Genomic DNA, 55,034 nt, shown 5'->3' with positions numbered 1-55,034 from the left:
AAAATTATATCTACATACAAGGTCATATGTTAGACCCCATTAGTACAGTGATTGGTTACAATTGGCCTACGGCTTATAAGGCACCTTTAAATCTAGATTTTTCACTTTTGGAGAAAGGTATAAAAAATCCTTTTTATATGACGATATTTGCAGCAAACAGTTTATTTACTATAGCAACTAATCCAATCAGAGAGATGGGGAGAGCGGTCTTGGGCCTTAACCCGAGCCCCCATAATTGTTATGCTGATGCGAGTGATGCGTGTAGATGGAATTATGGTTCATTTGGTTTTAACAAACTTCATTCAACGAGAACAGGGAACAAAAAATGAAAATGTTGTTTAATTTATTAAGCCTGCTCATTCTGTTAACGGTTACTGGATGTGATATTGAAAACATTGATAAACCTCCTCGAGGAGAGACGGCTGTGTGGGAGAAGCTAGGAGCAGATTCTACGGAGGTAGGAAAAGCATTGCTAGAGTGTGGTTTGCCACACCTTAATTATCTTGAGGATGAAGTTCAAAAGTTAAGCAACAATGAGAATGCAACGATTGATGCTTGCATGATCCAAGCAGGATTCCATTATAAAGGGAGAGCTAGCTGGTGTTCTCCTTTTAACGGTAGAGACCTTCCCATTTGTCAGCCTGGTGCTGTCATCCCGAAGAGAAGTGTCGAAAAGCGCTTAAACAGCCCTTTTTGTAAAAGAAGTCCAGTACAACCTGAATGCAAACCTTAAGTTTTGTTTGTGATGACCGACAATCCCCACACTCACGTTTTTACATGCCTGTGCGGGATTGTTTCCTCAAGCAACCATTTCAATATTGTTCACCGTTGTTTAAACAGCGGTGACAGAAAATATCAACAAGCTTATGAGCTGTTTATTGTAAATAAATCCATTGAAAGAGGGGAAGAATGAAGAAAATCTTAAAACTATTGAGTTGTATAGCTCTGTTAAGTATCACTGGATGTGTTAACTCAATTCCCTCACTTTCTCCAGCATTATGGAGAAATAAAATACTTTTAGAATGTGGAGTACCGGACCTTAATAAGGTTGTGGCGCTAGATTTGAATCAATTTGCCAGTATTGAAATGTGTATGGCGCAATCAGGTTTTCGTCCTAGCTTTACAATACAAGAATGGTGTGAGAACCATAAATCGGACAATCTTCCCATATGTCGTCCTAGTGCTGTCATGCCTCAGCGAAGTGTTGAGAGACGCTTAAATAGCCCTTATTGTAAAAAACATTCAGAACAACTTGAATGCCAGCCTTAAGTCTTGCTTCAGCAGAGAAAGCCTTGTCCGTCCTTACGAAAATTTCGCTTGTAACGTGCAAGCAAGTGATTTTAATTAATACAACATGGAACAGATTTTAAATGATAGAATCCTACAGAATTAGTTTTTTCATTCAACATGAAAACAATAAGTTATCTTTATAAATCAATGTGATGTAGCAGGATGAAGATGTTTATGCAAAGAATCTAAAAGTTTTTTTGCGAGTGTTTGAATAATTTCTTTGTTTTTCTGAATTTTAGATACAAAATACTATTGCTAAAGTACTAAAAGTAGATCATGCTGGTAAATAGATGAAACTTTGATGGCGCTTGGTTTTAAAAAAGGCCATATTTGATTTCACTGTTTGCGCTGGTATTGATTTTGCAATAACAGATAATAGTTTATTGTATGCAGAATACTGTTATTTAGATTTTGGTAAAAGAAATTTATAAAGAATATTATCATTAACAGTTATGCGAAACTTTAATGAAAATGAATCCAACTTTAATACACATAATTTTAGTGTGATTTAGTTTACAAATTCTTATTGAATGCAAAATTAAAAGTTTAAGAAGCCTTATTTGCAAAAATTCTTTATTTTTTTGTGAGTGTGTCATTTTTGCTACAGATATTTCAGAAAAGATGCTCTATATGAATTTCATTTTGGATATTTGGAGAGATTTTATGAATACAAAACGTTTAATAACAGCGTCTATTTTTTCTTTAATTTCAGCGTCTACAGCACTAGCTGCTGATGTTATGATTCCTCATCAGCCAGCATCATCGACTGCTTCTACCATTGTTGCACCTACTTTTTCATGGACAGGTCTTTATTTAGGTGTCCAAGCTGGTGGTTTTTCGAGCAAAGCTGATATGGCTCTTGTTGGTCAAGAAAAGAGTTTACCACTAGATAAAGAGTTCTCTCCTAAACTTTCAGGTTTTGTAGGTGGTTTTTATGCAGGTTCTAATATTGATCTCGGTGATAACTTTATTTTTGGCATCGATACGGATTTAATGGTATCTGGAAAAAAACACACAAAGACCATTACCATAGGAGCGGCTGATAACACTACAGTAGAAAATGCAGTCGTAAGATCCCGCAGATCCGCAAGCCTATCAACGCCTCAACCAACACAAGAAGCAATAGGAACACAGGCACAAACGCAAGCAGCAAAATCCGCTTCAGGAGGGTCTGCAGGTGCAGGAACACCTGCTGGTGCAGGAGCTGCAGTAGTAGGGACGCCAGCAACAGGATCTGCGTCAGGAAACCCTACACCAGCAGCTTCAGAAGCAGTGCAATCCAAACAAACAGGCGATGTTAATTCAACAAAAACGCCAGTAGTGTCATCTCTACCATCAAAAACGTTAACATCTGAATCGTTAGGAGTACAAGCAGTTTCCGCTAATCAAGTAACAAAACCACAAGCAGGAACGACTACAACGACAGTGTTAAGCGAGAGAATACAAGCAGCTGATACATCTAAACTAACACTCTCCAGTGCAGGGACAAAATCAGTGCAATTGCCATCGTCCTCATCAGGAAGATCAGATACAGGAGGGGCATCGGTAGGTGGATCACAATCAGCTGCACCTAAATCGACATCCCTTACAACAGGAGCAGGAACATCAGTGCAGTCAGCATCGCGATCAGCTACTGTATCAGTAGTGCCTGCACCAGTAAAACCTACTGTAACCACACCAGCAGTACAGCCAGCAGCAAAAGCACCTACATTGGTACAACCATCAGCAGAAAAAACAGTACCGAGCGGACCACTTGTACTTGCGAGATCAGGATCATCCTCTGGTTCAGAGACAAAAGCTTCTAATGGAACAAGCGGAGCCCAACAGGGAGGTCATCATAGTTCTTCCCATGGTAGCGGAAATGCTAATTCGCATGGTGCACCTCATGCAGGTGGGCATAGCTCTGGTGCTCATCCGAATGGTACTAATCCACATGTTTCTCGTTCTCATGGTGGACAGAATATGGCTGGACACGGTGCACAAAGTACACAAGCGGTGGATAAGAACGCTTCCAGTGTATATGGTATAGAACAAATAAAAAAGATGGCTTCTGAACTTGGTCTTGATCAAGAGGATGCAGTTGAAACTTTAAGTCATACTTTCAAGCAAAATTGGGGTGGTGCTACACGGGTACGTATTGGTTTTGCTGCTGATCGCTTTATGCCTTATCTTGCTGGTGGTATTGCTTATGGGCAATTCCAAGACACTGTATCAATATCTGTTAAGGATGAGGATGGAAGAGTCGTTTCTTCTAAGAACTTAGCTGATGAAACAAAAACCATGATTGGTTACACACTTGGTGGTGGCGTTGATTTCTCGCTTTTGGATAATGTGATTGTACGTGCAGAATATCGTTACTCTGATTTTGGTAAAAAGAAATTTGCAAAGGAAAAACTTGAAGTTAACTACAAAACCAATGATTTCCGTGTTGGTGTAGCTTATAAATTCTAATTTTTAAAAGAGTAAATTTCTAAAAGGCTCCACTATTAGTGGAGCCTTTATTTTTTAAAAGATCAATTTTTGATTTCTTTTCTTGTGAATTTCATGATAAAGCCCATAGATTGTGATGATATATTTTCCTGATCGCTGCTTAATACGAATGATAAGCTCGGCTTTCCCTATAGATAAAAACCAGAGTTGCAGGGTTCAGGGAAGTTATGCAAAAATGAAATCGTAAAAGTGGACAGGAATATTTCACAATGACTGTGAAAAATGAAACAATAGATTATTCAAAAACTCTTTATCTCCCACAGACAAATTTTCCTATGCGTGCAGGGCTTCCGCAAAAAGAGCTTGAATTGATGGCGCGTTGGGAAGATATGGGGCTTTATGCGCAATTGCGCCAACAAGCAAAAGATCGTCCATTTTATATTCTTCATGATGGTCCGCCTTATGCAAATGGTCATATTCATATTGGGCATGCCTTAAACAAAGTTCTAAAGGATGTGGTTGTCCGTTCATTCCAAATGCGCGGTTTTAATGCAAATTATGTACCTGGTTGGGATTGCCATGGGCTTCCAATTGAATGGAAAATTGAAGAAAAATATCGAGCACAAGGAAAAAATAAGGATGAGGTACCTCTTAACGAGTTTCGTCAAGAATGCCGTGAATTTGCACAGCATTGGGTAACTATTCAAAGTGAAGAATTTAAACGCCTTGGTGTCGTGGGAGATTTTAACACGCCTTATACTACAATGGCTTTTCATGCAGAAGCACGCATTGCCAGTGAATTGATAAAATTTGCTATGTCAGATCAGATTTATCGTGGTTCCAAGCCAGTGATGTGGTCTGTTGTGGAACGTACGGCTTTGGCAGAGGCTGAGATTGAATATCATGATCATGAATCAGAGGTGCTTTGGGTTAAGTTTCCTGTTTTTGAAGCAAATTCTGATGATTTATATGGTGCTCATGTCGTCATTTGGACAACAACACCGTGGACAATTCCAAGCAATCGTGCAGTGAGTTATTCTTCGCAAATTTCTTATAGTATTTACGAAGTTGAAAGTGCTGAAAATGATTTTGGTCCTCAAGTGGGAGAAAAGCTTCTCTTTGCAGATCCTTTAGCGATGAGTTGTGGAGAAAAAGCCAAACTTGTTTTGAAGCGTTTGCGTGTTATTTCTTCTGAAGAGTTGAAAGCTCTTGTTCTTTCTCATCCACTCAAAGGTTTGGCTGGGGGGTATAACTTTAAAATTCCATTGCTTGATGGTTCGCACGTAACAGAGAGTGCTGGTACAGGTTTTGTCCATACAGCACCAAGCCATGGGCGTGAGGACTTTGAAATTTGGAATGATTATAAGTCCTTACTGGAACAAGCGGGGATTGATTCATCTATACCGTTTCCTGTTGATGATGCAGGGTTCTATACGAAAGATGTTCCAGGTTTAGGACCAGATCGTGAAGGAGGACCTGCACGTGTTATTGATGATAATGGAAAAATGGGTGATGCCAATAAAGAGGTCATTAACGCTTTAATTAAAGCAGATCGATTGTTTGCACGGGGGCGTTTAAAGCATTCCTATCCCCATAGTTGGCGTTCAAAAAAACCCGTTATTTTTCGCAATACACCACAATGGTTTATTTCAATGGATAAAGATTTTGGGGATGGTTCAACTTTACGTAGTCGGGCTTTGGAAGCTGTTTCAAAAACGCGTTTTGTGCCGCCTTCTGGACAAAACCGCCTAGCTTCTATGATAGAAGATCGTCCTGATTGGGTTCTTTCTCGTCAGCGTTCTTGGGGTGTTCCTATTTGTATTTTTGCGAATGAGGATGGTGTTATTCTAAAAGATGAAGGTGTGAACGAGCGTATTTTACGGGCTTTTGAAGCAGAAGGGGCAGATGCATGGTTTGCTGAAGGAGCACGTGAACGTTTTTTAGGTGAGCGTGCACATGAGCCTTGGGTACAGGTTTATGATATTTTGGATGTTTGGTTTGATTCTGGAGCAAGCCATAGCTTTGTGTTAGAAGATCGGGCTGATTTGAAATGGCCTGCTGATGTTTATTTTGAAGGTTCAGATCAACATCGCGGATGGTTCCAATCTTCTCTTTTGGAAAGCTGTGGTACGCGTGCTTGTTCTCCCTATAAGTCCGTGATCACACACGGTTTTACTTTGGATGAGAATGGTAAGAAAATGTCTAAATCTTTAGGCAATACGGTTGTTCCGCAAGAAATCATTAAAACATCTGGAGCTGATATTTTTCGTCTCTGGGTTATGACAACCGATTATTGGGAAGATCAGCGTTTAGGCAAAAAAATACTTCAAACAAATGTGGATTCATATCGTAAACTACGCAATGCAATTCGTTGGATGCTAGGAACTTTAGCACATGATGATGGAGAAGAAGTATCTTATGGTGCACTGCCGGATCTTGAAAAATTTATATTGCATAGACTTTTTGAACTTGATCAGTTGATTAATCGCGCTTACGATGAATTTGATTTTAAAAAGATTATGCGTGCATTATTGGATTTTTCAATCATTGAGTTATCGGCATTTTATTTTGATATCCGCAAGGATTCTCTTTATTGTGATGCACCTTCATCAAAAAAACGCAAGGCTTCCTTGCAGGTTGTCCGTGAGATTTTTGAGCGTATGGTAACATGGCTTGCTCCAATGTTACCTTTTACGATGGAGGAAGCTTGGTTAGAGCGTTATCCAGAAAGCCAATCAGTGCATTTCGAACAATTTCGCTCTGTACCAGCAGAATGGCAAAACCAATCTTTGGCTGAGCGTTGGAAAAAGATTCGGCAGGTCCGTAAAGTTGTAACAGGTGCTTTAGAGCTTGAACGTGCTAATAAGCGTATTGGATCCTCTTTGGAAGCTGCGCCTATTGTTTTTATTTCCAATCTGGTTTTACGAGAGGCATTAGAAAATGTGGATATGGCGGAGATCTGTATTACCAGTGCACTCACAATTACGCAGGACACGATACCTTCCGATGCTTTTACTTTGAATGATGTTGAAGGTGTTGGTGTATATCCAAAGAGGGCATTAGGAAAAAAATGTGCTCGATCATGGCGTTATACACAAGATGTTGGGAGTGATTTAGCTTATCCGGATGTATCTGCTCGTGATGCAGCTGCTTTGCGGGAACTACAGATTCTTGGTAAGATTTAAAATTTTAAATCAAAGGAAAGAAATGCAAGTATATTTCTCATATTGATGAATATAGTTTTTTGTGGTACAAAGTAAATTCCGTTATTTTGTCTGCAGGGGGGAAATTTGTGTATGGACCGTTCTCTCATAAATAACGGGAATATTAATCAGCCATATACTTAGGAAATGGAATAGGCAGTGAGAAAACGTGAAATAAAAATATTTCCAATAGGAATTTTAGGGATGTGCTTTGTTTTAACGGGATGCGATTTATCCGCTCCTACCTATGGTACCAATAAACCGGTTTCGATACAGTTTTTTGAAGATGTTGCTAATATTACTTCATTAACACCAAAAAATAATAGCAGCCAAATTGTTATGAAACCTCATCCAAAACTTGTAATACCAAGCCCTAGTTCACGCAGATTTTTGCCGGTACCACAACAAGATAGATCTGTCAATGAAATGGCAGCATCGAAGAATCACCAAGGAAATACTCCTTTTCCTCACAAAGGATCGTCAGTTAATGGCGCTGGTTCAGAAAATCCTTCACAGTTGAATGCGAAGCAACGACAGGAATATTTACGTCGTCAGAGAGCACAAGTTGGAAGTTCAAAATACCGTCGCTATCTCACTGAACCACCTTTAAGTTATCGCCAACCGGCAAAAACCGCACCTATTGGTCGATAGGGGAAAGACAAAATATTTAAAGTAAAGAATTTTTCTAATTACTTATGATACCAAGCTCTCATTCGCGCGCAGTTATAATGCTGCTGTAGGAGGGGTGTTATTCTCATGAAATAGCAATATGACAACAGCATCGAGAGAGTCCTTATGCGTTTCCTAACACGAAACATTTCTCAAGCTCATTTTACAACATCGCTCATGTGGATAGTATAACGTAAAATCTATTGTGCTCCAATATCTTTATGCTTAGGAAGGAGGAAACTGATACTATCATTTTATTTTTCAAACTCCAATGTTGCGATAATTCTTGCATTTGAGAGCTTTCATAAGAGACATTTTTAGTCTTTTCTAAAATGTTCTTTATCCAGACGATAATTCCGCTTATGATGTGCAAGAAAGTGATTTTTACTGTTTCAATGTAATTTGAAATGAGAGTATGTCTACGATATTTTGGACTTTATATTTTATATACAAAATAATGAATTATTCTTTTGAATGAATGTATCATCTAATAGAAACAATATGCAGAATTAAAAGAGAGAAAAAATGCTTCGAAATAGCTTTTGCTATATATATGGCAAAAGAATTAACAGTCTTTTTTGAGAAGTAGGATAGTTTTAAAGAGTGAAAGTTATGGAAGAAGAATTGTTTTTAGTATCGCTTTTGTACAAAAAAATCTTTAAGTAATTGAGCAGCTTCTTTTTCTTTAAAACCAGAATAAATCTCAGGTTTGTGATGACAGGTTGGTTGCTGATAAAAACGTGGACCATTCTCTATAGCACCCCCTTTGGGATCATTTGTTGCGTAATAGAGACGTCGTATGCGTGCAAATGAAATGGCAGCGGCACACATAGCACAAGGCTCAAGTGTTACATAAAGATCGCAATCAGGAAGCCTTTCGCTTTGCAATGTTTTGCAAGCCATACGGATTGCGCGTATTTCTGCGTGTCCTGTAGGGTCATATGCAGATTTTATAAAGTTACCAGCGCGTGCAATGATAGCTTTTCCACGTGTAATGACAGCACCTACGGGAACTTCATCTGTTTTTGCAGCCTCTTGTGCTTCTAAAAGGGCTATTTCCATGGGCGTCAAAGTCATAATATTCTTTCTACTGAAGGTATAGAAAATCTAAAGGTTATCTCGATAAGGAATGCTATGGAATGAATAATTTATTATGCTTTTATAATGAAAAGAAGACCTCTATTTTTTTAAGAGTTTAAAACAAACTTGCAAGTCGGCAGATATATTATTGTCGTTAAAGTATAGAAAATGATAAATGATTATGCTACTTCATTTTTCAGGATAAGCGGTATGGTGCATGTGAATAATTTTCTGAACATACTTGCAAAGATTGGTTTGAAACGCAAATGAATGAAAATAATGAGAGTGAACGAATTGCTAAAAGGTTAGCGCGTGCTGGTATTGCTTCGCGTCGAGATGCAGAAATGATGATTGTTGCAGGTCGTATTTCTGTGAATGGTAAAGTCGTGACAACGCCTGCTTTTAATGTTAGCCGCTCTGATGTTATTAAAGTTGATGGCAAACCTTTACCTCCTATAGAACGAACGCGTTTATGGCTTTACCATAAGCCAGCAGGTCTTGTCACCACGAACCGTGATCCTGAAGGCAGACCTACAGTATTTAGTAATTTACCAAAAGGAATGCCGCGTGTTCTTTCTGTTGGAAGGCTTGACATTAACACGGAAGGGCTTTTGCTTTTAACCAATGATGGTGGCTTAGCGCGTGTATTAGAGCTTCCTGTAACGGGGTGGGTCCGCAAATATCGTGTACGTGCTCATGGAAGAGTAAGGCAGAGCGCGTTGGATAACCTTAAAAATGGTATTGCGATTAATGGTATTTTTTATGGTTCGATTGAAGCATCAATTGAACGCGAACAAGGGTCGAATTTATGGCTTTCTGTCGCTTTGCGAGAAGGAAAAAATCGTGAAATAAAGAATGTTTTAGGGGCATTGGGATTATCAGTTAATCGATTAATACGTGTATCTTATGGTCCATTTCATCTCTCTGATTTAGAAGAAGGAGCCGTGCAAGAATTAAAAGGGCGGATGTTACGAGATCAGTTGGGGGAGCGTTTGATTATGCAAGCCAATGCAGATTTTGATGCTCCTATTCTTAAGCCATTTTCAAATTCTGCAGTTGTTGCAGAAAAGCAAAGCCAGAAAGATCTTTCTATTGCAAATGATGGTTGGGTTTTCTCAAGTGAAAGGGCAATACGACGCCGACCAAGAGATGGTTCTGTTGAACATAGTCGCGCACGATTAAGTACAAAGTCTCATGAGAATGTAAAGAAGGAGAAAAGTGAAGAAGGAAAAGCAGAGCGTTTTCTACCGCGTTCTCGCCGTGCTAATGTTTGGATGGCTCCTGGTGCACGTCCGCAAAGTGCACGTAGAAAGCCTTCTTATAGTGAGGAGAAATCGCATGGTCATAAGAGCGATTTGGATGGTAGAAAATCATTTCATCGAAGCAAGGAAAAACTAAAAGAAAATCCGTCATACAAAGAGAAGAGGGAAAGTTTTGTTCAAAAACATGGCAAAATATCTTATGAAGAGACGCATCCCTTTGGTAAGAAAGATCGCTTTTTAAAGGATAAAGAGAAAATGATAAAAGGTGGTCATGATGAGCATTCTTTTGAGAGAAAGAAAAAGGTAAAATCGTTTGGTGGTGCTATGAAAAAATCTAAACCACATAGGGACGGTGCAAAAACTTCGAAGCGATTTGGAGGTCCACGTGCGGATCATAGGCGGTAAATTTGCTGGGCGTATTTTGTTTTCGCCTGTTAATCAGTCGATTCGCCCAACGAGTGATCGTACACGTGAAAGCCTTTTTAATATTCTTTCTAGCCGTGAAGAACAATTTTGGACCAATAAACGCATTCTTGATCTTTTTGCTGGGACTGGTGCTTTAGGCATCGAAGCACTTTCACGTGGAGCAAAGGCTGCTGTTTTTGTTGAAAACTCGGTTGAGGGGCGTGGGGTAATTCAAAAAAATATAGAAGCCTTTGAATTACAGTCGATAGGACGGATTTTGCGTCGTGATGCGACCAAACTTGGCAATATTGGCACAATGCTGCCATTTGATGTTATTTGCGCTGATCCTCCGTATAGCCGTTGTTTAGGTGAACGTGCTTTTGTAGAAGCTTTGCGAGGAGGGTGGGCAAAAGCTGATACACTCTTCATACTTGAAGAAAAGAAAGATACAATGATTTATTTACCTAACGTCTTTTATCTAGACGATGAGCGTTTTTATGGTGAGACAGCAATACGTCTCTATAAATTACGATCGCTTACATCTTGAGAAAGTTCTTGTTTTTATCCGATAGGATGAAAAAATGCTTTTACACAGTTTTCTTCATTTTATATGGTTTTTAAAAGGTCAAGTAGAAAATCAATAAAAGATTCTAATGTTAAAGGAATTGATGAATTTTTATTAGCTTTACTACAGAAGGATGTTTTTTCTCCAATAGGATATATATTCCTCGATAATAGTTATGATCTTTTTTGTTTAATTTTTTTCTGCTATACCTTAATCATCACATTTCATCAGCAGTTGAAAGCTTTAAGCTGTGCAGTTTGCATTTATATCTTATATGATGCGTAACTTCTATTTTTGTTATTGTATAAATTTAAAAAAGATATTTTGTTTAGTATTGAAAATATTGTTCATTTATCCTGAGTATTTGTCTGTTTAGTTTAGTAGTATCCCTTGTTGATTTAATCATTACATATTAAGTAAATCTGAGAGTATTAAGTATTTTATCGTTGTGCAGCTTTAAGGGTACTTTTTTATAATACTCTTTATCACTAAAGATAAGTAATTTGTAAAAAAGGGGAGATTATCGTGTTTAATTGGATATATAGTGAAGAGATTAGTACAGAAGCAAGTGCTGAGCAAATTTGGGCTATATGGGAAGATGTGGCATCATGGCCTTGCTGGGATAGTGAACTTGAGTGGGTAGAACTTTCTGGTCCTTTCAAAGAAGGCGCTATAGGACGCATGAAACCTAAAAAGGGACCTACAGTAACTTTTACGCTTGATAAAGTTATAAAAAATGTTTGTTTTTCTGATTATGCTAAACTTCCTTTTACACGTATGAGTTTTAATCATGAATATATTTGTTCAACAAAAACTGGTTCTTCAAATAACAAAATTCGTCATACTGTAATCATGTCTGGTTTACTTGCTCCTTTATTTGGAATGATTATTGGATCAAAAATTAAGTTACATCTTCGGGATGCAATGATTGAAATGAGTAGACGTGCTCTTACTGAAAACAAAAGCATTTTGTAAGGGGGTACATTTATAAAGAAGTTAATACCTTAAAAAGGTGCAGAACTCTTAGCCTTGTTAGAATGAAATCAGTTATGAGTATATAGCAAATTGATGAGCTATGATTTGGTTTTAGTTAGCTGTTGAAATCGTGTCAAAGCATCTTACGGGATTAATTTTGCGCTAAAAATCTTATGAAATTCATTGAATTTTTTATATATAAAAGCTTATAAGATGCTCTCTTCGTTGAAAATGAGAAAGTTTCAGAAGCTCATTGCTTCTCTTATGATGTAGGCCCATATCGTCATGATATTTGCTGGTTTCTAATGTTGCGATAGCTTTTGCATTTAAAACCTTCATAAGAGACATTTTGATTTCTTCTTAAATGGTTTTCATTCATACGCTCCTTACTTATGATTTGCTCGCAAATAGTTGTGATTGACTCAACATGAATAGGTTCGAAACAGAGAGAATTTTATGATATTAGGCTTTTTATACAAATTACAAAACAATAAATTATAAGTATAAATCAAACTGTTAATTTTATTGAAAGATTACAAGATAATTTCTTGATTACTTTTAAATATAAAAATGAGTTCTTTATGATATTACGTCCATTAGGGTAAAGAAGTTTATGACTGCTCATTTTGTTGAAACCATAATGGAAGGAAATATTTTTTACTCTGTTTAAGTTTTGTTTCATTTACAAGAGTGCCGTCTCATTATGAGAGAGTTTATAGAAGCGAAGAAGTGTATACAAATATAAGGCATTTTCTTGATTCTTGCTTGGAAATAAAAGAATGCTATAGGAAAGATATGAGGTAAGTTTTTTACTACCCAGAGGAAGGAAGACCTGTGATTTAGATCATTTTATGCTTTTCGAATTTTTGAGGATTTTGGCTTAAATTCAAGTGTTATAGCTAAGACTTTTGTTAATTGCCAATTGTTCTGTTGATTTGATTGTCAGTGGAGATTTGGCTCCTAAAATGATAAGGGCCCATGAGAAATCTTGAAACTAAAGAGATTTTACGGCATATACGGCATATTACGTCTTTTCATAAAGAAGCTAAAAGGGAAATGATTTAATGCATTAAAAAAAAAGAATGCATGAATGTGCATAATCTTATGAATCAATACACAAGAGTTATATTCTGATTTATATAAATTTGTCAGAATGCTTATCAATGTAAATAATAAAATATTTTAGGGAGTCTATAATGACTGACAAAAACCAGATTGAGAAAGCTGTTTCGCTGGTTGAAGCAGCAAAGCGTTCTGGGGCAGATGCTGCTGATGCTGTTATTGTTCATGCTCATTCTACCAGTGTATCAGTTCGTTTTGGGAAAGTCGAATCGACAGAAGCAGCAGAGAGCAATGATTTTACTCTAAGGGTTTTTGTTGGAAAAAAAGTAGCAAGTGTTTCTGCTAATTTAGGATCTTATCCGCAAGAACTTGCGGAACGTGCTGTTGCGATGGCTAAAGCTTCTCCCGATAGTTTATTTGAAGGTTTGGCAGATAAAGAGTGTTTGGTTAAGTATCCTAAAGATCTTGATCTTTTTGATGATTTTGTACCCAGCAGTCATTTTTTAACAGAAGATGCTTTAAAAACGGAGGCAGCAGCTCTTGATGTTAAAGGTGTAAGCAATTCTGGTGGCGCTGCAACAGCTTATGGCCGTAGTGGGTTTATTCTTGTGACCAGCGATGGTTTTTGTGGAGCCTATCGCTCAAGTTGTTTTTCACGTTCTTGTAGTGCTCTTGCAGGTGAAGGAACACAGATGGAGCGGGATTATGATTATACAACAGCCTTACATTTTTCTGATTTAGAGGCAGCAGAAACTGTGGGAAAGAATGCAGGGCTTGGTGCTGTTCGACGTTTGGGTGCAGTTCGTGCGGCGACTGGGAGCGTTGATGTTATTTTTAATCCGCGTACGGCTCGTGGAATTGCAGGGCATATCGCATCTATGGTCAATGGAGCCTCTGTGGCTCGAAAAACGAGTCTTTTACAGAATTTCCTAGGCAAGGAAGTGATGAAGCCTAATGTTAATGTAACCGATCAACCTTTGCGATTACGTGGAAATGCTTCTCATCCTTTTGATGGAGAAGGGGTAGAGGGGCAAACACTCAATATTATTGAAAATGGTATTTTAAAAAATTGGCTTCTTTCATCATCTACAGCACGTGAATTGGGACTTAAAACAAATGGACACGGTATGCGTTCGGCATCATTAGTGCAGCCGACCAGTACAAATTTTGCTATTGAACCGGGTTTAGTATCACCTTGCGATATGATAAAAGATTTGCGAAATGGATTTTATGTGACCGAATTATTCGGTCATGGCATTGATTTTATTACTGGTCAGTATAGTCGTGGGGCTTCCGGTTTTTGGATTGAAAATGGTGAAATTGCTTATCCGGTAAGTGAAGTAACGCTAGGTTCTGATTTGCTTCATATGTTAGCACATTTAACACCTGCCAATGATATTGATCGGCGTTATAGTACAGCTGCTCCAACATTATTAATTGAAGGGATGACACTTGCAGGAAAATAACACGCATCATTCTTCTGATTTAAATCTTTTGCGTGATGTTTGTCGAGAGGCAGGAGATTTAGCAATGCGGTATTTTGGATGCACGTTGGATGTCTGGATTAAAGAAGGTAATTCCCCGGTTAGTGAAGCAGATTTTGCTGTTGATCATTTCTTGAAAGAGAGGCTTCTTGGAGCTCGTCCAAATTATGGATGGATTTCAGAAGAAACAAAAGATAATCGAGAAAAACAAGATTATTATGAGCGCTCTTTTGTTGTTGATCCTATTGATGGAACGCGTGGTTTTCTTTCTGGCAATCCTTATTGGTGTATTTCGGTTGCCATTATTGAGAATGGGCGTCCTATTGTGGGCGTTCTACAATGTCCGGCTCAAGGAGATGTTTATACAGCTGTAACAGGTGGAGGGGCAACATTAAATGGGATAAAACTTCCTCGTTTAGCCTTTGAGGTTCATCGAAAATATAAAATTTCACTTGATAAATCGCTCGCACAAAAATTACCAGATGATTTTCTCAATCAAGTCAGTCTTTACCATTATCTTCCTTCTCTTGCTTATCGTATTGTTCTTGTTGCTCAAGATGAAATTGATATCGTATTAGTTCGTCCAAATTGTCATGAATGGGATATTGCCGCTGCTGATCTTATTTTGCAGGAGTGTGGAGGGTGTTTTTTATCGCTTGATGCCCCTTTACTATCTTATGGAATTGAACCTTACCAGTATGGACTTTTAATTGCTGGTAAAAATAATTGCTGTCAAGATATGATAGATGTTGTTCGTCAAACAAAGTTAGTTTAATCACGTAAAAGCGCGCTAAGATAATCTAAATGATATGGAGGCACATATGACTGAAACCAAAGAAAAAAAACAATATTTACATCTTGTATTTGGTGGGGAATTAAAAAATCTTAACAGTAATCAATTTAAGAATCCTGATGATTTAGATGTGGTTGGTATTTTCTCAGATTATCAATCCGCTCAAGAAGCATGGCAGGCAAAAGCACAAAGCAGTGTAGATAATGCATTACAACGTTATTACATTGTAGATTTGCATCAGTTTCTTGATGCTGAGTTAGGCGATGCAGAATAAAGCTTGAATATTTGGTCATTATAACCTGTAGATTGCTTCATGCTTTTGTTTAGTCGTCCTTTTCATAGGTACGTTCTTCGGGTAAAATAGAATGCCGTAAAAAAGAATATGCTTGTTGTTTAAAATTCATATGTTTTTTTAAGAAACATCTCCCAAAGCACCCAAGCCCATTTCATAATAGTGTCCGTGCAAGGTATAAAATCCATTATTGCACCACCATCTTTACGCTTAATAAAAATGCAAGACAGTTTCTATCAACCTATTTACAACAGCAATATTATCATGACAGCTATCACTCGAAGTTTATGATTATATTGTGAATAGTCACTCTGCTTTTGAATGGGGTATGAGACACTAATGCGTTAAGATTAATAAAAAGAGTAGCATTATTAATGATAGCAATTACTACTCTGTTGAGATTATTAGCACTCGTTACTTATCTATTGGAATTTTTTAAACGAGTTATTACTATAAGCTTAGAAACCATGAAAGTCGTTAGAAACTTTACCAAAATTAGAAACTTAGAGAAACTGAATAGATTTATGAAGTTAACTTACCTCATAAGGATTTCTTGAGTACTCATTTAAAACTACAATCTATAAGTTAATCATTTTGTGTTGATTATATACAATCTTAAAAGGAATAATATATCATTGCGACCTCCTGAAAAGAGAGGATTTAAAATTTTGAAAACTCTTATTTAAATTGCTCTAAGACTTTTAAGAAATTCTCTATTAAACGAGATTAGATTTTTCTAGATTACCTTTAAGAGATTATATCACAATTTAAAATGAGAACTCTATACTATTCAAAAGTTTTTAAGATTAGTTTGACATATTCATTTTATTGAAATGAAATAATAGAGATTGAGCTTTCTTTTAAACACATTTTATTTGTTGTATTTATATTAGGTTGTAATGTCTATATGGGTTATTTTTTGAAAAATTGACAATACCTAACATATGTAAAAATAAGCTTTTTCTCTAAAATACCAACGTGCAAAATTCAAAGTCTCATTAAAATCATAAGAAGTATTTATTCAGTGAGTTGAAAAAATTGATACAATCTATGTCATAGGTTTATCATTTATATTTTAAAAATTATAATCGACTGAAATGTAGTTTTGTTATTTTTGAGTAAGATTTTTTATAGGGTGCAGAATGAAGTGATAAAATCGATATAAGTTACAAAATTTAATTAAAAGAGATTTAAATAATGTGTATATGTATTGAATTTTCTCATGGATTAAGCTTTTTTTATTTAAGATATGGATGATATTAAAAAATATGGATGCAACCAATAGCGTTGATGATTTTTTTAACAAAATAAGTATATAGATATCTTAAAATAGCTGGATGAGGTGATTTTAAATGGTAGAATTAAAGGCACATACGGCTCTTTTAAGCTATCGGATAATTGGTTTTTGCTTATGTCCTGTTATTCCTTTTTATTTGTTCTTTCGTGCTATTCGTGGAAAAGAAGAGTGGTGTCGCAAAAAAGAGCGTTTAGGTAAAAGTTCTCATGTACGTCCCCAAGGTTCATTAGTTTGGTTGCATGCAGCAAGTGTTGGAGAAACACTTGCACTTTTTCCACTTGTAAATTATATTTTATCATTGAAAATCAATGTATTAATGACAACAGGGACTGTGACCTCTTCTACTCTTGTGAAAAAACATTTTGGTGATAGGTTGATTCATCAATATGCTCCTTTGGATTTAGATTTTGCAGTGCGGCGTTTTATTAGTCATTGGAAGCCTGATCTCGTCTTGATTTGTGAATCAGAAATTTGGCCCCTTCGTATTAAAGAACTTGCAAAAATGCGTATTCCGCAGATTTTGGTTAATGCCCATATGTCTGAACGTTCTTTTAAAGCTTGGCAAAAACGACGCGTTCTTGCCAAACATATTTTTAAGGATATTGATTTGGCGATTGGTCAAAACGAAAGAGATGTAGCTTATTACCATACACTTGGCGTAAAATCTGTTACGTTTTCTGGTAATCTCAAGGCTGATGTTTTTCTGGTTGAAAATCAAGAATTGCTTGCACGTTATCGTAATGCTATCGGCAATCGCCCAGTTTGGGCAGCTGTTTCAACGCATGAAGGGGAAGAGGAGATTGCTTTTGAGGTCCATAAAATTGTTAAAAATTATTTGCCAGATTTATTAACAATTATTGTACCTCGTCATCCTGAACGTTCAGAAGATCTTATCAGAAAATGCGATAATAAGGGGTTAAGTTTTATTCGTAGGAGTAGAGACGTTGTTCCAAACATGAATACCGATATTTTATGGGGAGATACCATTGGAGAAATGGGACTTTTTCTTCGCTTATCGAAAGTTTCTTTCGTTGGTAAATCGTTATGTGGAAATGGTGGACACAATCCATTGGAATTGGCTTTGCTTGGTTCCGCTATTTTGACAGGACCCCATGTTTCAAATTTTCAAGAGATGTTCAAACAATTTCTAACGCATGATGCAGCATATATGGTTCAAGATACAAAACAGCTTGCTATTCAGGTGTATAAGCTTTTAACAAATGAAACATTGCGGCAAGAAATGATTGATAAGGCTCATGAAGTGGCGACAGGTATGGCAGGTGCATTTGAGCGCACATTAAAGATTTTAGATCCATTTTTACAACCCCTTGTAATACAAACAGGTTTACGTCAGCGTCAGGGTAGATATGCATATTAGCGCCCCTCGTTTTTGGTGGAAAAATAAAAGCTTTTTGCGTTTTGTGTTAGCTCCAGTTTCATGGGGGTATGGTTATTTTTCAAGTCGTTTTATGACAAGACAGCCTCCCGTGATTGATCTGCCAGTTTTGTGTATTGGAAATTTTACATGTGGCGGTGCGGGTAAAACGCCGGTTGTTATTGCTTTTACAAAAGTGGCTAAAGAACTTGGTTTCGTACCTGGTATTGTATCTCGTGGTTATGGTGGATCAGTTAAAGGGGTACATCTTGTAAATGAAAAATATGATACTCCATATAGTGTTGGAGATGAGGCACTTTTACTTGCACGGCATGCTTTTGTAGCTGTATCACCTAATCGTTATGCAGCGGCACAACGGCTTAAACAAGAGGGATGTAATCTTATTTTAATGGATGACGGATTTCAAAGTCGCCGTCTTTATATGGATTATGCGTTACTCGTTGTTGATGCGATGCGCGGTTTTGGTAATGGAGCTGTCTTTCCAGCAGGACCTTTGCGCGTACCATTAAAAACGCAGTTTTCTTTTATGGATAGTGTTTTATTGATTGGTCATTCCGATGCGCCTGATAATGTCGCTTTTCTTGTTTCGCGTACTGGAAAGCCTTTATATCGTGCTCATCTTAAAGCCAGTGCCTCTGATGAGGTTTCAGGAAAATCATTTTTGGCATTTGCTGGTATTGGCAATCCAGATAAATTTTTTAAATCTATTAAAGAATTGTCCGGTCATGTGGTGCAAACTTACATATATCCAGACCACTATTTTTTCACAGATAAAAATTTAAAAAGCCTTATACAAAAGGCTAAAATGCACAATTTATGGCTAGCAACAACAGCTAAAGATTATATCCGTATACAGACAATTCACACGCAAAAAGGTTTGAAAAATCTTATTGTCTTTGATGTGAATGTCGATTTTGTTCAAAAAGACTTCTGTCGTATGGTCCTTGAAGAGGTCATGACCCGCTTTAGAAAACGTTCCCTTGAATTTTCTTGTCTAAAAGGCAAAGGCTAAATTTGTAGCTTTCGAGGGGTTATTTTTCTTTTGTTTTTAATAATTGCTTGAGATATGGGTTGCACTCAAGTTCACGCTGATAGGATATTTCACAACTAGCATATGCTTCTTGGCGGTGATGATTCCAATATTTTAAATCATCTATAGGGATTTTTTGCCCGCTAACGGCACAAATGGTATAGGTACCATATTCTATAATGTCATATCCGTTATTAGAATAATGAATTTTTGCTTCGCGTTCACCATTGGGAAACATTATAACTCCTTTTTACTTGATACAAGAGATTCAAGAAAAGTGCCATAAAATATATTATAAAGTCGAGAGTTAATTTTAAAATATTTTTCTTGTAAAAATGATGAAGAGCTTATTTTCTGCCAAAAAGCCGTTCTATATCTGCCAATTTGAGTTCAATATAAGTAGGGCGCCCATGATTACATGTACTTGTATTAGGTATTGCCTCCATTTGTCGTAATAGTGTGTTCATTTCTTCGGGGCGTAAAAGGCGCCCTGACCGTATTGAACCGTGACAGGCCATCGTTGCTGCAACATAATCAAGCATTGCTTTTAAATTGTTTGTTGTATCATACTCAGCGGCTTCATCTGCAAGATCTTTAATAAGAGCTTGGACGTTGATCTCTCCTAACATGGAAGGGGTTTCACGCACAACAATTGCTCCTGGTCCAAATGATTCTATTCCTAATCCAAATTTTTGCAAAGCATCTTTATGCGTTAAAAGGCATGTTGCATCCTCTTCAGAGAGTTCTACAATTTCAGGAATAAGTAATAACTGTGAAGGAAGCGGTTTGGAATAAAGTGCATTTTTGAGTGCTTCATAAACTAATCGTTCATGAGCTGCATGCTGATCGACAATGATCAAACTATCTTGTGTTTGGGCGATAATATAGTTTTTATGAATTTGTGCTCTGGCCGCTCCTAGTGGATAAGATAACTCTTCTGATGAAGGTATAGTGCTTGGAATGTATGCATCTCCACTTGGTATATTTAAGCCCTCCATAATAGGAGTAGCATCTTCTTTTAAATCAAAAGAGCTAGTAATATCTAGGGGTTTGTGAACCATTGAAGCGCTGGTAAAATGATGAGGCTGTGGGTTATAAGAAGAGAACTGGTGCGTGTTCTTAAAATTGCCTAATGGTTGTTGTGCCAATGGTTGTTGTGTTTGAAATGCAGTAAGCATTGCTTCAGAACGGGTTGAAGTCGGACGAATACCAGATTGCTGCAATGCTTCACGAATAGCTCCAACAATTAAACCACGAATTAATCCTGGATCACGGAATCGTACATCAGCTTTAGCTGGGTGAACATTAACATCTACTTCAGCAGGTGGGAGATCAATAAAAAGAATAGCGACAGGATAACGATCACGGGGCATAACATCAGCATAAGCACCTCGGAGTGCACTCCATAGAAATTTATCACGCACGGGACGCCCATTAACATAAGCAAATTGATGTAGGCTGTTATTTCGGTTAAAAGATGGCAAACAGGCAAAACCTGTTAAGCGCACCGCTTCGCGTTCAGCATTCAGCGCAATGCTATTAGGGGCGAATTCTTTTCCCATAATCTGCGTAATACGTTGTAATTGTCCTTGAATATTATTTTCTGTAGCAGACAATTCCATAGATGTTCTGTCTAGTCCTGAAAGAGAAAAGCGGATATGTGGAAATGCGATAGCAATTCGCTTAATCATATCGCTAATAGCATTTGTTTCAGCCCGATCAGTTTTCATAAATTTTAATCGTGCCGGCGTGACAAAGAAAAGATCACGAACTTCAACAATTGTTCCAAGATTCGCAGCAGCTGGTTTGGGTCCTACAATTTTTCCTGCAGTAACGGAAATTTCAGCAGCGCTCTCAGCATCTTTTGTTCGTGAAATGAGTTTAAGTTTAGCAACAGAACCAATAGAAGGGAGGGCTTCTCCTCTAAATCCAAGGAAGCAGATATTGTGTACGTCATCGGTAATCTTTGAGGTACAATGGCGAGAAACTGCTAAAGTTAATTGATCTGCAGGAATTCCATAACCATTATCACTCACCTTTATAAAATTTTTTCCACCATTTGCTGTAATAATTTCAATGCGTGTTGCACCAGCATCAATAGCGTTTTCAACAAGTTCTTTGACAACATTTGCTGGTCGTTCAATAACTTCACCGGCGGCGATTTGATTAATAATATTTTCGCTAAGATGGCGTATAATCATAATAAATTCTAACAGGAATCTTAAGGGTTCTATAGAAAATTATGATAACATCATTTGCGAGACATTCAAGAATAAGAGAACATGAGAGGTATTATTTTTACAATACCTCCTATTTTATTTTATGTTAACAAGTCGGTTGGAAAAAACATAAAAATAGTTTTTATCACTTTAAAATAGCTTGCACCAGTTTATCATCTAGGTCAAAAAAGAAACAATGTAAAAGGGAAGGCAATATATATGGCGCGTATAAGCGGTATTTTAGCAGATAGTGATATACAAGCTTTGATTGAGAATAACTTTCTCAAGGCTCAGTATCCATTTGATAGATCTCAAATACAACCAGCAAGCCTTGATCTTCGTTTAGGGGAGAAAGCTTATCGTATACGTGCTTCTTTTATGCCGGGACCTGATACAAAAGTTTTGGATAAGCTTGAACGGTTAAAGTTGCATGAGTTTGATTTACGAGGTGGAGCCGTTTTGGAAACGGGGTGTGTTTATATTGTTCCTCTTTTGGAAAGTTTAGCTTTACCAGAATTTTTATCTGCTGTTGCTAATCCCAAAAGTTCTACAGGCCGATTAGATATTTTTACACGTGTCATTACGGATAATGCTCAAGAGTTTGATAAAGTTTGTGCTGGTTATCATGGTCCACTTTATTTGGAAATTAGTCCACGCACATTTCCAATTTTGGTGCATACAGGCTCACATTTATCACAGCTTCGGTTTAGAAAAGGGCAAAGTTATTTAAATGAAATAGAGTTGCACACTTTGCAAAGGCAAGAAACACTGATATCGGATGATTTTCCTAATATTAGTGTTGGTGGTATTGGTCTTTCCATTAATTTAAAGGGAGACGAAAACGGGCTTATAGGTTATCGTGGTAAACATCATACAAGTGTTATTGATATTGATAAACGTGCCGTTGCCCACGTTTTAGATTTTTGGGAACCTCTTTTTGATCGTGGTCAAAGGGAGTTGGTTCTTGATCCTGATGAATTTTACATTTTAGTTTCACGAGAGTCTGTTCATGTGCCTCCGCTTTATGCCGCAGAAATGACACCTTTTGATCCTTTAGTGGGCGAGTTTAGGGTGCATTATGCAGGCTTTTTTGATCCAGGATTTGGGCATAAGGAGGCGGGTGGAAAAGGAGCAAGAGCGGTTTTAGAAGTGCGGAGCCATGAAGTTCCTTTTATCTTAGAGCATGGTCAAATTATTGGCCGTTTGGTCTATGAGCATATGCTTAATCGACCATCAACCCTTTATGGACATGATGTTGGATCACATTATCAAGCACAGGGTTTAAAGTTGTCCAAGCATTTTAAATGAGTTGGGAACCACGAATTTTGATAACATGTATGCAGAAAACGTATTTTAGATAAAAGAAAATTTTGTGCTTCGCAAAACCGGCGTCATGCATTCTATTTTTAATTTCCAAGGTTATCTCATCTCTTGCATTTGAGAGGGTATGAGAGGCATTTTTACTTCTTTTTTCAAGAGGTTCTATCTATACGAACTCCATTTATGATGTGCAAAAGAATAGTTTTGATTATTTCATCATGACAAAATTTACAATAAAAGAATTTTACTATATTCAATATGTTGTTCATATTTATGATAATAAATCAATAGGTTAATAAAATTCAATATAACAGTAGCTACTCACTTTTCAAAGTAAATATGCGAGATTGGATGCTGCAATTGGCTCAATTTTTCTAGAGTGTAATAACCAGTATATTTTATTCCGCATAAAAATTATCCTTAAGCGTTAATAGATAAGTTTTCACTCCAGTTTAGTAACAATTATTTTCAATAAACATTGTTCTAATTTTAGTAACTCATTTATAGCCTCAAGATATAATATTGCTAGAAAATTATTCAATTAAATATGAAGGTTTCTATTGGTATGAACATTAAAAGTTTTTATGCTTTATATGAATTAGGCACTATATATTTTTATAAACTTTCATGAATAAGTAACAGATCTCAGTTTTGAATATTGATATAAGAAGATTTCTGCATGTATGCGACAGCTTTATTTCCAGTATTAATAAAGGATTTTTTCATCTTTTGGGGGAGATTATGATTTATACTTAATGACACTCTATATTCTTAATAACTGATAATGTAAGGATCTTTGGAGGGAGAAGCGACTTTAAATTATAACTAATTAAGCTACGGAGCAATCGCTTTCGAAAAGGGATTGCTTTAAAGAGAGAATAACATTTTAATTGCACATGAAGAATATATGAGTAGATACGTTATTAATGATACTTCATACTGTGAGATTTTAAATTTGGATAAGAGCAATAAAGACGTTGTTTTTATCAATTAGTTTTTTTAGAAAGTTGCAGTCTCTGTTGCTTCTATCTATTCAATAGAGTGCTTTGGGAGAATAGCGAATAGGTAGGTACATGGATTCGCTTTTATGCGTTTTAGGATGTTTTCTCTTTTCATTTAGAAACAATGGTGCCATCAATGATTATTTCTTCAACACTTGATTATCGTAAGGCAGCAAAGCGTCGTCTTCCTCCCTTTCTTTTTCACTATATTGATGGTGGGGCTTATGCTGAAGAAACGATGCGACGTAATTGTACAGATCTTCAAGCACTTGCATTGCGTCAAAGGATTCTAAGGCAAGTTGGTGAAGTTGATCTTTCAATCAAGCTTTTTGATCAGACACTTGATTTACCGATTGTACTTGCGCCTGTTGGGCTAACGGGCATGTATGCACGTCGTGGAGAGGTAAAAGCAGCGCGTGCCGCAGCGGCAAAAGGGATTCCTTTTACTCTATCCTCTGTTTCAGTTTGTCCTATTGCGGAAGTGCAAGAAGCGGTTGGAGGTGCATTTTGGTTTCAACTTTATGTTCTCAAAGATCGCGGTTTCATGCGTGATGCACTAGAACGGGCTTGGTTGGCTGGTGTACGCACGTTGGTTTTTACAGTTGATATGCCAATTCCTGGTGCACGTTATCGTGATGCGCATTCGGGAATGTCTGGTCCTTATGCTGGTTTACGTCGTTTTTTACAAGCTTTGACTCATCCATATTGGGCTTGGAACGTTGGTGTTATGGGGCGCCCTCATGATCTTGGAAATGTCTCTGCTTATCTCAAAAAGAAAATTGCATTGGATGATTACGTTGGTTGGCTTGGTGCAAATTTTGATCCATCAATTGGTTGGCATGATCTACAATGGATTCGCGATTTTTGGAAAGGAAAAATGATTTTGAAAGGTATTCTTGATCCAGAAGATGCTCGAGAAGCAGTAAAATTTGGTGCGGATGGTATTGTTGTTTCTAATCACGGCGGACGTCAGCTTGATGGTGTATTATCAACAACACGAGCATTGCCTGCAATTGCGGATGCTGTAAAGGATTATTTGACTATTTTAGTGGACTCAGGTGTTCGTTCTGGTCTTGATGTTATACGCATGATAGCACAAGGCGCGGATGCTGTTATGATTGGCCGTGCTTTTGTTTATGCGCTTGCAGCAGCAGGTAAGAAAGGTGTTATGCATCTCCTTGATCTTTTTGCCAATGAAATGCGGGTAGCTATGACACTGACTGGTACTCAGATAATCAAAGATATTACACGCAAGAGTTTAGTAAATATAGATGTTTTTAAGCAATGAAAGCAATATGTTATACTTCTTTCAGAAAAAGAAAGTCTTTTTATAGAGGAGCATAATTATATATTTTAAAAATATGTTGACAGTTAAAGTTAAATAGAAAAGATCAATAAGCTCCTCTATAAAATCACAGAAAATACTCAGTAACTACAATAATATTAAATATTATTGATAATAATTAACACGAAAAAAAACAATAATAACATTGCATACATATTTTATTTACTTTATTAAAATCTCATTCTACGGATAAAAAGGAACAAGTGCTGATATTAAAGGTAAAACAACTGTTGATATAGAAAAAATAGCTATAAATAATGCTGTGAGCATTTTTCCCTCCTGTATATAAAAAACATTAAAATATAATATATTAATTACTTCTTTTCCACATTGGCATAAAACGTAAATTTATAAAATCCATTTAGTTTTATTTTAATATAGAATAATATTAATTATTATACATAAATAAAATTATTAAAAATGTCAATATGTATTTATTTTAATCTATAATTATAATAAAAAATGTATCTAATAAATAATATTTCTATAATCTATATATTATTTATATTAAGTTCATTGGATAATATATTATATGGATATGATATTGTTTTTATGGAGTACGTTTTTAAGCAATGAAAAAATATCCGTACTATCTTTAAAAAAGCTCGTTTACTGAGAGCAAAACTGCGTGAATTAATATGCTTTTCTTTCTTATTTTCTTGTATTCTCAATGATTTATGATGTTTTTGAACTGGCAAGCATATTAGGAAGCAGTTGAATATTTTTTGTATAGTATGTCATTTCTAACACTATTTATGCGTTCTCGATTGATTTTATAACTTGTTAAAATATCCAGTTCATTTTTATTGCAGATGGGGATGGTGGGGGGCCTAATGATACAAATTGGCATAGAATGTTTTGTTCCATAAGCGATTTAACAATTGCATCTCCAAGCTTCTCCTTTGATACTATGCTCTTCATAGACAACAACAGATTGGTGAGATTGGCATAACTCTAGCACTGATCTATTATCTCAAAGTTGAATTGTTGGCACACTTGTAAGCGTTGGGATAACTTCATGTTTTTTGAATCTCTTTAGCAACATCAAGACAAATCTGAACAGTTTCTTCAGTAGCAAGTAAGAGAACATCTTTTCCTTTTTTAAACAGAGGTTTTGCTGATATCAATTTTTGAAGCATTTTTATGAATATTCATAACAGCACGCTTTCCTAAACCTATATAAATAGGTACAAGATTACTCAGAGTAGAAAGAATTACAGTTTCCATTTGATCCAATTACTTACTCGTAAGTAATTGGATAATATTTACTTTATCGCTGAATAAAAAAGAAAAGTTTTTCTCTCTTTAAATAGAGGATGGATTGTCATCTAGCCAATAGGGATAGTTTGCGAGAAATTTGTTCGATGCAAAACGACTTAACATTGCAGTTACTTTTTATCATTTGAAGCTGTGAAAAGAAGGCTAAGATAGATGAAAGAATGTAAAAAATGATGGATACATTTTAAGATAAAAAATTATCATTCTGTTAATTCCACACCAGTTGCTGCTGATATTGGTAACAAAAGAAATTTGATCAAAAAAATATCAAAATTATTTGAGGACATTCCTCATGGCATGTAAACTAAACCTTTTTGTTGGTATGAGTGATATTTTCTTTGAACAGAAATTGATTCTATCTCCTGAAATCAGCAATAATCTCTCAGGTTATGTCGTAAACTTTTTAGGGATGTTACAACGCCACTATCGTCCTTTTATGAAAAATTTAGCATTTCAGATGAGCAGTTGTGAGGAATTTCAACGTTTAATACAGCAAGATCCAGAAACTCTCACGGATTTAGAACGGGCTTCAAGATTTTTATATTTACAGCGATTAAGTTTTAGAGGGAATGTAAATCGTACGATGAGAGTAGAAAACCATCGTAGCGCGCGGGGGGCTTAAGCCCTTCCAATTTGAATGCGTGCTAAAACTTATTTTCCACTGTTTAGCAGGTGTTAGCATTGAACATTTAGACTGGTCTGATTTTATTGTGCGTTATGATCGCCTAAAAATCTTGTTTTATCTTTCACCACTTTAATTGTGGTTTTGAAGGTTATTAAAGAAAGGATTTTTATAAGCGGGAGGATTATCAGCCGATGTCTAAGCTGCTTGCATAATAAGAGGGAGTTTTTTGTCTTTAAACAATATGCTAGAAATTCAAAAAACTTTAGTTAACTTTATACACCATCTTATACAGACTGCTCTGCAAATAACACAATTGCTGGTAAGGAATGGGGCATCACCAATTTTGATTTCTAAAAAAGAAACAATACGTATTAAATAGTCTTTAACTTTACAGACTTTTTGAGAATCCTTTCAGAATCTTTTGAAAAAAGTGAACTGATAGAAGATATTTCTATCAAAATATAGCAACTTTTCTAACAAGTTAGGAATAAATCTAAAAATATACATTAAATATAAAAACAGTACGATATGTAGGCAATCTGGGCTTTAGAAACAAGAATCAGAGCGTATAAAGATGCATAGAGGTGAGATTGAGACATATCATTTTTATGATTCAATAAAAAATAAAAATTAAAGAAAAAATTTTATATCAAAAATTTAAGGTGGTTTAAAAGGTGGACAGGCAATGCATGGAAGGATGAGCGAGAAGGTGAATTAGGGGAGAGTGATTTATAGATTATCAGTATCTTTGTAAAAGTATCTTCTCAAGATAAATATTGTGATGAAATAAGATTGTAGTTGAATGTTCGAAAAGATAATACGCACTCTTAATTTTTCCGTTATACACATCACAATAAAAGCCGTGAAAGGCACGGTCTTATTACAAACTTTCTCTAAAAGCAGTACATGAGTTTGCAAGATATTACCGTAATATTTTAAAAGAAGGATTTTATTTCAGAAAAAAATTATCTTAAAATAGTAAAGCAATATTTTTCAAGAAATTGCTAGGCGACTTTTGAAAGTAAAAAAGCTAAGTTAAAAAATAAAAGCAAAAATGGTTGCTGGTTTTCTCGACTGGAGTTGCATGTCATTTCCCACATAGGGAATTTACCTATAGAAAAATTAACAGCCAAGATCATTCACAATGTTTTCCCGCCACTTTAGCATGAAAAAGCAGATACAGTGCGAAAGTATTTGCCTTATCGTCAACATCATTATTATAATTAGGAAGCTGAAGCAACGTCATTTACAAATCACATAAAAGCCTTACCATTATTCATTATATAGCTCCGTAGATTTCTTTTCTTCAAGCATGCCAGCTCCTAGATGTTATTTTGTTGAAAACAGAGCCTTTGTGTATGATCAGTTCTTTGAACGACGATAGTAGTGCAATCCATAAAATCTTTTCTCATCTTCTTTTGATAGGATAACAAAGATGCCCATAGAATACATCAATAGACTCAATCATTTTACACAAACATAATCTGTTGAATCCTTTCGCTTCAACTCAGACATCTCCGTTACTCTAATTAAAACTAATCGACTACCAGAGTGTTTTAATCCTTTAAGTGCTTTTACTTTTAATCTGAATGTATCCACCTCTTTCAAATCTTTTCATTGATTGATGTTTCAGAGGAATTATATTTTTATCACTTTATTTTCCGTTTATCTCTCCAACCACATAAACGTTCACCTTGTTCATTATGTTTTAAAATATCTCTCGCCAAATTTGGACTAATGACATTGATATCTTGTCGATTCAAATAAATTGGCAGCCATCCAATACAAGAAGTTCGTTCATTCGTCGCGCAACCAGCTAGAAAGCTTAGTGCGCACATCAGCATCACTTTTCTTATTAATTTCATTTTCTACCTCAAGCCGTGTTGTCGCTATCTTGAAATCTTCTTTTGTTTGCTTTTGCTTCTCAACTTTTTTCCCAAGAAAAAAGGCTTTGACTAAAGCTATAAGAAAAGCTGCTATGAGCGCTGACGTCATTGTCAGATATTTTTTTATCCATAAAATCATAGGCGGTGTTCCTGAAAACGTTTAGCAATGTATATCATAGCTGTACAAGCGGCTAAAACCATAATGCCTGCTAGAACCCATTGAACAGGACCATTTCCTGCAAAAAGACCTCCAAGCCCTGAAAAAGAACCTATGATTGGTGCAAGAGCTTCTACTTTGCAAATACCTGTTACGCCTTCTGGTTCTACTACATGATAATTGGGGGCAACATGAGCTCCTTTTGCCCACAATCCTGCTTCGGTTGCTCGGCGATTGACAAGACCTTGGATACGTTTTCCTCCCACTCTTGTCCATTTTTGCAATTCGGTTGGTATCGCTTCATATTCACCTTTATTAAGCTTTTTTAAAAGTGTAGAACTGCGAAATGCTGTGATTCCTACATTATAGCAAAATGATACTAATGCCGCGAATTGTTCATCGTTTAAAGGAACGGTAACGGCTTTTTCAACAACAGCTTCATACTCCCTCAAGTCCTGACAAAGGATTTTTTCAGCTTCTTTTTCCGTAATTTGCATATCTTTGTGAACGCTTGGGGCACCAGCAGCACTTGTATGTCCATAACCAATTGTCCATACACCACCAGAATCTTCATAAGCTGATAAACGCAAGCCTTCCAATTGCTTAATCAATACAAGCCCTTCTTTTGATATTTTTCGCATTATTTTTACCTATAAAAAACTACACAAAGCAGGATATGAATTAAAAACTTACATCTACTCATTTTTAAGAACAGAACAGCGAAAGGGCATAATAAATTCAAAACATCCATAGTGGATTATTTTAAGATCTATATCATTTTTTTGAATAAAGATTATGCTAAATACTATTCATTTTGCAGCAATTGATCTCCATCTAAAGACAATAACTTTATAATAAATCCATTTATAATCAGATAGATTTCACTCATAAATTCTTACAGTTGATCCAGAATGATTTAGAAGAACTTTACTTGAAAAAACTTCAATAATTCCAATGACAAAAAGCATTTTTAACAAAAAATAAGAGACATAATAATTAATGAAATAAGTAGGTGTTGATTTTTAAGTAATTTCAAAAGTCATAAATTGCACCACAGAATTTTTTTATAAAAACAAAAAAACATTATAATTTAACATTATACATCTAAAACTCATCTTAGAATCAATAAAACATATACATAACGTGTTATACATATTTAATAAAAAAATCTATAGTTAATTTAATTATTCTTTGTTTTTTTCCCTAATTGCTTAATTTCATTAAAAAATACCTTTATGAAGGATTTTAAATAAACTGTTACATAAAAAACATAATGGATGTTTCTCCTCTCTTACAGTCTGTTTCCAACTGAAACAATATATTAGTGGAGCATATTCAATATATAGACCAATGATATTTGATAGTTTTTTTAAGAATATTGTACTGTAATAAATTTGAACAATTAGTTCGGTTTCATATATTTTCTTTTTCATATGAAGCATTTGGTAGGGCGTTCGGGTCCAATGGTATCATCTTTGTCTGGTGTTGTATTGGCTACGTTTCCAGCAGCCTCTTAAACAAATCAATCAAGCTATTGAAATCTTTTTAGAGGCAATAGCACAAGAGACACAAAAGATTTTGACAAAAAGCTGCTTGACAATATAGGAAGCTCTCTCCTCCTAGCATCCCAGCCCATTCACATAACATAAAAAATAAAAAGGCAATGAGATGATATTTGATGATGGCAATAGATATGTAACAATACGTGAGTGTGCACAGCTTTTTAGTATATCCACAACAACTTTTTAGTATATCCACAACAACGATTCGCAATTGGGTGCTTCAGAGGGGGCCGGAGCCATATAAGCTAGGGAGAGCAGTGAGGTGGAGAAATAAAGAGATTTTAGCATTTACTCCAGAGAAAAATACGGAGCAAATAACAACAGATTAGATAAAATTGCATAAACCCTAGAAGGTGGTCTTCAAACAGATAATTAATTAAAAAAATATATATTTCAATACGCTAAATACAAAAAGTGGTGCCGCATGCCGGATTCGAACCAGCGACCCCATCATTACGAATGATGTGCTCTACCAACTGAGCTAATGCGGCATAGGTTTGTAAGTCAATGAGACAAAACTAATTTGAGGGTAATAGCTAAAAGTACGTATAAAAGCAAGAATGCATTTTTTCAATAATTTATACATATGATAATAATTTGAAGGAGAATTATGTAAAAGTCAGAGGAAAGTATTCTTTGACCTTAATGCTATAAAATGCGTTTCAATTTACGATAGCACTTAAATTAAGAAGCTGGGAATGTAGATCTTTAGGATGAAAAATGGTGTCAAGATCACTTAGTAAAGATAAAAACATTTTCTGATTCTTAAGAAAGAAATTTGTTACATAGAGTGATTGGGAAAATAAAGATCATCATAAACCTTTTATAATGTGCAAATAGATGAGTAGAATTAGTTGAGAAGTTACTTCTCATTTTTATGGGAAGAAAAAGGGAGGAGAATTAATAGAATTAATCACGTTTTTTATTTAAGAGGGAGTAAAAATCATGTTGGATGAAGATCGGCTGATAGAATTAGAAATGAAGCTAGCTAACCAAGAAAAATTCATTGAGGAACTTTCTCGAGAGGTAACTAATCAATGGAAAAGTTTGGATGAGATATCTAAAAAAGTTGATATTTTAGCGAGACGATTTTCAGATTTAAAAGAACTAGAGTGTTACTGAAGCTGTTATCTTACCATTTTCTCAATAGGGAGAAGGTGCGAAATATTTTTTATCACAATTGCAATTATTTACAGATGAGTCTTTATTTCACGCATTTTGTTAGACTTGTAGAATAATTTTTATAAGCTTCTTCATTAATTTTAATAAGTTCCAATCTTATAAGGAGAGCTGATATTAGAAGACGTTTTTTTATATGGGGTTTCTAGTACGAAAATTAAGAAAAGTTTTTGTAGAGTATTAAAGAAGCAGCTATAGAAAAATATATGAACTGCAATATTTTAAGTTTTTTCTGTACAGAGTTTTCTTATAGATGGGAGGTAGATTTATTCGCTAATTTTTTTAAATTGATACAAATAAAGTGATGTTATCGTTATCTATAGAAATCATAAGTGAGCGCCTATATTTATAATGAAGCGTTTTAATTTTTTCTGATGATCAAGTGATCTTCAGTTGTTTTAATAGAGTGGGGGGGGGTAAGCGACATCGATTATGTTATAGTACAGAGAGCTCTAGAAGTTTTTTTCAAGATCAAATGTACTCTTCGTTATATGTATATGATATTTTGTGAAAAGGCTTTTGTTTTTCGTAATTTAAGATACAAAATACTATTGCTAAAGCACCAAAGATAGACCATGCGGGTAAATAAGTGAGAGTAATGCAAATTGAGGACAGAAAATCAGGCATTACCTTGCATAGAGATTGATTAAGGTGATAGATATCTGTTTGCAGAAGGCTTGTTAAAATTTTATTAAAGGGGGTTGTTGTCCAATGTGATGTGATTACAGAGTGTGCGTTATCAATGACCAATGCTATAATGGTTAGTGTAACGAAAATGAAGGACATTAATTTAAATAAAGGGTGGAGCATATTTTTTCTTAAAACTTCAACCGGACATACGTATAATGCACAAAAAAATAAGGAGTTGCATTATGATAAGAAAATAAGTTTACGTTTGTTTTGTGTTTTTTAAAAGAGGTGCCTAATTTTTCAATAAAAGTTGAGGTTAAGTTCAACAAAAGTAGTGAGGCATGATGTCTGAAAAAAAGCACGAGGAATTGAAGCGTAGCCTTCAAAATCGCCATATTCAAATGATTGCTTTGGGTGGCGTTATTGGGACAGGACTTTTTTATGGGTCAACCGAGGCAATTCAATTAGCTGGTCCCTCAGTTATTTTATCTTATCTTGTCGGCGGGCTTATTATGTATTTCATTATGCGAATGCTTGGTGAAATGTCAGTAGAAGAACCGTCTTCAGGAGCATTTAGTTTTTTTGCTTATAAATATTGGGGGAGATTAGCTGGTTTCATAACAGGTTGGAATTATTGGTTTCTTTATATTCTTGTGAGCATGGCTGAACTTACAGTGATAGGGTTTTACCTTGATCATTGGATTTTGATTGATCATTGGAAGACATCTTTCATTGTTCTTTTATTTGTTACATTTGTTAATTTGTTTAATGTTCGTTTTTATGGAGAATTTGAATTTGCTTGCGCTTTGATCAAAGTGGCTGCTGTTATTGGTATGATTATTTTTGGAATTTTTCTCATTGTCACTGGACTAGGGGAAAATCAAGCGAATATTCATTATCTTTGGGACCATGGCGGGTTTTTCCCTTATGGAGCAGTAGGGGTTGTTTTAGCAACTTCTGTAGTAATGTTTTCTTTTGGAGGAACGGAGCTTATTGGTATTGCTGCTGGAGAGGCATCTAATCCACAAAAAACAATTCCAGCGGCTATTCGTCAAGTTATGTGGAGGATTATAATTTTTTATATTGGTTCTATCAGCATTATTATGATAATCAGCCCTTGGAATATGATTGGAAAAAATGGTAGTCCTTTTGTCACAATTTTCGAGACTATAGGAATTCCTGCTGCTGGTCATATTTTGAATTTTGTGGTGATTATGGCTGCTATTTCTGTTTACAATAGTGGCATTTATTCTAATGGCCGTATGCTTTATAGTTTAGCTGTACAAAAAAATGCACCACATATTTTTAGTAAACTGAGTGCTGCTCGTGTTCCTTATATTGCTATCCTTTTTTCATCATTATGTACGGCGTTGATTGTCGTTGTTAATGCTCTTATTCCTGATAATAGTTTCATGCGGATCATGGCTCTTGCAACTGCAGCAGCAGTGATTACTTGGGCTATTATTGTTATTGTTCATTTGAAATTTCGCAATGCCCATAAGAACAGAAAGGGCGATTTTATTTATGCGTTTGGTTTATATCCTTACGCTAACTATCTTTGCCTCTGCTTTCTTGCTTTATTATTTGGCATTATGTTTGTCAGTGGTTTTGGGAAAAATGGATTGATGACTCGACTTTTTGATATGATAGGAATAAGCGTGCCTTTCCTTGAAGCATATATTCCTGTACAGATGCCTGATATGAGTTTGGCAGTCATTATTATTCCTCTATGGTGCTTGTTATTACTTTTAGGTTATAAACTGAAGCGATAGAGAAAGAAGAGCTAATAAAAGGGATTGATTGGAATAAGCCTTGGGGATTATAAAATTTGATGAGGTAACACAAGTTTTTGGTGATTTGTGTGTTTTAAGAAATATTACTGTACAGCTTACCGAAAGACGAGTTGCTATTATAGGTGCGAATGGTTCTGGAAAAAGTACATTTGTTCGCCTTATTAATGGGCTCCAATTACCATCTCATGGTTTTGTAAGCGTTGATGGGCTTGATACAAAACGCGATGCAAAAGCAGTAAAACGTAAAGTTGGATTTGTTTTTCAGAATCCCGATAATCAGATTGTTTTACCATTAGTTGAAGAGGACTTATCCTTTGGTCTCAAAAATTTAAAGCTTAATAAAGATGAAATTAAGGAGCGTGTAGATGAAATTTTACAGCGCTATGAACTTCAAAATTTCAGAAATCACGCTGTCCATTTATTAAGTGGTGGGCAAAAACAACTTGTTGCTATTTCTAGTGTAGTTGCAATGAAACCAGACTACATTATTTTTGATGAGCCGACGACATTACTTGATTTGCGAAATAAGCATCGCGTTACGCAAGTGATAGAAGAATTACCGCAAACGGCAATAGTTGTATCGCATGATTTAGAGTTTTTGAAAAAGTTTGATAGAGTGCTGGTTTTTGATAAGGGGGAGATAGCAATTGATGATGTACCTTTTGTTGCTATAAAGGAGTATATAAGAAGAATGTCATGATCGGTTTATATATTCCGAGGGATACATTTATTCATAGGTTAAGTCCTGGAGTTAAGTTATTATTTCTTACGGCCTGTGGAACTTTTATAATAATGGTTTCTTCCATAGCGCTTCTTGGTTTATTTTTGTTGTTTGTCATCTTATTCTATAGAATCGCCAAGATCCCTTTCAAAACTGTGATAAAGCAATTTAAATCGATGGGATTGCTTTTAGTTCTTCTATTTGTATTTCAAACTATTTTTAGCGGTTGGCTTACGGGGGTTGAGGTCATATTACGTCTTGTTATCCTCTTTTCTTTATCATCAGTTATTTCATTCACAACAAAAGTATCAGATATGGTGGATGCAATTGAAGCAGGCCTCCAGCCTTTTCGTTGTTTTGGTATAAATCCATCAAAAGTGAGTATGGTTATCTCTATGGCGATCAGGTTTATTCCTCTTTTGAGTGAAAAGTTTAATGAGGTACATGAAGCACAGCAAGCACGAGGACTTAATACTAACATTGTCGCTCTTGCGATACCTTTAATTATACGGACTATAAGAATGGCGTCAGAAGTGGCTGAAGCATTGGAAGCGCGTTCTTATGATGCTGATACTATTGATACAGCATCTCGTAATAATCAGAGTTTTTATAGTAAAAAAAGAAGAATTAAATGAATACAAAAGATTTAGTTTATATTGCTTTATTCGCCGCTATTTATACTATTTTGGGCCTTTTTCCTTCTATTTATCTTCCTTTTCTTCTAGGGGTACCTATTACAGCTCAATCGATGGGACCGATGCTAGCAGGGTCTATTCTTGGGGCAAAAAGGGGTGCTTTAGCGTCACTCCTTTTTCTTGTTCTTGTTGCGATTGGATTACCTCTGTTGCCTAGTGGTCGTGGTGGAATCAGTGTCTTTTCAGGAATTGCAAGTGGTTATTTAATAGGTTTTCCATTTGCCGCATTTTTTATTGGTTTAATGGTAGAGTTGTTTTGGCAGCGGTTAAATTTTATAACATTATTTATAATAAATACTTTTGGTGGCATTGGGATAGTTTATTCTTTTGGTGTTCCATGGACAGCGTATATGACCAAAGTTTCTTTACTGAAGGTTTTAATGGCTTCATCAGTTTTTTTGATAGGCGATTGTTTAAAAGTGTTGATTGCATCCTTTATTGCACTCGCGATTAAAAGATCTGTTCCTCTCATTCATTCAAAGCATAATAACTAAAATAAATGTATTATTTTGTTATATTGTTATTATATAATATTCATATATCACTATTATCGAATTTAAATATAGTAATTTATGATGTAATTAAACATTGTAGAATCTAATATGATTTATATAAGTGATGTTATTAAAATAAATTATTATAGTATTTTTCTCTATATCTAAGGCATTTAAAGTGTACTTTTATAAATCTGATACTTTTTATTAATTATACAACAATAACGAAAGCTTTTCCCTAGTGAAGGAATAATTCAGTGAATACAAAAGATTTAGTTTATATTGCTTTATTTGCCGCTATTTACGCTGTTTTGAGTCTTTTTCCTCCTATTTATCTTCCTTTTTTGCTGGGTGTCCCTATTACAGCTCAGTCTATGGCTCCGATGTTAGCAGGCTCTATACTTGGAGCAAAAAGGGGAGCTTTAGCATCACTTCTTTTCCTTGTTCTTATTGCGATTGGGTTACCTCTATTGCCTAGTGGTCGTGGTGGAATTAGTGTTTTTTCAGGAGTTACGAGTGGTTATCTGATTAGTTTTCCATTTGCTGCATTTTTTATTGGCTTTATGGTAGAATTATTTTGGCACCGGTTAAATTTTATAATATTATTTGTGATAAATACCGTGGGTGGCATTGGGATAGTCTATTCTTTTGGAATACCATGGGTGGCTTATATGACACAGGTCCCTTTGCTGACAGTTTTAATAAGTTCATTAGGTTTTTTTGTTAGTGGTTTCTTGAAAGTGCTGATTACATCCTTTGTAGCGTTGACCATTAAAAAAACCGTTCCTCTCATTCATTCGGAAAAAGGGGCAGTTTTGTACTGAAGAACAAGTTTTTCCAAATGTATGTAGATTAAAAAGCACTACGGAATATCATTCTGTTTTGTCTACTTTTTTATTGGTATTTTTATCTGCATAGCTCTCAGAGGTAGCCATACGAAAATTGAATGTTGCGGCACCAAAATTCTTTTTTCTTTCAGGAGCAGCTCTCAAATAGCCAATTAATATCATTTTATTCAACATGCTTGTAAGTTTTATTCGATTTGCATATTATATGCATAAAGCCTTAGAATAATTTATTATTTTTTTAATATTTTTAGTTAATTAATCACTAATTTTTAAATTATTAAATTATATTAATTGTACAAAAACATGGATAATTAAGTGTTCATCTAAAACTCTTGATGTATATAATACCCTTATAAATGTATTAATATAAGGTATAAAAATGAGATTTAAATGGAATGAAGCTAAAACAAAAAGTAATCTTATAAAACACCGTGTAAAGTTTTGAAATAGCTGCATATGTTTTTTCTGATCTATTCTCCATGGCTAAACAAGACCGTGTTGAAAATGGAGAGTATGGTTAGCAAGCTTTAGTGCTTGTGGAGTTTTTTTTATTACTATTCGTAGTGCATACTGTCCATGACGATAAAGATGGCATAGAGGTAATGCGTATTATTTCAGCACAGAGAGCCAACTCGAAAGAAAAGAAACGTTATAAAGAAGAAAGTTCGTTATAAAATCGAGGTAGGTAACTTATCGGCTTTGACAGATGAACAGAGAGTTGAAATTGATAAATTGGCTGTAATGTCGGATAGTGCAATTGATCATAGAGATATTCTGTCACTCAATGATGAGTTCTGGAAAGACGCCGTTTTCAATCCATTCTGTAAACCCATGAAAATTGTCACAACTGTGCGTGTGGATTCAGACGTACTAGCGTGACTTTAAAAGTCAAGGGAAAGGATATCAAACGCGGATTAACGCCATTTTACGTGATGCCATGCTTCGTTCAATGCACTGATTTCTCCTCCACTTAAAAGCAGGGAAGGGGGAGCCCATATTTTAAAAATCTAAGTAGCTCTCACTGCAGAGTTCTCTAAAGTTCGTATTGCTTTTGCAATTAAAATTTTATAGCCTCAATTTTCAGCCAAACGATTCTAAACGACGCAGTATATTTGGGATACACTACACTCCCATAGTCACTAAGATAACTTAGGCAACATCTACCACCCGATAAGACATAGACATTGTAATTATGTTAACTTTATGAATACCATTAACTTCCTTTCTTATAAATATAAAATAGATCCAGCCTCAGAACTAGTTAATATCAATGATGCTGATAAATTTTTAGAGGAAGGAAGATACGATTTTAACTGTGATAATCAATGTGCCACCTTAATAATCGAAAAGTTTTCTGTGAACTCGAAGATCTGCTATTGGATTTATGTTTTAACGGGAGAAAATAGTCCTTATAACCCAGAAGTGATTGATTCTGAAAATGACTTTCAGAATATTCCTAACCCACGTCCTAGAAAATATGTTGAACAGAATAAGCAATATTTTGGAATTTTGATTCCTATAGAGTTTACTCTTTTTTCTTCAAATAAAGAGTTAAACAAATTCTTGCAGCTACACTACAAAAAATCTTTTCCCCCGAAAACGATTGATATCTCACCTGATATTTTTGGTAAGGAAGAGTTCGAAAAAAAATTGCTTTTAATTAAAGAAATAAAACTGAAATATACCCAACCAAAACAATTAGATTTTTTTGCAATGCAATCAGAAGACAACTTGCTAAAGATGGCTAAAATTTTGTTGGGTGAATTTCCCACGGATGATTATTCTGAAATGGAACTTGACTTGGGTATCAAATTTAAAGAAAAAAATAATTTAAAGAATTATTTTTTGAATCTTTTTAAAAAATATAAATTAAATCCAGCATTTAAAAACATAAGTTTTGTTGGAAAGACACATAATAATTTTGATATAATCTTTAATACTGAAACTTTTCAACATAAATTTGCTATTAAAACAAGTAAAAATGATAATGGTATGTATAATGAAGGTCATATAAAAGAAAAATTAAAGCATGAAATCGTAAGTTTTACTGTATCTCTTTAATAGAGCACTGTAGCGTGTAAATAGATATATTTATTAAACTGCGTGTACGCAACATAAGAAAGAACACACAGACTAAAAAAAAGTACCAAATTATAATATTTGAATATCCAAGAGCAATATCTAAGTACCAAAGTATGGTATCCAATGAAAAAGAAAACTTGTGTTCCACGTACTTAGAAATGACAGGCAAAGAAACAGTTTCTTTATAACTACTTGGGAAAATTAAAACGACAAGCGCTAAAATTATTAACTTTAGGAGACTGTGCATATACTGATGTAATTCACATGTTAATCTCTTCCAACCTGTTGTATTGCCGCATTTATATTGTGGGTTGTTTTGCAACTCAGAAGGGATATTAGAATTGCATAAAATTGCAAAAACAGTTGTTACGATCACCAAAGAAATAGACGCGAATGTCAAAATACCCTGAATAAAGTCAAGATTTTTTCTTATTCCTAAAAAACATACAAATATAAAAATTATAACGCCAAACAAGGCTTTTCTCTTCTTATCTGTAAACATATTTATTTCCTGTGAAAAAATTATGATCTCAATTTCTTAAATTATTTTCTGATATAAAAACACAAACTACCTTTTAGTCTTTTTAGCATTTGCTTTTCTTTTAATAGCAATGTCTTCTATTGCATCCAGTTGCTTTTAATATTTTAGTTAACCTCGTCTATGATTTATCTATAGTTGATGATAGCTTTAAACACAGAGCTCCATAATCCCAAACTCTTGCTTGCATTTTGATACCCAAATCCACCTTTCAACAAAGCCCATCGCACTGGCAACCATTTCATAAAGATTAAAGAAAAGCTCTGTTATTTCAAAAGTACACGAAAGGGAATCATAACTGCCGCAACATTTTTTGCGCTGATGCTGGCTACTCATGTTTTAAAAAACAAATATTTTGAAATTCGCGTATCCTAAAATCCTTAATTTGTATTAATGGATTTATTTACTTTATAAATTTGATACTATAGAGCTATTTTAGCTTCTAGAAATATATTGTACATTAAAAAAACTTTTTAATCACTCTTTAAATGCATATCCAATCCAAAAATAATCAGCACTTTTCACTATTTTGCTACTTTTTAGAAATCTATTTTAAACTCTCCTATCATTAGTTCATGAAGAGTTTTGGTGCGTGAAAGAAGGTCTTTTTCAATCTCTTCACAATACTTAGAAAAATCTGTTGCTCTTGGAATGATTTTTTTAGACATGCTTTCTACGTTGCTCTGCAAAATGCGTTTTAAGGACTCTTTCAAAATCAATAAGGAAATACCTTTGAGTTCAGTTTGATAAGCTTGAGAAGAGGTATTATAGTCCATATATTTTTGCATGTGGAAGCTACCACAAGAGAACAAGCGAAAAGTATTAGAGATATCATCATTTGAAGCTTTTACAGCAATAAACCTGTGAAGCCATATGCAAGTCTCAAGTGCATTTTCTTCATTCGGTTTTTGTTTTTAATTTTCCATACGACACACTGCTTATTACTTTGGGTTGATTAAGATTTGTAAGGAAAGTTGATTGGCAAGCAGTTAAGGCTGAATTTAAAGACTGGGATTATAAAGCCCAAGGGCTGACAGAAGCCGGTGCAGCTCTCGTGGCATTGGCTGTCACGGCGGTTACGGGTGGAGCAGCCTCGGGCGCTGCCAGTGCCATTACCGGTGCTTTGGGGCTTGGCTCGAGCACCGCCATGAATGCGGCGATACAGGCTGGTGTCCAAGCGCTGATTAACAAAAGCGCTGTGGCTCTTGTCAATAATCGCGGCAATATTGCCGGCGCCTTGCATGAGCTTGGCTCTTCAAAGAATGTTCTCAGCATTGTCTCATCGATGTTAACGGCGGGCTTAACCAGCCAAATAACGGAAATGGCAGGTGTTGGACAATCTTTGCCCAAAACCGCTCCTTTTGTCGATCGTATCGCCAGTGAAGCGGAAAAGAACCTGATCAAAGCCGCCATTGGCACGAGCGTTCAAACGGCTCTTGAGGGTGGCTCTCTTGACAAGAACTTTTTTAACAATCTGCGCATCGCCTTGTCTGATACGGTTGGCAAATCGTTGGCGGAAGAAATCGGTACCGCCAAGGCAGAAGGCAAAATAGATACGGTCACGCAGATCGTTGCCCATGCAGGACTTGGCTGCTTAAAAGGCGCGGTTGCGAGCGGTGCTTGCACAGCCGGTGCTGTGGGGGGTGCTGTGGGCGAAGCCACTGCTATGCTCCAGTTTAAACTGTCGACCAAAAATTTTATACAAAAAGAAATAGCAGCATTGGATGGTCGTGTTCCAACGGCAGAAGAACAAGCGCGTATCAATGCAAAGATTGAAGCACAGTTTTCTGATTTTAATGATCATGCCATTGATATCGCGCGCATAGCGGGGGGCTTTGCTGCTGCCCTTGCTGGTGGTGATGTCAATACTGGCGCTGATGCCGCAGGTAATGCTGCCGAAAATAATTTTCTTCCTGCGGTAGCAGCTGCTGTAGCGTTCATTGTGTCGCTTACGCCACAAGAGTTGGCAGCTCTGTCTCTTTTTATGGCTGGTGGAGCAACTATTGTTCAATCTCCTAACAATAGAACCGCTATAGCTGATTTCCTTACCTATTGGTTTGCATCGAAAAATTCTGCAGAAGATAGCGAAAAAACAAATCAAAACTCACAAGAAGAAAAAAATAAAGATTCTCAGAAGGAAAGTAAAAATAAGAAAAAAAACGGAAACAATAAAGAACCACAAAACAATAATGATGGAAAGGGTAACATACTTGAACAAGTCAGGAAGCATCATGATAAAAAACGCGATGAGAAAAAACAAGAATTAAAGGATGAAGGATGTATAGTATGCGAGACAGAAATAGTATTCAAAACTAAGACGGATAAGGGGGTAGTAAAATCTCGTGCGGATATTGTTTATATAGAGAATGGTCAAATAAAAATTGGCGAGGTAAAAACGGGGAAGAATTCTAAATTAAGTGAACAACAAAAGATTTTAAAAGAGGCATATAAAGAAGGAAATGCTGAGTCCACAAAAGGAAAATTTATAAAATTTTTTAAAGAGAACAAAGAGTTCTTAGAGAAATATCAAGAATCGTTCAAAGATTTTAAAGGAAGTGATAAAGAATTAAACGAGGCTAGTAAAGAATGGATTAAAGGACAATTGAATAATAAGTTAGACAAAACTGACGTTAACGTTTTTCATTATCCAGGACTTTTTGAATGAAAGTGAATAGCGATGCGAACTAAAGACGCGACAGAGATTTTAAAAACGCTTGGCTGGGAGACGAAAGATCAACTATTATTTACAGTGGTAGAACAGTATTAGCGTGAATAAACTGCGACTTATGGAGAATAATCTATGAACTTTTCGTTAAAAAAAATACATCGCCCTGATATTATTTATGTGGAGAAAGGTGTATTAAAAGTTATTGATATAAAAACTGGTAATTTTCAATTAACAGAATGTCAAAAAGATTTTGAAATAGCGTATAAAACAGGAGATGCAAAACCTTTTGGGAAAATTATGAAACGCTATCTGGGCGAAAATAAGGAACAGCTTAATAAATACCAAGAAGATTTGAAAAAATTTGAAGGAGATGCAGAGCTTCTGAAAGAGTTTAGAGACAATTGGAGTGAAAATCAAATAAACAAAGAGTGGAATAGAATAATTCCTTATACAGTTAGCTGTTATCCGGCGGTTGGAGAAGAGTGAAACATTATGCAAACTAAAGATGCAGCAGAAATATTAAAAAGTCTGGGCTGTGAGCTCTATCGTGATGAAGTAGGCGATACATTTGCCTATTATTATCTTCCGGATCGCATTGTGGATTTGAGCTATGGTGTGAAACATGAAACGGATGGTGAAAAATTTTGGTTATTAGCTAGTCTCACAACTGCTTCTTATAGTCTTGCTTGTGAATATTCTAGGGGGCAAAAGTCACGGTATGGATATATACTCTATCCAGAAATAGGTGATTTCGGGGTTACGGTACCGGATCTTTCAGAAAGTCATATTGAATCTGCTTTAAACAAAGTCATTACTTGGGCGCAAGCACAAGATATTGAAAAAAAATTACATGAAGAAGCTGCTAATCATTCTCTTGTTGCAAAGGCTCTTCTCGGCGAGATAGAAGCTTTAAGGAGTTATGAGTCTACGCCCAAAATAAACGTATCAGAATTTTCTGATTATAAAATAATGACGTGGAATGAACGCTTGCTTCTTTTTGCACAGGTCTATAAAAATGGGGAATTAGACGATATTCTAACGCGCAATAAGCCAAAACAGCGCTCGATAAATCTCATCGCAGCAAGTCGCATCCTCAAAACGCGAGGATGGATTGCTATGGAACCTGAGAGAATGTTTCTCTCTTTGCCAGACCGTTTTATTCAATTTGATTTTGGCTTTATACGTCTTCATGATAATTACAATGTTCGTCTTGAAGCTGAAATATCTAATGAAGAGATTTCTGTAGCTTGCAAATATATTCACTATAGGAGAGAATATAATTGGATACGACCTACGGATATTTATAAGTCTTTTAACACGATTGGAGGAGGTTTTTTTAGTGGTTTTGGCAAGGAAATTGATATTTGTGTAGAGGAATTGAATGAGCAAGAGTTAACAAAAATCTCTGAGCGGATAATACAGTGGGCACGCTCCCAAGATTTACAAGCATCAATAGAAAGCAAAACACGTGTTCAAAAGTATAGCTACAATATAGATATAGTCTGGCATTTGGCTTGTTTAGCGTTGACAGGTCGAATTGATATCCTGAAATCTTATAAAAATTTTTTAGAAGCTGGTACGATTTCTGAACATTTGGATGATGATGAAGTAGAAAAATATGTTAACCATGCCGTTGAATTTGCTGAAGAACATCTGAAAATCCTTAATGAGCGAGAAGCAGCAGAAGCACATCTTGGTCCGAAAGCTTTGATTACTTTCAATAAGGTTGCTGAGCAATTAAAAGAAATGGGTTGGACAGTTTATCGTGATAAAAACTATGATCGTAATACCTATTTTATCAGTAAAGACCGTATCATCAATATAATGTACAGTCTTCAAAGTGCTGAAGAAGAGCCAATTGTTGCATTTAAGGCTTCCCTTTCAACACTTGGCTTTTCCACTGCTCATAGAGAGATTTTCTATAATATGCCTCAATATATAGCCCTCAAAGAAGCAGAAGAAGTTTATACAGTTTCTAGTACTGAATTGGATAGAGGCAAGCTAAAGGAGATTTGTACAGATATACTTGAATGGGCAGATCGGCAAAATGTCAATCAAATCATTTATGATTATGCGGCTTTTTCCCCAGACAGTGAACTTGATCTTGTAGCGCGTCACCTTATTGCGCTTGTTTTGATTGGGGATGTTGAAAAGCTCAAATCTTATAAGGAGAATTTTAGAAAAGGAAATCCTTTAGGTTTTGTGGAAGAAATCTCAAAATATAGAATTGATAATCTCCTCACTCTTGCACGGGGTTATCGAGCAGGTTTTCCGAAAAATGCACCGATTTTGAGCTTGGATCCGCAAACAGCACCTGTTTCTTCTAAAACAACTTCTGTTGAAGTGGCAGAGGAAGTGGATGAAGCAGATGACACTGATGATCGTCTCACCATGGAAAGTGCTCATGCACTTTTGAAAAGCTTAGGTTGGTCAACTGAGAAAATCAATGAGAATGACCATATGGCAAGCTATCAATTGGCTGATCGTGAAGTAGACATTCTTTATAACGACGAAATTGCCAAAGATTACCCACAATTTGATAGCGCCTTTTTGATTAGCACGGGCATTCTTTCCACCGCTTGTAAATTCATTGATCCTACCCACACGGAAGATATTCCAGATATACAGCTTAATTTTGAAGCCAAGGGATTAGAAATCTTTGAACCAGAAGTCACTACGGATCGTTTAACACAGGCGCTTGATGATGCGCTAGAATGGTCAGTCAAAGAGATTGACCTTTCTAAAAGACTTCGCTCTGATTATGGCGCTGCTCCTTGGGAAAAAGGCGCCACGTCTAAAGCAAACGATACGGATTATGCTTTACTTCATCTTGGCGCTCTTGCTTTATTGGGTGATGTTGAGACTTTACAATCTTATCAGAAAAGCTTTACGGCAGGTGATCACCTAGGCTTTGACGAGAGCATCAACAAAACCCACCTTGAACGTGCATTAGCTTTAGCCAAAGAAGTAGCAAAGGTGAAGCAAGTGAGCTACGCTTTGATTGAACGGGTAGCAAAAGATTTTGATGATCACTCAGAGCTTTCTAGCGAGGAATAACCTTGCTCTTGGAAGGAGAGTTTATTTAAGTCTATTTAGAACAAAGAATAAATTGATTATTTTGAAAAAATCGAGGGGATTATGAATCATGAAATGGATAAAGAAAAAAAGTATGGGGGCAGCTGAGCCGGTGAAATTTAAAAGTCAAAAAGTTTATCAGGAAGATGAACTGTTTGAGCCCGAAACAGTTTCTTCTTGGAAAGAAGAAGGACAGATAGTAACGGGTACAAATGTGGAAAGAATGGTATCAGGAAGAGCACCTATTGGAGTCGATTTTAGACCTATTATGTTACATCCTGTGACACAAGAACAAGATAGTCCTCTCGTTGAGGTTCTCTACTCATTTTATCAAGGCAGGAGTTTGGTTGCTCCTATGAATCCAAAGACAAATTTTATCAGAAAAGTTATTTGTTGGATTTCAAAAAAAATTCCTAAGTAGGAAAAAAGAAAGAGTAATTATTGCAAATATTGAAATAATATCCCTAAAAGGCGCTCTCTAAACTTTAATGATCACCTCCTTTAATTCCATCATATATTGTAAATGCGAGATGATTGTACAGAGACAGATGAGAAAAGAGCTCCGTCAAGAACATATCTCTTATGATTTTATCAATCTCATCTCAATTCCATTGGCTATAGTAGAAAAAGATTGATCATTAGGAGCACTCATTATGAGTAAAAACACGCTGTGACTTATGGAGAAAAATTTATGAAAAGTTATACTTTATCAGATGTTGCACAATATGTTGATATGCATAGTCATGTTATTAATTTTGGTACTCAAGATAATGCCCCTGATGATGTACGGATTAAAACAGCTGAGAACACTCTTGGTTTACAATTTACCTCTTCCTATAAGAATTTTTTAAAAAATTATGGAGGAGGAGAAATTGGTGGTGAAGAGATATTCAGTATTTATGAAATCTGCGCAGGTATTCCTGCTGGTGATATTGTTTACCGAAATTTGCTCGATAGAAGAGATGGCTTTACGGACCCCAAACAACTTGTTATCTGCACAACTGATTTTGGTGAAACCTTTTATTTTGATTATACGCAGTTTCGGGATGGTGAATGCCCACTCTATCTCAAGTATACATCTGAAGATTCCGAATATTACGCAAGTAATTTTTATGAATTTCTCTGCAAAAGAATTAAAGAGTATGCAGGGGAAGATTCATGAAAACTTATACCTTAGATGATGTTATACAACTAGTTGATAAATAGAATAATTGCGATTTATTGCTTGTTATGAAAACATCTAAAAAGAGATTGATCATTATAAAGATTAGAAAAATCCCTTTTAATAGACCGTGTCAGTGTTGTCAGTTCTTTTTAGAGCCTATATTATTTTTTTAATAAAAGAAAATTAAAATCAATATATTTCAATAGGTTAATATTTTACAGATCTTAAAAAAACAATCTATATTGATAATACAACCTATAAATTCAACTAATAATATACGTTTTGAGGGGGTTTTGACGGTTTTTACACCTTCAAAACCTATAAGTAATATAAGAAAATGAATATACATAACTCTCTTTAAACAAAGCTTTTGAAAAGCATAAAGCACTCATTTTAGATTACGATATAATCTTTTAAAGGCAATTCAAAAGAAGCCTATTCACTTTAAGATGGGATTTCTTTTTAGAATAACGCATATAAACACTCCTTTTAAGATGGTAGGTAATCAACTTAACAAGAGAGGTATAGATTAATCGCTATGTTCTATACCCCTTATGAGTTTATCATACCCATTATGTGAGCATGCTTTATAAGTTATTCAGTTTCTTTAATTTCTAATTTTGGTAGTTTTTTTACGATTTTCATTGTTTCTAAACTTACCGTAATAACCCTTTGAAACAATTCTAGAGGGTAGGCAGGGTTGCCAACGGTTTCAACAGCATAGCGATTGGCATCATTAACAATGCCACTCTTTTTATCAGTCTTTACACATTGACGCCCCATAACCCATTCAAGAGCGGGTTTACCATTAACGATATACGCATAAGCGTCAAGAGGGATATTTGTTATTGTGATATTGCTATTATAAAAAACAATCGATTTATCTTTCTCTTTACCTGCTTTTGCGAATTTCATTTCAGTCACATAATAAAACTTTTCTGGATTAGAGATATCAGTCTGTTTTGGATTGCCTTTTTTAAAGGTCACGGGATAAGGTTCTACAGTTTCATAGTTTACGTGCAAATGACCCAGTTCACGTCCTGCTGTTACAAACTTCCAAAAATCATCAGCACTCTTTACACACGGGATACGAGGCAATTCTTTAGAGAGGTTATCAGCATAACGAGCACGGTAATCTTCCGAATAGAGTAAACCGTAAACGTAATAGAATAGATCATCCTTAGTAATTTTTTCATTTGGATAAGCCTCTTTAAAATGTGCTAATCCTTCATCCGTAATGGCATCATGCTTCTGTAAACCAGCTGTTGTGCTTTTTTGTGTAAATAAATGGGATTGTTTCTCTTTATTGTTTTTCAAGGATTCAGCATCTTCATAAATATAGCGTGGAAAGCATTGACCTTTATCCACTACATCAAGATTAGGTAAATTTTTAGACATAAGTACAGAAAAACCCGATTGAGTTCTCGTACCTGTAATTTGTATTACCATATTTTCAACCACCTTCCCCATAGGGAATATCCGCGGCATTTGATAGACTCTCTCATTAAAAGTACGGTTGCAGTATAGCCATTGTTTCGTAAAAGGACGATAAAGACTTTGCGTGATGCATCTATTTTCAAATTCAAAGATTTTTCCTCTTACTAACTCTTGTTTAACATTATAGCTCCAACTTATCTTCCTCTCATCTGTATCAACGAAATTATTTACAGCCTTTGTACGTATCTTGCGACTAGCATGCGGATAGATATCATTAAAACGTTCCACTTCACTGTTATAGAAGGCAATCATATTACTCATGTTTTTCTTTAAAGTTTCATGGCTTGAGTTATACGTCCAAGCATCACGATTAGTTACAACCCCAAGAGAAAATGTTTCAAATAGTTTGAAATTACATCCCTTCTTATCGCCTATAGCTAAAAATGTTTTGAAATTGTTATCACGTTGATGAATCCAGTCACCATGTTCATCCGGTGTAATTATTTTCCAACTCGATTTATTTGTGATGCCATCAACACTACCAAATTATTGAAGCATCTCAAGTTTTTTGCGGTGGAAAGATTATCTCCAATATCATGATAGTAAATCTTACAATCTTCAGAAACATTGGGATTTTTGATAAATAGTGTCACAGCAATGCCGGTCATACTTCCATTGCCAAAAACATTTTCTCCTTCTTGAGCGTTATTTTTATTCATCATATTTTTACGTATATCCCCCGTAAATTAAGTACATAAATACTTGTAAATTCTTTTGCTAAAGATTTTCGTAAACTATCCATTGTTGGCTTTTCTACATAACCAGAACCAGAAACAAAGCCGATTACCCCAGCATTATCAATACGGTCACTAGCCCAACGAATGGCACGAATATAACTATCATAAAGTTTGTTCCGATTTATAATTTTTGTTGATTTCAATATATATTTTTCACGGATACATTCATCTAATATGGGGTAAGATGTATTCGGATTATTATCATTAGCACTCTTTTGTCCAAAAGAATAAGGAGGATTACCAAAGATAACTTTGATATCCAGTTTCTTTTGATGTTCTAAATATTCACTGTTTTCTTTAAGTATACCTTTCATTAAATCTTGTTTTTCAATCATCCGAAACGTATCGGTTAAGCCAATATGCTTGAAAGGGATATACTCTCCTTTCTTCAAACTATGATAAGTCGATTCAATATCAATCGCTGCTATGTAATAGGCAAGTAAAACAATCTCATTGGCGTGGATATCATGACGGAACTTATATTCCATATCCTCTGGTTTGATGAGATCTGATTGTAAAAGCCGTGTGATAAAGGTCCCTGTTCCCGTGAAAGGGTCGAGAATAGAAACACCCCGTGACCCCAAGCTTTTTCCAAACTCATTACGCAACACATCATCAACAGAATGAATGATAAAATCAACAACCTCAACGGGCGTATAAACAATCCCAAGCCTATCTGTTGTCTTTTTAAATGCCTTGGCAAAAAAACTTTCATAAAGTTTGATAATAAGATTCTGTTTTGCATGAGTTTCTGTAATACCTGCTGTACAGAATGTGACACTTTTGTAAAATTGATCAAGATCTTTGGTTTTTTCTTCAATGTTCGTTTTATCCAGTTCTCTTAAGATCTTGTCCATTGCTTGCGAAATGGCATTGTTCTGTACAAATTCATTACCGTCAAATAAAGCTTCAAACACGGGACGCGTGACAAGATGTTGCGCTAACATCTCAATCGCTTCCTCTTGCTTGATTTCACTGTTGACGTTGTTCTTTAATTCCTTATGGAATGCATCAAAGGCGTGAAAGGCTTCACTCTTTTCATCGGAAATCATATCTTTAAGATGATTGATATGGTTTTGAGCAATCTCAGCAACATTGTTCGCCCATATGCCCCAATAATCCGTGATTTTAAAACTATCCAGAAAAATGGCTTTGACAAAATCAAAAAATTCAGAACGGCGGAATAGGTCTCCTTGTCCTCCAGATACCGATTGAGATTTGCTTTCTGCTGTTCCAATGACACGTCCAGAACTTTCTGTTTTGGATGGTATCGAGATCTCATCAACCGTTGTGGTAAGCTCTTTTAATTCATTGGCTCGTTTAATCTCTATAATTTCAATCGTATGGCTGCTATCTTGTCCTAAAGACATCTGATTAATTGTCCGAGCAAGCCTTTCGTCATGAGAATGTAAAGCATGCAAAACTTGCCAAACAACACGGTATCTCTTATTGTTTTTTAAAGCCTTTTTGGCTTCTAAGTGTGAAGGAATGATAATGGGTAAAATGATATAGCCCGTTTTTTTATTTGGAGCACGACGCATCATACGCCCTACTGCCTGTATCACATCCACTTGGCTATTGCGCGGGTGTAAAAACATGATGGCATCAAGAGCAGGGACATCAATCCCTTCTGAAAGACACCGAACATTGCTTAAGATCCGACAAACGTTTTGACCCGCATCTTCTTTAAGCCAATCCAATTCCTCATTGCGTTTTTTGACGCTTTGCGTTCCGTCAATATGTCTTACTTCACAGTTTAGAAAGGGAACGGTTTGAAGGAAATCATCAATATGAGATTTGATAATTTTATTAAAGAGCTTTGTTATATATTGAGAGGTATTGATATCTTTGCAAAAAGCTAAAGCACATTGCATGGGCTCTGTATCATCATCATCAACAGCCGCTTGCTTATCTATTTTGGTAAGTGCTCTATAACAGCCAATAATTTTTGCCGCATCATCTAAATCAATTTCACGGTTTTCATTGGCAATAATCTCCTGTATGGCTGGTGTGATATAGGTTTCATTAATACCCAAGACCACAATCTTGTAAGGAGTTAAAAGTTCATTATCGACAGCTTCCGCGAAGGTATAATGATGAAGTTGTTTGCCATAAAGGGTTTCATCGTCCATAGATGCCAAAACAGCATTGATCTCATCCGCCCGCCTTTTAGCAGTGTCACTAAAGATACGCGGCGTTGCTGTCATATACAGACGTTTTTTGCCCCGAATGATGCTGTTATCATGAACCTTGATAAATTCAGATTCATGCTTTTCTGTTCCCAACACAACACCAGTTGTTCTATGGGCTTCATCACAAATGATCAGATCAAATTCAGGTAACCCATGGTCTTTTTGTGCATCCGAAAGCACTTGGATAGAATGGTAAGTTGAAAAGATAACCGTCATTGCATCTGTTAGGTTTTCACGCGCTTCTTTGGCAAGGGCTTGGGCATCCGTGGTAGCAGGGAGCACAAGATCTGATGTTTCCATGCCAACAATATCATCTTGGTTTTTACGACGCTTGCCTACTTTTGTATCCGAACACACAGCAAAAGAACGCAAAGGTACTTGTGCATCGGCTGTCCATTCACGGATCGTTTGTGAGACTAAAGCAAGCGAGGGCACCAGAAACAAAACACGCTTGCCTTTTCCTGCTATGTGTTCTGCTATCTTAAGGCTTGTGAAAGTCTTCCCCGTTCCACATGCCATAATCAGCTTGCCACGATCTGCTTCTTTTAACCCTTCACAGACTTTCTTGATGGCCTCTTCTTGATGGGGACGAGGCTCTTTTGTTGATTTCAGAACAACTTCTTGTTTTGTTGCAAATATTTGCCAATCTATCCGACTGTTTTCCATATGACGAAGGTCAATACGATAAACGGGTATCGCTTGTCCTTTAATCATGGCATTCACATTGTCACTTAATTCCACTTCTGTGCTGTCAACGAGAAGACGATATTTAAAGATGTCTTTTCCAGATGCCGCGATAAAGCTATCAATATCCTTTTTACTGATCTGATGGTCTGCTTGATAAAACTTACACTGAATAGCGACATACCCCTCTTGATGACAAAGCTTAGCCACCAGATCAATGCCGATATCATTTTTATTCCAACCTTCATGCTCTTTAGCCCATTCATAATAGGTTTCTACCTTTTCGTAGCGCCCATAATGGAGAGGGTCATACATAAGATATTTTGTCACAAAATCTTCAAACACTTTCCCTCGTAGAGTATTTGAAGTTGTCTGTTCACGATAGGATTGTAAAAGGGAGCGTAAAGTGAATTGTTAATTATCAGACTTAATAGATTGCAGCATATTGTAATAAAAATCCCTTGCCTTATGAGATGATTAATATTCATCAAAAGAATCAAAACAAATTCAATTAAATGCATTTAAAGCAAATAACGATAAAAAAGGGAAAAAACTGCTAAAAAAAGCCGATATTTTTTTCAAAAGGGGTCTTTAAGGCTGCTTATCAACAGCCCATGACATGGAATAAGATCAGCAAAGTAGTGAAATTTGCTATTCATTTCACGGGTTAATCAAGATAAATGTACTATGGGCTTTAATATATCAGAATAAGTGCTTTGATAGATTTTATGAATCATTTTCCTTATAGGTTTTGAAGGTGTAAAAACCATCAAAACCCCTTCAAAACGTATATTATTAGTTGAATTTATAGGTTGTGTTATCAATATGAGTTGTTTTTTTAAGATCTGTAAAATCTTAACCTATTGAAATATAACGTTTTTACTTTTTATCGTTTTTTTATCTAAAAGGGGCAACCCTCAAAACTCAAAACCCCGTCAAAACCTATAGAGGTTGTGTTTTGGATATCTTTGACACAAGATTTAAAAGGACCTCTGTATGTTTCTTCTTTAAAAAATTATAAAACAAAAACCCTCAAAGATACTTTGTAAACCCTCTGTTGGTACGATAAGATCTTTGAAGGTTTTAAGAATAACAAAAGATTACAATGGCTTCATTGTTTGATGCTGTTGTTTTTAACGAAAGGGTGCCATTCATAACGTATGGTAGGTCGACCGCTTTGAGAGCTATTTTCCACTGATATTTGACGAATACGATTGGAGCGACATAAAAGCTCTAAAGCTTGCTTAACGGTTTGATTATCTTTTAAATGCGTCCAACTTCTTTGATGAATATCACGTAAAGTAAAGACATCGGGTAAATGATCACAGTGCTCGACAATCAATTTTGCCCCCTCTGTTGCTAGGCTATCCGCCGCCGCATAGAGCCTTTTGACATGACTGAACAAATATTTTTCCCATCGCAAGGCTGTTTGAAGGGCACCTTTATTGATTTCAAAACGCCCCCCTTCGGTTAATTCAAAAATCAATGCAAGACTTACTATGGTCTTAGGCATTTTCAAAAGATGCGCTTGTAAGCTTTCTGAGTAACTACCTCCTTTTGCCTCTTTATGAAGATGCTCTAACCATTCATAAAACTTCACTTGTGCTTCAGCAGAAAAACGCATGATCAGCGGCTGTTCGGGAGACCCTAAGCGTTTATCACGAAAAGAACGAAAAACCCCTTCATACTTTTGCCACCCCTCTTGATTGGGCGGTTTATCAACCAATTGCCACTCTTTATTGTCATCGGGCCAGACAATCATTTGAAAGCGTTGCAATAAACCGTCATCGTTTATTCCACGGTGTATGGCTTGAATGAGCGGAATAATGCGTGAAGGTTGAATGCCTCCAATCATGGATAAAGTGACATAAGGGATAAAAATGGTTCCACGCTCGATACGGTCATAAGTAAATTGATCGTCTCCATTAAAAGCTGTTAAATAAAAGGCACGGTCTGTTTGATATTCTCTTCGTTCCAGATTGGCTAAAAAACCAGATAATTCATCACGCACCATTAAGAGACCACGGGGGTTTTCTTTTAAGAGTTCCCCAAGCTTTTCAACAGTCACATCATTGACAATAAAACGAGAGACATCATCATCATGCGCATTGTCTTTAGAGAGCGTTTCATACAAAAGAGCACGAGCGGTTTCACACTCTCCTTTTCTTATCGCTTTATTGGCTTGTCTTTCCTTTTCTCGTTTATCTAAAGTTTCAAGTCTCTCTTCAATTTCTTGTTTCTCTTTATGCTTTAACCAGTCTTTATACCATTCCTTTTGAAGGCAAGTGATAGGAGCTAAAGCGGCTTTCATGGCTGGTGTTTTGTATGTTGACGATTGACCAATAAGAGCGCCCCAGAGATTAGGGACAACAATCCAATCATCATATTGTTTTGGAGCAATACGCACGCCATTGCCAATGACAGCAGCCAAGGCACAGAGAGCAGCAACAGCAATAAAATCCATAGGGGCTTGTTGACGCTCTGAAACGTCATAAATATAGTCCATGAATGGCATTGGGAGCTGTAATGGGTCAAAAGGCTCGACGGGTAAAAGAGCCGCCGTGATAGGCTTTAATTCCCCCCAACCGTTTTGTTGCAATGCTTGTTTATAAGGAATGGCTTCTAAACAAGTCTTATCATTTAAAGAGCCATTATCGTTATCATTGAATGAAACATTTTGATTGTTGGTATCGACAATATTGTTTTTATTCTCTCTCATTTATTTATACCTTTCAGTATCAAAACATCATTGAAATCTAGACCGTAGGGGGCTTGCATGATAAAAACCTCAAAGCCTTGTCTATAGGCACGCGCAGCGAGGTTAAAACCTGCTTTACGACCCGCATCATCGCCGTCCATTGCAATTGTCAGATGTCCTTTTGTATGGGGTAAATTCACACGCATCATGCCACTGGTTGAAAGAGACGCCCATAAATTCACGGGCTCAGATAACAACCCAGACAGTAGAGCCAGACCGGTTTCAATGCCTTCACAAATGACCAGATGTTTTGGATTGGCTTGACTTAAATACACAGCACCTCCAGTGACAGAACCCAACATGGCTTTGGCTGGTTTTTGATCTGTTTTACAGCCATTGTCTTTTAAAAAGGTTCTATGAATAGCAAAGGAACCAGCGCCCTTAACAAGAGCCACCAACGCGGGCAGTGTACCCCCAGAGGGGTGTGGACATTTGTCGTAAAAGCGTAAATCAGGAGGCAAATCACATGTAATACCCCGCATACGTAAATAGGTTTCTGCTAAAGTGTTTTTAATTGGTTGGCTTTGTTGCCAAATTGCTTTTGCTCTCTCTGCTTTCCTTTTTGCTTGTTTGAGATCAGCACAAAACTGTTTGGAGAAAGAGAGCGTCTGATCATAAGCTTTATCAAAAAAGGCTTGTTTTCCAAGCAAGC

General features: G+C 35.9%; 38 protein-coding genes, 1 tRNA gene and 5 pseudogenes. 31 read left to right on the top strand and 13 right to left on the bottom strand.

What is annotated here, in order from left to right; translation table 11 throughout:
• The 6 genes and pseudogenes from ACFINW_RS07595 to ACFINW_RS07570 form a co-directional block, all read left to right on the top strand.
• A pseudogene (locus tag ACFINW_RS07595) lies at positions 1 to 329 on the top strand (hypothetical protein); the annotation flags it as partial.
• Positions 326 to 733, top strand: coding sequence for a hypothetical protein (locus ACFINW_RS07590; RefSeq protein ID WP_375640975.1), 408 nt, complete (start codon positions 326 to 328; stop codon positions 731 to 733). The pseudogene ACFINW_RS07595 and the gene ACFINW_RS07590, both read left to right, overlap by 4 nt.
• Before the next feature lie 176 nt (positions 734 to 909).
• A complete protein-coding gene (locus tag ACFINW_RS07585; RefSeq protein ID WP_375674036.1) occupies positions 910 to 1,269 on the top strand; it encodes a hypothetical protein in 360 nt (119 codons plus the stop codon).
• 684 nt (positions 1,270 to 1,953) lie between these two features.
• The gene (locus tag ACFINW_RS07580) at positions 1,954 to 3,741 is read left to right on the top strand and encodes a porin (protein ID WP_375640977.1); all 1,788 of its coding nucleotides are present in this window, start codon (positions 1,954 to 1,956) and stop codon (positions 3,739 to 3,741) included.
• A gap of 248 nt (positions 3,742 to 3,989) precedes the next feature.
• Positions 3,990 to 6,905, top strand: coding sequence for an isoleucine--tRNA ligase (ileS, locus tag ACFINW_RS07575; RefSeq protein WP_375621078.1), 2,916 nt, complete (start codon positions 3,990 to 3,992; stop codon positions 6,903 to 6,905).
• 177 nt (positions 6,906 to 7,082) lie between these two features.
• Positions 7,083 to 7,574, top strand: coding sequence for a hypothetical protein (locus ACFINW_RS07570; protein WP_375621077.1), 492 nt, complete (start codon positions 7,083 to 7,085; stop codon positions 7,572 to 7,574).
• A 648-nt stretch (positions 7,575 to 8,222) separates the two neighbouring features.
• On the opposite strand, the gene ACFINW_RS07565 is transcribed toward ACFINW_RS07570, so the two are convergent.
• On the bottom strand, positions 8,223 to 8,669 hold the full coding sequence (locus tag ACFINW_RS07565; RefSeq protein ID WP_375621076.1) for a nucleoside deaminase: 447 nt from the start codon (positions 8,667 to 8,669) through the stop codon (positions 8,223 to 8,225).
• A 269-nt stretch (positions 8,670 to 8,938) separates the two neighbouring features.
• Here ACFINW_RS07565 and ACFINW_RS07560 point away from each other — a divergent pair, with 269 nt between their 5' ends.
• From ACFINW_RS07560 to lpxK, 8 genes are all read left to right on the top strand, one after another.
• Complete coding sequence (locus tag ACFINW_RS07560) at positions 8,939 to 10,339, top strand: pseudouridine synthase (protein ID WP_375640978.1); 1,401 nt, start codon at positions 8,939 to 8,941, stop codon at positions 10,337 to 10,339.
• Complete coding sequence (rsmD, locus tag ACFINW_RS07555; RefSeq protein ID WP_375640979.1) at positions 10,320 to 10,886, top strand: 16S rRNA (guanine(966)-N(2))-methyltransferase RsmD; 567 nt, start codon at positions 10,320 to 10,322, stop codon at positions 10,884 to 10,886. The genes ACFINW_RS07560 and rsmD overlap by 20 nt, the downstream gene beginning before the upstream one ends.
• Before the next feature lie 543 nt (positions 10,887 to 11,429).
• Positions 11,430 to 11,879, top strand: coding sequence for a hypothetical protein (locus tag ACFINW_RS07550; RefSeq protein ID WP_375621073.1), 450 nt, complete (start codon positions 11,430 to 11,432; stop codon positions 11,877 to 11,879).
• Between the two features lie 1,196 nt (positions 11,880 to 13,075).
• Positions 13,076 to 14,407: a TldD/PmbA family protein gene (locus ACFINW_RS07545; protein WP_375612375.1), complete on the top strand. Its 1,332-nt coding sequence runs from the start codon at positions 13,076 to 13,078 to the stop codon at positions 14,405 to 14,407.
• Positions 14,394 to 15,200, top strand: a complete 807-nt coding sequence (locus ACFINW_RS07540) for a 3'(2'),5'-bisphosphate nucleotidase CysQ (RefSeq protein ID WP_375612376.1) — start codon at positions 14,394 to 14,396, stop codon at positions 15,198 to 15,200. Before ACFINW_RS07545 ends, ACFINW_RS07540 begins: the two co-directional genes overlap by 14 nt.
• 46 nt (positions 15,201 to 15,246) lie before the next feature.
• Positions 15,247 to 15,492, top strand: a complete 246-nt coding sequence (locus tag ACFINW_RS07535; RefSeq protein WP_375621070.1) for a DUF4170 domain-containing protein — start codon at positions 15,247 to 15,249, stop codon at positions 15,490 to 15,492.
• A 1,370-nt stretch (positions 15,493 to 16,862) separates the two neighbouring features.
• Positions 16,863 to 18,185 carry a lipid IV(A) 3-deoxy-D-manno-octulosonic acid transferase gene (gene waaA / locus ACFINW_RS07530; protein ID WP_375640980.1) on the top strand — a complete coding sequence of 441 codons (1,323 nt, stop codon included), beginning with the start codon at positions 16,863 to 16,865 and terminating at the stop codon, positions 18,183 to 18,185.
• Positions 18,175 to 19,215 (top strand): tetraacyldisaccharide 4'-kinase, encoded by a 1,041-nt coding sequence (lpxK, locus tag ACFINW_RS07525; RefSeq protein ID WP_375640981.1) that lies wholly within the window; start codon positions 18,175 to 18,177, stop codon positions 19,213 to 19,215. The genes waaA and lpxK overlap by 11 nt, the downstream gene beginning before the upstream one ends.
• A gap of 19 nt (positions 19,216 to 19,234) precedes the next feature.
• Here the strand turns inward: lpxK and ACFINW_RS07520 are convergent, their stop codons facing one another.
• Positions 19,235 to 19,471, bottom strand: a complete 237-nt coding sequence (locus ACFINW_RS07520) for a DUF2093 domain-containing protein (RefSeq protein ID WP_375608064.1) — start codon at positions 19,469 to 19,471, stop codon at positions 19,235 to 19,237.
• Between the two features lie 109 nt (positions 19,472 to 19,580).
• Positions 19,581 to 21,434: a DNA mismatch repair endonuclease MutL gene (gene mutL / locus ACFINW_RS07515; RefSeq protein ID WP_375621067.1), complete on the bottom strand. Its 1,854-nt coding sequence runs from the start codon at positions 21,432 to 21,434 to the stop codon at positions 19,581 to 19,583.
• A 237-nt stretch (positions 21,435 to 21,671) separates the two neighbouring features.
• On the opposite strand from mutL, the gene ACFINW_RS07510 reads away from it, so the two are divergent.
• Positions 21,672 to 22,760 carry a 2'-deoxycytidine 5'-triphosphate deaminase gene (locus ACFINW_RS07510; RefSeq protein ID WP_375621066.1) on the top strand — a complete coding sequence of 363 codons (1,089 nt, stop codon included), beginning with the start codon at positions 21,672 to 21,674 and terminating at the stop codon, positions 22,758 to 22,760.
• Positions 22,761 to 23,909: 1,149 nt separating this feature from the next.
• Positions 23,910 to 25,061, top strand: a complete 1,152-nt coding sequence (gene lldD, locus ACFINW_RS07505) for an FMN-dependent L-lactate dehydrogenase LldD (protein ID WP_375612383.1) — start codon at positions 23,910 to 23,912, stop codon at positions 25,059 to 25,061.
• A gap of 1,158 nt (positions 25,062 to 26,219) precedes the next feature.
• Here lldD and ACFINW_RS07500 read toward each other — a convergent pair.
• Positions 26,220 to 26,345, bottom strand: a complete 126-nt coding sequence (locus ACFINW_RS07500; protein WP_375612384.1) for a hypothetical protein — start codon at positions 26,343 to 26,345, stop codon at positions 26,220 to 26,222.
• Positions 26,346 to 26,688: 343 nt separating this feature from the next.
• Here ACFINW_RS07500 and ACFINW_RS07495 point away from each other — a divergent pair, with 343 nt between their 5' ends.
• The gene (locus ACFINW_RS07495) at positions 26,689 to 27,018 is read left to right on the top strand and encodes a hypothetical protein (RefSeq protein WP_375612385.1); all 330 of its coding nucleotides are present in this window, start codon (positions 26,689 to 26,691) and stop codon (positions 27,016 to 27,018) included.
• Between the two features lie 1,800 nt (positions 27,019 to 28,818).
• Here the strand turns inward: ACFINW_RS07495 and ACFINW_RS07490 are convergent.
• Both ACFINW_RS07490 and ACFINW_RS07485 read right to left on the bottom strand, forming a co-directional pair.
• Positions 28,819 to 29,046: a hypothetical protein gene (locus ACFINW_RS07490; RefSeq protein WP_375618608.1), complete on the bottom strand. Its 228-nt coding sequence runs from the start codon at positions 29,044 to 29,046 to the stop codon at positions 28,819 to 28,821.
• On the bottom strand, positions 29,043 to 29,705 hold the full coding sequence (locus ACFINW_RS07485) for a lysozyme (protein WP_375612387.1): 663 nt from the start codon (positions 29,703 to 29,705) through the stop codon (positions 29,043 to 29,045). Before ACFINW_RS07485 ends, ACFINW_RS07490 begins: the two co-directional genes overlap by 4 nt.
• 1,027 nt (positions 29,706 to 30,732) lie before the next feature.
• Here ACFINW_RS07485 and ACFINW_RS07480 point away from each other — a divergent pair.
• A pseudogene (locus tag ACFINW_RS07480) lies at positions 30,733 to 30,955 on the top strand (DNA-binding protein).
• A gap of 86 nt (positions 30,956 to 31,041) precedes the next feature.
• On the opposite strand, the gene ACFINW_RS07475 reads toward ACFINW_RS07480, so the two are convergent.
• Positions 31,042 to 31,117 (bottom strand) — tRNA-Thr (locus ACFINW_RS07475).
• A gap of 454 nt (positions 31,118 to 31,571) precedes the next feature.
• Between ACFINW_RS07475 and ACFINW_RS07470 the strand changes: the two genes are divergently transcribed.
• The 6 genes from ACFINW_RS07470 (at position 31,572) to ACFINW_RS07445 (ending at position 36,962) form a co-directional block, all read left to right on the top strand.
• Complete coding sequence (locus ACFINW_RS07470) at positions 31,572 to 31,748, top strand: SlyX family protein (protein ID WP_375630300.1); 177 nt, start codon at positions 31,572 to 31,574, stop codon at positions 31,746 to 31,748.
• Between the two features lie 1,031 nt (positions 31,749 to 32,779).
• Complete coding sequence (locus tag ACFINW_RS07465) at positions 32,780 to 34,207, top strand: amino acid permease (RefSeq protein WP_375621144.1); 1,428 nt, start codon at positions 32,780 to 32,782, stop codon at positions 34,205 to 34,207.
• 40 nt (positions 34,208 to 34,247) lie between these two features.
• Positions 34,248 to 34,928, top strand: a complete 681-nt coding sequence (locus tag ACFINW_RS07460) for an energy-coupling factor ABC transporter ATP-binding protein (protein ID WP_375674034.1) — start codon at positions 34,248 to 34,250, stop codon at positions 34,926 to 34,928.
• Positions 34,925 to 35,584: an energy-coupling factor transporter transmembrane component T family protein gene (locus ACFINW_RS07455; RefSeq protein WP_375674032.1), complete on the top strand. Its 660-nt coding sequence runs from the start codon at positions 34,925 to 34,927 to the stop codon at positions 35,582 to 35,584. The genes ACFINW_RS07460 and ACFINW_RS07455 overlap by 4 nt, the downstream gene beginning before the upstream one ends.
• Positions 35,581 to 36,138, top strand: a complete 558-nt coding sequence (locus ACFINW_RS07450; RefSeq protein WP_375621059.1) for a biotin transporter BioY — start codon at positions 35,581 to 35,583, stop codon at positions 36,136 to 36,138. Before ACFINW_RS07455 ends, ACFINW_RS07450 begins: the two co-directional genes overlap by 4 nt.
• Before the next feature lie 257 nt (positions 36,139 to 36,395).
• Positions 36,396 to 36,962 carry a biotin transporter BioY gene (locus tag ACFINW_RS07445; protein WP_375612392.1) on the top strand — a complete coding sequence of 189 codons (567 nt, stop codon included), beginning with the start codon at positions 36,396 to 36,398 and terminating at the stop codon, positions 36,960 to 36,962.
• Between the two features lie 51 nt (positions 36,963 to 37,013).
• Here ACFINW_RS07445 and ACFINW_RS07440 read toward each other — a convergent pair.
• Positions 37,014 to 37,160, bottom strand: a pseudogene (locus ACFINW_RS07440) (single-stranded DNA-binding protein); the annotation flags it as partial.
• 733 nt (positions 37,161 to 37,893) lie between these two features.
• Here ACFINW_RS07440 and ACFINW_RS07435 point away from each other — a divergent pair.
• Both ACFINW_RS07435 and ACFINW_RS07430 read left to right on the top strand, forming a co-directional pair.
• Positions 37,894 to 37,944 (top strand): annotated as a pseudogene (locus tag ACFINW_RS07435) (hypothetical protein); the annotation flags it as partial.
• Positions 37,945 to 38,189: 245 nt separating this feature from the next.
• Positions 38,190 to 39,047, top strand: coding sequence for a hypothetical protein (locus ACFINW_RS07430; RefSeq protein WP_375630297.1), 858 nt, complete (start codon positions 38,190 to 38,192; stop codon positions 39,045 to 39,047).
• Here ACFINW_RS07430 and ACFINW_RS07425 read toward each other — a convergent pair.
• On the bottom strand, positions 39,031 to 39,570 hold the full coding sequence (locus tag ACFINW_RS07425; protein ID WP_375621057.1) for a hypothetical protein: 540 nt from the start codon (positions 39,568 to 39,570) through the stop codon (positions 39,031 to 39,033). The genes ACFINW_RS07430 and ACFINW_RS07425 overlap by 17 nt on opposite strands.
• 575 nt (positions 39,571 to 40,145) lie before the next feature.
• The gene (locus ACFINW_RS07420; RefSeq protein WP_273790439.1) at positions 40,146 to 40,394 is read right to left on the bottom strand and encodes a hypothetical protein; all 249 of its coding nucleotides are present in this window, start codon (positions 40,392 to 40,394) and stop codon (positions 40,146 to 40,148) included.
• Positions 40,395 to 40,660: 266 nt separating this feature from the next.
• On the opposite strand from ACFINW_RS07420, the gene ACFINW_RS07415 reads away from it, so the two are divergent.
• From ACFINW_RS07415 to ACFINW_RS07395, 5 genes are all read left to right on the top strand, one after another.
• Positions 40,661 to 42,271, top strand: a complete 1,611-nt coding sequence (locus tag ACFINW_RS07415) for a DUF637 domain-containing protein (protein WP_375674030.1) — start codon at positions 40,661 to 40,663, stop codon at positions 42,269 to 42,271.
• A gap of 135 nt (positions 42,272 to 42,406) precedes the next feature.
• A complete protein-coding gene (locus ACFINW_RS07410) occupies positions 42,407 to 42,760 on the top strand; it encodes a hypothetical protein (RefSeq protein WP_183194745.1) in 354 nt (117 codons plus the stop codon).
• A gap of 6 nt (positions 42,761 to 42,766) precedes the next feature.
• Entirely contained in the window at positions 42,767 to 45,331 is a 2,565-nt protein-coding gene (locus ACFINW_RS07405; protein ID WP_375674028.1) for a DUF6990 domain-containing protein, read from the top strand.
• 88 nt (positions 45,332 to 45,419) lie between these two features.
• On the top strand, positions 45,420 to 45,770 hold the full coding sequence (locus ACFINW_RS07400; protein WP_375674026.1) for an HNH/ENDO VII family nuclease: 351 nt from the start codon (positions 45,420 to 45,422) through the stop codon (positions 45,768 to 45,770).
• Between the two features lie 270 nt (positions 45,771 to 46,040).
• A complete protein-coding gene (locus tag ACFINW_RS07395) occupies positions 46,041 to 46,511 on the top strand; it encodes an SMI1/KNR4 family protein (protein WP_375621053.1) in 471 nt (156 codons plus the stop codon).
• 597 nt (positions 46,512 to 47,108) lie between these two features.
• Here the strand turns inward: ACFINW_RS07395 and ACFINW_RS07390 are convergent.
• The 3 genes and pseudogenes from ACFINW_RS07390 to ACFINW_RS07380 form a co-directional block, all read right to left on the bottom strand.
• Positions 47,109 to 52,032: pseudogene (locus tag ACFINW_RS07390) on the bottom strand (DEAD/DEAH box helicase); the annotation flags it as partial.
• A 703-nt stretch (positions 52,033 to 52,735) separates the two neighbouring features.
• Positions 52,736 to 54,343 (bottom strand): YfjI family protein, encoded by a 1,608-nt coding sequence (locus tag ACFINW_RS07385; protein ID WP_375674024.1) that lies wholly within the window; start codon positions 54,341 to 54,343, stop codon positions 52,736 to 52,738.
• Positions 54,340 to 55,034: toprim domain-containing protein (locus ACFINW_RS07380; protein ID WP_375674022.1), on the bottom strand; the 695-nt coding region annotated here is incomplete at its 5' end. The genes ACFINW_RS07380 and ACFINW_RS07385, both read right to left, overlap by 4 nt.

The organism is Bartonella sp. AA18HLJMS, from assembly GCF_042197245.1.
GTDB lineage: Bacteria > Pseudomonadota > Alphaproteobacteria > Rhizobiales > Rhizobiaceae > Bartonella.
The sequence above is the reverse complement of the archived record's forward strand: the minus strand, read 5'-3'. Positions and strand labels throughout refer to the sequence as shown.

Bases quoted from the DNA above. Each gene is read 5' to 3' on its own strand.
- ACFINW_RS07590 (WP_375640975.1), top strand. From the start codon at position 326: ATGAAAATGTTGTTTAATTTATTAAGCCTGCTCATTCTGTTAACGGTT.
- ACFINW_RS07585 (WP_375674036.1), top strand. From the start codon at position 910: ATGAAGAAAATCTTAAAACTATTGAGTTGTATAGCTCTGTTAAGTATC.
- ACFINW_RS07580 (WP_375640977.1), top strand. From the start codon at position 1,954: ATGAATACAAAACGTTTAATAACAGCGTCTATTTTTTCTTTAATTTCA.
- ileS (WP_375621078.1), top strand. From the start codon at position 3,990: ATGACTGTGAAAAATGAAACAATAGATTATTCAAAAACTCTTTATCTC.
- ACFINW_RS07565 (WP_375621076.1), bottom strand. From the start codon at position 8,669: ATGACTTTGACGCCCATGGAAATAGCCCTTTTAGAAGCACAAGAGGCT.
- ACFINW_RS07560 (WP_375640978.1), top strand. From the start codon at position 8,939: ATGAATGAAAATAATGAGAGTGAACGAATTGCTAAAAGGTTAGCGCGT.
- ACFINW_RS07545 (WP_375612375.1), top strand. From the start codon at position 13,076: ATGACTGACAAAAACCAGATTGAGAAAGCTGTTTCGCTGGTTGAAGCA.
- ACFINW_RS07535 (WP_375621070.1), top strand. From the start codon at position 15,247: ATGACTGAAACCAAAGAAAAAAAACAATATTTACATCTTGTATTTGGT.
- waaA (WP_375640980.1), top strand. From the start codon at position 16,863: ATGGTAGAATTAAAGGCACATACGGCTCTTTTAAGCTATCGGATAATT.
- lpxK (WP_375640981.1), top strand. From the start codon at position 18,175: ATGCATATTAGCGCCCCTCGTTTTTGGTGGAAAAATAAAAGCTTTTTG.
- ACFINW_RS07520 (WP_375608064.1), bottom strand. From the start codon at position 19,471: ATGTTTCCCAATGGTGAACGCGAAGCAAAAATTCATTATTCTAATAAC.
- mutL (WP_375621067.1), bottom strand. From the start codon at position 21,434: ATGATTATACGCCATCTTAGCGAAAATATTATTAATCAAATCGCCGCC.
- ACFINW_RS07510 (WP_375621066.1), top strand. From the start codon at position 21,672: ATGGCGCGTATAAGCGGTATTTTAGCAGATAGTGATATACAAGCTTTG.
- lldD (WP_375612383.1), top strand. From the start codon at position 23,910: ATGATTATTTCTTCAACACTTGATTATCGTAAGGCAGCAAAGCGTCGT.
- ACFINW_RS07500 (WP_375612384.1), bottom strand. From the start codon at position 26,345: ATGGAAACTGTAATTCTTTCTACTCTGAGTAATCTTGTACCTATTTAT.
- ACFINW_RS07495 (WP_375612385.1), top strand. From the start codon at position 26,689: ATGGCATGTAAACTAAACCTTTTTGTTGGTATGAGTGATATTTTCTTT.
- ACFINW_RS07490 (WP_375618608.1), bottom strand. From the start codon at position 29,046: ATGATTTTATGGATAAAAAAATATCTGACAATGACGTCAGCGCTCATA.
- ACFINW_RS07485 (WP_375612387.1), bottom strand. From the start codon at position 29,705: ATGCGAAAAATATCAAAAGAAGGGCTTGTATTGATTAAGCAATTGGAA.
- ACFINW_RS07470 (WP_375630300.1), top strand. From the start codon at position 31,572: ATGTTGGATGAAGATCGGCTGATAGAATTAGAAATGAAGCTAGCTAAC.
- ACFINW_RS07465 (WP_375621144.1), top strand. From the start codon at position 32,780: ATGTCTGAAAAAAAGCACGAGGAATTGAAGCGTAGCCTTCAAAATCGC.
- ACFINW_RS07455 (WP_375674032.1), top strand. From the start codon at position 34,925: ATGATCGGTTTATATATTCCGAGGGATACATTTATTCATAGGTTAAGT.
- ACFINW_RS07450 (WP_375621059.1), top strand. From the start codon at position 35,581: ATGAATACAAAAGATTTAGTTTATATTGCTTTATTCGCCGCTATTTAT.
- ACFINW_RS07430 (WP_375630297.1), top strand. From the start codon at position 38,190: ATGAATACCATTAACTTCCTTTCTTATAAATATAAAATAGATCCAGCC.
- ACFINW_RS07425 (WP_375621057.1), bottom strand. From the start codon at position 39,570: ATGTTTACAGATAAGAAGAGAAAAGCCTTGTTTGGCGTTATAATTTTT.
- ACFINW_RS07420 (WP_273790439.1), bottom strand. From the start codon at position 40,394: ATGCAAAAATATATGGACTATAATACCTCTTCTCAAGCTTATCAAACT.
- ACFINW_RS07410 (WP_183194745.1), top strand. From the start codon at position 42,407: ATGAACTTTTCGTTAAAAAAAATACATCGCCCTGATATTATTTATGTG.
- ACFINW_RS07405 (WP_375674028.1), top strand. From the start codon at position 42,767: ATGCAAACTAAAGATGCAGCAGAAATATTAAAAAGTCTGGGCTGTGAG.
- ACFINW_RS07400 (WP_375674026.1), top strand. From the start codon at position 45,420: ATGAAATGGATAAAGAAAAAAAGTATGGGGGCAGCTGAGCCGGTGAAA.
- ACFINW_RS07395 (WP_375621053.1), top strand. From the start codon at position 46,041: ATGAAAAGTTATACTTTATCAGATGTTGCACAATATGTTGATATGCAT.
- ACFINW_RS07385 (WP_375674024.1), bottom strand. From the start codon at position 54,343: ATGAGAGAGAATAAAAACAATATTGTCGATACCAACAATCAAAATGTT.